This is a genomic window from Aeromonas sp. S11(2024) (assembly GCF_041402345.1).
Taxonomy (GTDB): domain Bacteria; phylum Pseudomonadota; class Gammaproteobacteria; order Enterobacterales; family Aeromonadaceae; genus Aeromonas; species Aeromonas veronii.
This window is the reverse complement of the sequence record NZ_JBGLRC010000008.1, coordinates 113,754-157,906: the sequence shown is the minus strand read 5'-3', so window position 1 is coordinate 157,906 and position 44,153 is coordinate 113,754. Positions and strand designations below refer to the sequence as shown.

Genomic DNA, 44,153 nt, shown 5'->3' with positions numbered 1-44,153 from the left:
CGGCGCGAAGGGAGCGGAGTTCCCCCCGTTGTGTGAAGGCAAGACCACAAAAGTATGCGGTGCAAAAAGCCAATAAAAACAATGCCAGTCAGGCTTAACTGACTGGCATTAGACCCGCAGGTCGGCTTTTGCAATGCAGTGGCAAGATGCCGCTGATCAGAACTCGGCGGTACGCGGAGTACGCGGGAACGGGATCACGTCGCGGACGTTGCCCATGCCGGTCACGTAGACCACCAGACGCTCGAAGCCCAGACCGAAGCCGGAGTGCGGCACGGTACCGAAGCGACGCAGGTCGCGGTACCACCAGTAATCTTCCTTGTTCAGGCCCATCTCGGCCAGACGGGCATCCAGCACGTCCAGACGCTCTTCACGCTGGGAACCACCGATGATCTCGCCGATGCCCGGTGCCAGTACGTCCATCGCGGCAACGGTCTTGCCGTCGTCGTTGAGGCGCATGTAGAAGGCCTTGATATCTTTCGGGTAGTTCTTCACCACCACCGGAGACTTGAAGTGCTCCTCGGCTAGATAGCGCTCGTGCTCGGAGGAGAGATCGATACCCCAGGAGACCGGGAACTCGAACTTCTTGCCGCAGTTTTTCAGCACTTCGATGGCGTCGGTGTAGTCGATCTGGGCGAAGTCGGAGGAGACGAAACGCTCCAGACGGCCGATGGCATCCTTGTCCACGTGCTGGGCGAAGAACTCCAGATCGTCGCGACGCTCGGTCAGTACGGCGTTGAAGACATACTTCAGCATGGCTTCGGCCAAGGCGGCGTTATCTTCCAGATCGTTGAAGGCCACTTCCGGCTCAACCATCCAGAACTCGGCCAGGTGGCGGCTGGTGTTGGAGTTTTCAGCGCGGAAGGTCGGGCCGAAGGTATAAACCTTGGAGAGTGCGCAGGCATAGGTTTCGGCGTTCAGCTGACCGGATACGGTCAGGAAAGCCTCTTTGCCGAAGAAATCTTCGTTGTAGTCCACCTTGCCAGCGTCGGTGCGCGGCAGGTTTTCCATGTCCAGAGTGGAGACGCGGAACATCTCGCCGGCACCTTCGGTGTCAGAGGCGGTGATGAGCGGGGTCGCAACCCAGAGGAAACCCTCTTCGTGGAAGAAGCGGTGGATGGCTTGCGCCAGGCAGTGACGAACTCGGGTCACGGCGCCAACGATGTTGGTGCGCGGGCGCAGGTGGGCCTGTTCACGCAGGTATTCGATGCTGTGGCGCTTGGCGGCCATCGGGTAGGTGTCCGGATCTTCGACCCAGCCGACTACCTTCACCTCGGTCGCCTGCAGTTCGAAAGCCTGGCCGCTGCCCTGAGAGGCGGCAACCACGCCGGTCACTTCCACGGAGCAGGCAGTGGTCAGACGCAGCACTTCATTCTCGTAATTGGCCAAGGTATTGGGGACAACTGCCTGTACCGGATGGAAACAGGAGCCATCGGAAATGGCCAAAAATGAGATCCCCGCCTTGGAATCACGGCGAGTCCGGATCCACCCTTTGACAGTTTGGGTGGTGCCGACCGGATACTTACCGGCCAGCACATCTACTACGGATGCGTGCGTCATCGAAATATTGTCTCCAGCTTGTTCTTGCAGCGCTATTTGCAACACTAGGGAGTCTGGCCCGGGCACAGATGGCCCACCATGGCAGACTAAGCCGTCAATCTTACCCGCGCGGGTTTGATAAACAAGCAAAAATGTCGGACTCTGGTGGGGTTTTCGGCATGGTTCACTCAACAAGAGTGTCACGGGCGCAGGAGAGGTGGGTGAAAGATCGGCGGCATGGGCCAGATTGGCTGACACGGGTGTTGCAGGGGCTGGTGATGCTCTGCTGGGGCGGCTTTATCGTGCTGCTCTCCCTTTACCACTATGCCCGGCCCGAAATTGCCTACGGTTTTCTGGTCTATGGCGGGATCGAGGTGCGCGATTATTGGGACCCGGCCCTTACCCCCTGGCTGGTCTACGGGCTCTGGAGCTGCTGCGTCCTGACGCTGGCGGTGTTGCTGCTGGAGCGCAAGCGCAGCCGCCGTCAGGATGACTCCCGGCATGTCAATCTGGCCATCCTGCTATTGGTGCTGATCGCCAGCTTGCTCTTCTACTACGTCGGTTAAGCGCCCCGCCTCAGCGGGGCTGATCCGGCTCCTGCCTGCTGGCCTTGGTGCGCTTGCCGAGCTGGCGCTCCACGCTGTCGAGCATCTGGTTGTAGGCCACCGCCACCCGGCCAATCTCGTCGCCGTCATCCCCCTCCAGCCGGTGGCCGAAGTCGTGCAGGTCGGTGGCCTCTTCCATGGAGCGGGTCAACTGGTTGAGAGGGCGCACGATCCAGGTGCGGATGACCCAGAGGGTCAGCAGCAGTCCCATCCCGAAGATGCCGGTGAGAATGAGCGCCGAGGTGAGAATATTCTGCTCGACCCGGGTAAACAGCGAATCGAGGGAGTAGTCAAAGCGCACCGCACCAAGCACGGTGTTCTCCGGCACCAGATGACAGCTGGTGCAGTCGGTGCCGCGAAAATCCTTCTTGGCCAGCAGCGGTCGGGTCACTACCAGACGGCTGTGCATGCCGTTGTGCACCACCTCCAGGCTCCCTTTGCCCGCCAGAGCCAGCTCATCAAACTCATCTTTTACCTGTTCTGTCTCCCGTCCCGGCCCGAACTGTTTGCTCACCGCGTCGCCACGGACGATGCGGGCATCCTCCACATGGGCATGGTCGAGAAATTTGCCGCGCAGGGTATCGCGGGCATCCATCTTGCCGGTCAGCATCAGCATGTTGAGGCCGTCGAAATAGGCTTCGGTCTGCTCGCGGCTCTGCTCCTTGATGAGGGTCAGGATGAGATCGCGCTCGCGCACCGCCTGATAGGCTGCGGAGAAGACCAGCACCATGGAGAAGATGAAGAGCAGGAAAAAGTTGATTTTGGCAGCAATGGAGAGGCGCATGAGCAGTCTTTCTTGATGGTAAAACCGCAGCAGTTTACCCCTCTTGGGGCCTCAGGTCTGGTGTTTTGCTCACATTACGGCAAGTGAAACTGCACTGAAGTTGATAAAGTTGCCCTCTTTATATATCAAATGCGGGTAGCCAAACGGGCGGCAGCGATGGCCGCCCGCTGTATGCATTAAAACTCGCCTTCGGCGATGGCCTGACGGATGGCGCCGGTCAATACCCGCAGCTCTTCAGGGGTGATGACGAAGGGGGGCATCAGGTAGACCAGCTTGCCAAAGGGGCGGATCCAGGCGCCCAGTTCGACAAACTTGCGCTGGATGCGCGCTACATCTACCCGCTCTTTCATCTCCACCACCCCGATGGCGCCGAGCACCCGCACATCCGCGACCGCCGGGTGCAGGGTCAGCTCTACCAGTTCTGTTCGCAGCTGATGCTCGATGGCGCGCACCCGCTCCTGCCAAGGTGAGGCCAGCAGCAACTCGATGGAGGCGTTGGCCACCGCGCAGGCGAGCGGGTTGCCCATAAAAGTGGGGCCGTGCATAAAGACCCCCGCCTTGCCGTCACAGATGGTATGGGCGACATGCTCGGTGGTCAGGGTCGCCGAGAGGGTGAGGTAGCCGCCGGTGAGCGCCTTGCCCAGACACATGATGTCGGGGCAGATCCCCGCCCAGTCGCATGCAAACAGCTGGCCGGTGCGGCCAAAGCCGGTGGCAATCTCGTCAGCAATCAGCAGCACGCCGAATTCGTCGCACAGGGCGCGTACCCACTGCAGGTAGCGGGGGTGATAGAAGCGCATGCCGCCAGCGCCCTGCACTATGGGCTCAAGCACGATGGCGGCGATTTCTTCGTGATGATCCGCCATGAGCGTCGCCAGCTCCACCACGCACTGCTCGTCCCACTCGGCGTGGAAGCGGCAGCTGGGTGCTTCGACAAAATAGTGTTCCGGCAGGAATCCTTTGTAGAGCTCGTGCATGCCGCCATCGGGATCGCAGACGCTCATGGCGCCAAAGGTGTCGCCGTGATAGCCGCTGCGCAGGGCGACAAATTTGGCTCTGGGCGTCCCCTTGGCGTGCCAGTATTGCTGCGCCATCTTGAGCGCCACTTCCACTGCCACCGAGCCGGAATCGGCCAGAAATACCCGATCAAGCCCCTTCGGCGTGATCTCCACCAGCTTGCGGCAGAGCTCGACCGCCGGAGCGTGGGTCAGGCCGCCAAACATCACGTGGGACATCTTGCCGAGCTGGGCGGTGGCGGCGGCGTCCAGTTCCGGCACCTGATAGCCGTGCACGCAGGCCCACCAGGAGCTCATGCCATCCACCAGTTCGCGGCCATCGCTGAGGGTGATGGTCACCCCTTTGGCGCTGGCCACTTCATAGCAGGGCAGGGGGTGAGTGAGGGAGGTATAGGGGTGCCAGATGTGGTGCAGGTCGAATTCTTGATTGGTCATTTGCTGTTCTGTTGTCAATTGGTTTGATCTGGTCGGTGTTGACAGTCTACGCGTGCTCTCTACACTAGCCAACAATTTCAGCCACTTGGCACTGCGTATCACCCTGAGCGCGCAGGCCTGGCGGCGGGTTTTGTGGCCGTCCATCCCAAGATGGCGGACGCAGGATCCCACTAATAACAACCGGAAGCCATGTATGAATGCTCTCACCGTGGGCGGTCACGCCCTTCGTCATGACTGGACCCTCGCCGAGGTTCAGGCCCTGTTTGCCCTGCCATTCAACGATCTGCTGTTTCAGGCCCAGACCGTCCACCGCGCCCACTTTGACCCGAACGAAGTGCAGGTGAGTACTTTGCTCTCCATCAAGACCGGCGCCTGCCCGGAAGATTGCAAATACTGCCCCCAGAGCGCCCGTTACCACACCGGGCTTGAGGCCGAGCGGCTGATGGAGGTGGAAAAGGTGCTGGAGCGGGCCCGCGAAGCGAAGGCCAACGGCTCGTCACGCTTTTGCATGGGGGCCGCCTGGCGCAATCCCAAAGAGAAGGACATGCCCTACATCATCCGGATGATTGAGGAGGTGCGCGGGCTCGGTATGGAGACCTGCATGACGCTGGGGATGCTCACCGCCGATCAGGCGGCCCGTCTTGGCGCTGCGGGGCTCGATTACTACAACCACAACCTCGACACCTCGCCGGAGTTTTACGGCGAGATCATCTCCACCCGCACCTATCAGGATCGGCTCGATACCCTTGAGCATGTGCGCGGCGCGGGCATGAAGGTCTGCTCCGGCGGCATCGTCGGTATGGGCGAGCAGGCGAAAGATCGGGCGGGCCTGTTGATGGCGCTGGCCAATCTGCCCCGTCACCCTGAAAGCGTGCCCATCAACATGCTGGTCAAGGTGAAGGGGACGCCGCTGGAGGATCAGGAGAACCTCGATCCGTTCGAATTTATCCGCACCATCGCCGTGGCACGGATCATGATGCCCGCCTCCCATGTGCGCCTCTCTGCCGGGCGGGAGAAGATGAACGAGCAGATGCAGGCGATGTGCTTTATGGCGGGGGCCAACTCCATCTTCTACGGCTGCAAGTTGCTGACCACCCCCAACCCGGACGAAAACAGCGACATGCAGCTGTTCAAGCGGCTCGGCATTCGCCCCGCCCAGCGGGCCCAGAAGCCGGATCAGGTTCAAGAAGAGGAGCTGCTGGCCGAGGTGAGTCGCCAGAGCGAGCCCACCGAGATGTTTTATGACGCCACCCGCCCCCGTGAAGGGGCTACGCGGTCATGAACGGCCCTGCAGTAACGGGCCCCTTTGGATTGGGCAAGGCGCTGGCCGAGCGCGAGCAGGTCGGCCTGCTGCGCAACCGCATCGCGACCGACGGTGCGAGTGGCGGGCGGCTCAGGGTTGCGGGGCGCGATTACCTCAACTTTTCCGCCAACGACTATCTGGGACTGACAGATCACGGTGCCATCAAGGCCGCCTTCAATGCGGGGATTGAGCGCTATGGTGCGGGCTCCGGCGCCTCGCCGCTGGTGACCGGTTATAGCCGTGCCCACCAAGAGCTGGAGGAGACCCTGGCCGAGTGGCTCGGGGTGGAGGCGGTACTGCTGTTCAATTGCGGTTTTGCCGCCAATCAGGCGGTGCTCAAAGCCCTGCTCGGCAAGGAGCATCTGCTGTGGCAGGACAAACTCAACCACGCCTCTTTGCAGGAGATGGGCAGCCAGCTCCCTTGCAAGATGAAGCGTTTTGCCCACAACGATATGGCTGTTCTTGAGCGGCAGCTTGAGCCCAATCGCGGACTGATTGTCTCGGAAGGGGTGTTCAGCATGGACGGGGATCAGGGCCCTTGGCGCGATCTCGCAACCCTCGCCGCCCAAAGCGGCAACTGGCTGATGATCGACGATGCCCACGGCCTCGGCGTGCTGGGACCCGAGGGGCGCGGCACTCTGGCTGCGCAGGGGGTTCCTCCTGCCAGCGTACACATCCAGATGGGCACTTTTGGCAAGGCGCTCGGGGTTGCCGGTGCCTTTGTCGGTGGCAGTCGTGAGCTGGTGGAGTATCTGGTCAACTTCGCCCGCCACTATGTCTACAGCACCCATATGCCCGCCGCGCAGGCTTGCGCGGTCAGCAAGAGCATCGAACTGGTGCGCGAGGCTGATGAGTCCCGCGCCCATCTTGGCCAGCTGATCGCCCGCTTCCGGCAAGGGGCAAAGGCGCAGGGTTGGCAGCTTGGCGCGAGCGACACCCCGATCCAGCCGCTGCTGGTGGGGGAGAGCGTTGCTGCTTTGCAACTGGCTGAACGGCTGCGGGAGCGCGGCGTCTGGGTGAGCGCCATCCGCCCGCCCACGGTGCCAGTCGGTACGGCCCGGCTGCGTATTACCCTGAGCGCGGCTCACCGCGAGCAGGATGTGGATCGCTTGCTCGATGCCTTGGGGGTCTGCCCTGCTGCGACAACGGTTGGGGAGGCTCACCATGGCTGAGCGTTTTCAAACGGTCGACAAGGCGCAGCTTGCTCGCCGTTTCGGCGCCGCCGCTCGTCATTACGATGCCCATGCCCGTTTTCAGCAGGAGGTGGGTCAGGCGCTGCTGGAATGGATGCCGGACAGGCTGGTTGGCACTGATCTGACGGTGAGCGGGCTGGATCTGGGCTGCGGCACCGGCTTTTTCTTGCCCCAACTGGCGAACCGTTGTCACCTGCTGGTGGGGCTGGATCTCGCCCCCGGCATGCTGGCGCAGGCTGCCTTGCGTGGCAGCGGTGCTCGCCTGCTCTGCGGCGATGCGGAGCAGCTTCCTTTCACCGATAACGCGTTCGACTGGGTTTTCTCTAGTCTGGCGCTGCAGTGGTGCGAGCGTCCGGCCCAGGCTTTTGGCGAGCTGCTGCGGGTGGTCAAACCGGGCGGCCAGATCTTTTTCTCGACCCTGCTCGATGAGTCGCTCTGGCAGTTGCGAGCCGCTTGGCAGCAGCTTGATGGTCGCGCCCATGTCAATCGCTTCCTCAGCCTGCCACAATTGGAGCAGGCGCTGGCTAGCGCCGGGGTCTCTGCTCCCGAGCTGCGTTGTATCACCTGGGATCTCGCCTATCTTGAATTGCCGCAGTTGTTGCGCGATCTCAAGGGGATTGGGGCCAATCAGGTCAATGACAATCAGGGGCGCGCCGCCCCGGCCGGTCTGAGCGGGCGCGCCAGATTGCAGCAGCTGGCGCAGGCGTATGAGGCGTTTCGCCAGCCCGATGGCAGGCTGGTCGCCAGTTATCGGGTGTGCCTCGGCCGTCTCAGCAAGCCTCGCTGAGCGCCGGGAATCGCATTGTGTGCAGGGTAGTCAACGGGCCCTGCCAAGGAGAGAACCGTATGAAATCATTCTTTATCACCGGCACCGATACCGATGTGGGCAAGACGCTGGTGGCGCGCACCCTGCTGCGCGAATTCAGCGCACAGGGAATCAAGTGCGCGGGTTACAAGCCGGTCTCGGCCGGATGTGCCCGCACCCCGGACGGGCTGCGCAACCTGGATGCCGTTCTGTTGCAGGAGGCGGCGAGCCTGCCGCTGCCCTATGAGGTAGTCAATCCGTTCGCCTATGAGCCGCCGATTGCGCCCCATATCGCCGCCAGCGAGGCGCGCCAGCCTATCACCATGCAGGGGTTGAGCGAGGGGCTACGCAAGATTGAACAGGCCGGGGCCGAACTGGCGGTAGTGGAAGGGGCGGGGGGCTGGTATCTGCCGCTCGATCGCAAGCATCTGCTGTCGGACTGGGTCAAGCAGGAGAACATGGCGGTGATCATGGTGGTGGGGGCCAAGTTGGGTTGCCTCAACCATGCGCTGCTCACCTTTGCCGCCATTCGCAATGATCAGTTGCCGGTAGCGGGGTGGGTAATTAATCGGCTCCATGGTTCCATGAGCCATTATCAGGAAAATCTAGACACCCTGAGGGGCTTGCTGCCAGCCCCCTTTCTCGGCGAAATTCCGTTTATAAACAATCCGCTTGAAGCCGATTTGCAGGGGCGCCTCGATATCTCGCCGCTACTTTGACGGCATATTCAGCGAACATTCATCGAATCTCCCTAGAATGTCGACATTAACATGATCAGGTGGGGATCCCGAGTGATCCCCGGTCATGTCCCTTATCTTCACAAGGAGTCTATATGAAGCGAATTATGCTATTCCTGGTGACCAACCTGGCCGTCATGCTGGTGCTGGGGGTGGTACTCAATATCCTGTTCTCGGTTCTGGGGATCAACAAGTCCAGCATTTCCGGGCTGTTGATGTTCTGTGCCGTGTTCGGTTTTGGGGGTTCCTTTATCTCCTTGCTGATGTCCAAGTGGATGGCCAAGCGCAGCTATGGCGTCCAGGTCATCGAGCAACCCCGTAACGAGACTGAGCACTGGCTGGTGAGCACTGTGGCCCGTCAGGCCCGCGAAGCGGGTATCAAGATGCCGGAAGTGGGGATCTACGACTCCCCCGAGATGAACGCCTTTGCGACCGGTGCCCGCCGCGATGATTCGCTGGTGGCGGTCTCCTCCGGCCTGCTCTACAGCATGAGCCGTGACGAGGCGGAAGCGGTACTGGCCCACGAGGTGAGCCACGTGGCCAATGGCGACATGGTGACCCTGACCCTGATCCAGGGTGTAGTGAACACCTTCGTGATGTTCTTCGCCCGTATCGTGGCTGGCGTGATCAGCAACTTCTTCAGCTCCAACAACGAGGAAGAGAGCAGCAGCACCGGCGGTTTTGCCTACATGATCACCGTGTTCGTGCTGGAGATGCTGTTCGGCATTCTGGCCTCCATCATCGTCATGTGGTTCAGCCGTCAGCGCGAGTTCCGTGCCGATGCCGGTGCCGCCAAGTTGGCTGGTCGCGACAAGATGATTGCCGCCCTTGAGCGCCTCTCCCGCGGTGCCGAGCCGCAGCTGGAAGGCTCCATGATGGCCTTTGGCATCAACGGCAAGCGCTCCATGAGCGAGCTGTTCATGAGCCACCCGCCCATCGAGCAGCGTATCGCCGCCCTGCGTGGTTGATAGATGCTCAATGACGGGAGATGACCCCGAATAAAAAACGGCTGCCTTCGGGCAGCCGTTTTGCTTTTCAGCGTTCTTTAAAGCTTGAAGTGCCCCATCTCCTGGCGCAGTACCCGTGACAGCTGCTTGAGCTTGGCCGCCTCTTGGGATACATGGCGGGCGGCATCCCCCGATTGCTCTGATAGAGAGGTAATGTTGCCGACGGTAGAGACCACCTCGTTGGCTGCGGTGGACTGCTCGCGCAGGGTGTGGCTGATCTCCCCCATCAAACCGGTGAGGTTGGAGGCGTGGCTCTGGATGCTGGCGATCGCCTCGCCGGTCTGGTTAGCCAGCGTGACCCCGCGGGAGACGTTGTTGACCGTGTTTTCCATACTGCGGATGGAGGCATCGGCCCCGCTCTGGATCTTGCTGATCATCCCGGTGATCTGCTGGGTTGACGCCGCTGAGCGACTGGCCAGATTGCGCACCTCGTCGGCCACCACCGCAAAGCCGCGACCCTGTTCACCGGCCCGCGCTGCCTCGATGGCCGCGTTGAGAGCCAGCAGGTTGGTCTGATCGGCGATACCGCGGATCACCCCGATGATCTCCGAAATCTGCTGGGTATGGCCGTTGAGCTCGGAGATGGTGCTGGCCGCATCCCCCACTGTGGTGGAGATATTCTCGATGCTGCCAAGCGTCTCTTTAATGACCCCTGATCCCTCCTCCAGGGTATTGGCTGAGACCTTGCTCAGCTCGTCGGCATGGGTGGCATTGTCGGAGAGGTGGCTGATGCTCACCACCAGCTCCTCGATGGCGGCGGCCATGGTCTGGGTGCTGGTTTGCTGATCGGTGGCAAACTGGGCGGTCTGCTCGGCGATCTGGGCGATGCTGTCAGCAGAGTGGGACAGCTCCTCGGTGGAGTGGGAGACCTTGGCGATGATCCCCTTGAGGGTGGTCTGCATGCCGCCGAGCAGACCGATCAGGCTCTCTTTCGATCCTGGCGGCACCTTGATGGGGCGCGAGAAGTCCCCTTCCGCCATCATATGGAGATCGGTCTTGAGCTGTTCGACCGAGGTGCCCACCAGATCGAGCAGGGAACGATAAGTGCGCCAGAGGAAGAACATCAACACCAGACCGAGGGCGATAAAGAGATAGCGCAGCATGTCGGTATTGGTGATGGCGCTCTCGACTGCCTCATGGTTGCGCTGCTCCATCATCACGTAGAAGTCATCAATGGGGGACATGATGCGCCCCTTGTTCTGGTGATAGGCCTTGTCATGCATCATGGCGATGGCTTTTTGCTGGTTGACAACCGGGTCGCCATCGCTCTGCTGCACCAGCTTGAAGGCGGCGACCTCGGTGTTGACCAAGGCATCTGAGTTGTTTTTGGCCTCGTTCAGTTTGGCGAGTTCGCCGTCGGTGAAACCGGCATCCTTCATCAGGTCGATCAGGCCACGGCGAACATTGCTGTCGGGGCGGGGATTCTGGCCGTTGGCGGCGACAAAGTCCCAGTAGATACGGTTGTAGCCTTCCGGCCTGGGTTGCTCGCCGTTGCGAATGGCCAGGATCCGCATGTACTGCTGCTCGTAGGCTCGATCCTTGGTGATGACATAGGTGCGCCCGAGTCGGGTCAGATCATCGGAGGATTGGCGCAGCTCATCGGCCAGTAGGTAGGAGACATATTGTTGTCGATAACTCTCTTCCAGTTGTTTACCCGCCCAGCTATAGGCGAAAAACACCAGTGACAGCAGGACCAGGGTGATGACGGATAGCAGCAGGTTGAGCTGAAAGGCGGGCTTGTTCTGTTCCATGGTATGGGCGTCCTTTCCCTATGGCTGAGTGTCGTATGGAGCATCGCCAAGTCAATGGCTGGCAAGGCTTTTTGCTCTGAGAGTATAGGAAGGGAAACTCACAGATGAAGGCCGTGGGGACAAATTAAGGGCGGATCAGGTGAACAAGTGTGGATAAAGATGACCGGGGTCAATTCCCCGGTCATCTGGGGTGGCGTGAGTTAATGCGGCCCGATCACCCGATCATAGGATTTCAAGGTCGGTGAGCGGCACGGCGCAGCAGGCAAGGATCTTGCCCTCGGCCCGCTCGGCGGCGGTGATGGCGGGGGCGTCGGGGTGATCCACCTCGCCCGAGATCAGCGTCTGTTTGCAACTGCCGCAGATCCCGGCGCGGCAGCTCCAGGGCAGCTCAACTCCCTGCTTGTTGGCCTGATCCAGCACTGTGCCCTGATTGTTGCCGGTAAAGGCTTGGGCGCCGATACGCAGTTGTACCGCCTGATGGGGGCGGGCCACCGAGAGAATGGCGCCGCCAAAACTCTCCTGTTTGATCCGTGCGGCTGGAACGCCGAGGGCTGCCACTTTCGCTGCAGCATCGGCCATAAAGCCGTGGGGGCCGCAGATAAAGACCTCTTTTTCGGCCAGCCCTTTGATCAGTTGCAGATGCTCATCATTGAGTCGTCCTTGCAGCCCCTGCCAGTGGCTATCTGGCTGGCTAAGGATCAGGGTGAGCGTCATCCCCTGCTGCGCCATGGCATGCAGTTCGCTGGCGGCGGGTATGTCCGCTTCGCTGCGGCACAGGTGCATAAAGTGAACCTCTTCCAGCTCCCCGCGTAGCGCCAGGGTGCGCGCTATCGCCAGCATGGGGGTGACGCCGGAGCCTGCGGAGAGCAACAGTAGGTTGCGCTCGGACCCTAAGTGAAACTCGCCAGCGGGGTTGGCGGCCAGCAGCCGGTCGCCCACCTGCAGTTGCTGGTGCAGCCAGTGGGAGATGCGACCCCCCTCTACCTTCTTGACGCTGATGCTGTAACGCTCCGGATGATCTGGCGTGGAGCTCAAGGTATAGCGCCGCTGGATCCGTTCATTTTTGATATCGAGACTGATGGGCAGATGCTGGCCCGGCAGGTAGTCGGGCAGGGGCTCGCCATCGGCGGCTTCGAACCAGAAGGTCTCCAGACCCCGCGCCAGCGGTTCGCGGGCCACGCAGACCAGCTCCCGCTTCTTCGGTGCGGCGGCGGGATAGACCACCGGTCTGGTGCGCTCCAGCACCTCGATCTCGCTGCCAGCCTCAATCCACCCCTCGTTCAGGGCGATCAGGTTCTGGCCGAAGTAGACCTCGCCATCCTCGCCACGGCGGTAGCGGGTGAGGGTGGCCAGCGGCTCTTTCAGGGCGTTGAAACGATCGGTGCCTGCTTCCACCGTGGTCATGATGCAGCGGCTGCAGGGCTTGACCACCTTGAATTCCACCTCACCGATGCGGATGCGCACCCAGCTGTCCTCCTCGAAGGGCTGGGTATTGTTTGCCACCAGATTGGTGCGGAACTGGCTCATCTGATGCAGCGCATCGGAGCGCAGATTGAGATCCTCAAGGGAGGCTTGGCTTATCAGCAGCAGCGGATAACCGTCGGCAAAGCTGACCCGGGTGCCGGTCTTTTCACGAAAGCGATCAGAGGTTTCACCCAGCCAGAGCAGTTGCACCGTTTCCCCTGCCACCCGGCTCAGCCACCCATCGGCTTTGGGGTCGGTGTGCAGGGCGGTGAAACGGTCGCTCCAGACTCCGGTAGCTTGCGGGGCGCAGCTGAAGTCGGCCTCTTGCAGGGTGAGCGGTTCAAAGCCCGGATAGCGCAGTTGCAAGCCCCCTTCGATGGGGGTGGCCACGACCTGTTGCAGTTGGGGATGGGTTCGGGCGGTGATAAAGGTGCCGTCCGGTTTGACCACCATGTAGCGGCGATCCCCTGCCAGTCCCTCTTCGGTCACCCGGGCGCGAGCCAGCGGCATACCTGCAGTCGATTTGATGGGGTAGAGGTGAATGCTGTCTAGCCTGGGCATCTTCATATCCTTGTGACGCGGCGTGATCGCCTGGAAAAAGGGGAACATAACGGTTCCCCGGCGATCCGGCAATCCTTTCAAGGGGGCGGTCTATAGTTGGGAAAACAGAACAAGAGGGCATCGGGATGAAAATAAGCTGGTTGCTGGCGGGGAGCCTTTTTTGCCACGGGCTCTGGGCGCAGGAGCTGACCCTGACCACGGGAGAGTATCCCCCTTACTGCTCCGAGACGCTGAAATATCAGGGGCTTATTCCTCATGTAGTGAGCGAGGCATTCAAGAGTGAAGGGGTGAGCGTCAAGTTCCAGTTTCTGCCCTGGAAACGGGCCTTTCGCCTGTCGGAGGAGGGAGTGGTGGATGGCACAGTCCACTGGTATGAGTCGAGCGAGCGGCGCAAAACCCATCTCTACAGCGATCCCATCCTGAGCGAGACCTACGTCTGGTTCTATCTCAAGTCAGATCCGCTGGAATGGCGTGGCTATCAGGATCTGGCGGATCGCAAGCTGGCTGCGGTCAGTGGCTATACCTACAATGCAGATTTTTTTGCAGCCATCGCGCAGGTGCCGCTGCAGGTGCAGTTTGTCACCCGGCTGCGCCAGAGCTTTGATCTGCTGCTCTCCGGCCGCGCCGACCTGACCCTGGAGAACATAGATGTCGGCTACTACTCCCTGCGTCAGTTCTACCCTGCCAGCACGGTCGATCTTTTTGCAACCCATTCAAAACCCGTGATGAAGGTCGAAGGTCACCTGTTGATCAGCCGCAAGCGCGCTAACGCTGACGAATTGATCAAAACCTTCAATCGGGGGCTCGCCAAACTGAAAGCCAGCGGTCAGCTGGAGAAGATGTTACTTGAGTCACGTTCTGGTCTCTATGAACCATAAAGTGCAACATTTTTTGATCCTGATTCGCTAATCAGTACAAAAAAGCGGCCATTATCGACTCAGTTCCCAGTTTCTAACGCTTTCGCTTCTTCCCCATCCGGCCACCGTCCGCTTCGGCTACACGGTATCAAGCGCCATCGGGTGGGGCCTGTCACACAAAAAGAAGAAAGCAATGTATGAGCAAACAACTGGACATGACCCCATTGCCGGATCTCTCCCTGAAAACGGGAACAGGCCCGGTGCGTACCCGGCTACCCGTCTGGCGGCCGGCCCTGCCACCCTGCAATCACGCCTGCCCGGCTGGAGAAAATATCCAGGCCTGGCTCTCTTTGGCGCAGGCCGGCCGTTTTGAGGCTGCCTGGCAGACCCTGATCGAAGAGAACCCTTTGCCCGCCATTCATGGCCGGGTCTGTTATCACCCCTGCGAGAGCGCTTGCAACCGCGGGCAGGTGGATGAATCCGTCTCTATCCACGCCATCGAGCGTTTCCTCGGCGACGAAGCGCTGGCCCGTGGTTGGCAGCCAGCTCCACCAGCCCCTGCCAGCGGCAAGAAGGTGTTGGTCATAGGCGCCGGCCCCTCCGGCCTCTCCTGCGCCTGGCACCTCAACCGGCTCGGCCATCAGGTGGAGATCCGCGAAGCGGGGCCGCTTGCCGGCGGCATGCTGCGTTTTGGTATTCCCGCCTACCGTTTGCCCCGCGACGTGCTGGATCGGGAGGTGGCCCGCATCGTGGCGGCCGGGGTGACGCTAACCCTCAACCACAAGGTGGAGGATGTGCTGCGCGAGCGCGACGAGGGGGGCTTTGATGCCGTCTTTATGGCCATCGGCGCCCATCTGGCCAAGCGGGTCGATATTCCGGCCCGGGAAGCGGGCAAGATCCTCGATGCGGTGAGCTTCCTCGAACAGGCCAGTCTGGCCGAAGAGCAGGGCTTGCCGCCCCCCAAACTGGGACGGCGGGTGGCCATCTACGGCGGCGGCAACACCGCCATGGACGCAGCCCGCACTGCTCGTCGCCTCGGTGTGGAAGAGGCGATGATCATCTACCGCCGCGACCGGGATCATATGCCCGCTCACGCCTTCGAAGCCGACGAGGCCGAGGAGGAGGGGATCAAGATCAACTGGCTGCGCAGCATTCGCCAGCTCGACAATACCCATATCGAGGTGGAGGTGATGGCGCTGGATGCCGAGGGCAAACCGGTGCCCACCGGCAAGTTTGAAACCCTCGAGGCGGACTCCCTTATTCTGGCGCTCGGTCAGGAGGTCGACCTCTCGGTGCTGGAGAGCATTCCCGGCGTGCGGGTCAACAAGGAAGGGGTCGTACAGGTGGCGGGCAACCTGATGACGGATGTGCCGGGTCTGTTTGCAGGCGGCGACATGGTGCCCTCCGAGCGCACCGTTACCATCGCCACCGGCCACGGCAAGAAGGCGGCACGCCATATGGATGCCTGGCTGCGCGGTCGCCACTACCACAAACCGCTCTCCTACCCGCTGGTGGGGCCGGAACAGCTGCAACTCTGGTTCCAGACCCACGCGCCCGCCAGCAGTCAGCCGGTCAAACCGGCGTGGGCGCGGGACGACTTTGGCGAGATCATCGGCGGGCTGGATGAGGTGGCCGCCCGCTACGAGGCGGCGCGCTGCTACTCCTGCGGCAACTGCTTCGAGTGCGACGGCTGCTATGGCAGCTGCCCCGAGCAGGCCATCGCCAAGCTGGGGCCGGGCAAAGGCTATCAGGTGGATGCCGAGCGCTGCACCGGCTGCGGTGCCTGTCACGACCAGTGTCCTTGTCACGCCATCGAGCTGCGCCAACCGGAGGAGTCCCAATGAAACATGAACTGATCATGGTCGATGGCAACGAAGCCGCGGCCCGGGTGGCGTACCAGCTGAGTGAAGTGTGTGCCATCTACCCCATCACCCCGAGCTCGACCATGGCCGAACTGGCCGATGCCTGGGCGGCGGAGGGGCAGACCAACCTGTGGGGCAACATTCCCACCGTAGTGGAGATGCAGAGCGAAGGGGGGGCGGCCGGTACGGTACACGGCGCCCTGCAGGCGGGGGCGCTCGCCACCACCTTCACCGCCAGTCAGGGGCTGATGCTGATGCTGCCCAACATGTACAAGATTGCCGGTGAGCTGACCTCGGCGGTGTTCCATGTGGCGGCCCGTTCGCTGGCGGCGCAGGGGCTGTCGATCTTTGGCGACCATCAGGATGTGATGGCGGCGCGCAGCACCGGTTTTGCCATGCTTGCCTCCGGCTCGGTGCAGGAGGCGCAGGACCTGGCCTTGGTTGCCCACAGCGTCACCCTGCAGTGCCGGGTGCCCTTTATCCACTTCTTCGACGGGTTCCGTACCTCCCACGAGGTGAACAAGATCACCGCATTGCATAAAGATGAGATCCGGGCCCTTATCGACAACGACTGGGTGCGCGCCCACCGTGCGCGGGCGCTCAACCCGGATCATCCGGTGATGCGTGGCACCGCCCAGAACCCAGATACCTATTTCCAATCCCGCGAGAGCGTCAACCCCTTCTACGAAGCGGTACCGGCGCGGGTGCAGCAGTGCATGGACAACCTGGGCGAGCTGACCGGCCGGCACTACCGGCTGGTGGAGTACCACGGCGCGCCCGATGCCACCGACGTCATCGTGCTGATGGGCTCGGGGGCGGCTACCGCCCGCACCACCGTGGATTGGCTCAACCGGCAGGATCGCAAGACCGGGGTACTGGTCATTCGCCTCTATCGCCCCTTCCCGGTACAGGCGCTGCTCGACGCGCTGCCGCAGAGCGTGCGGCGCATGGCGGTGCTGGATCGCACCAAGGAGCCGGGGGCGGGCGGCGAGCCGCTGCTGCTGGATGTGCAGAGTGCCCTTATCGATGGCTTGCAGCGCGGTCTTATCAAGCGGCTGCCCTGGCTCAGTGGTGGCCGTTACGGCCTCTCGTCCAAAGAGTTCACCCCCGCCATGTGCGCGGCGGTATTCGAGGAGCTGGCATCCGATGCACCGCGCCCGCGCTTTACCGTGGGGATCGTCGATGATGTGTCGGGCCTCAGTCTGGCCTGGCATCCCATCGGCGATCTGGAGCCTGCCAGCCGGGTGCGGGCGCTCTTCTTCGGCCTCGGCGCCGACGGCACAGTCGGCGCCAACAAAAACAGCATCAAGATCATCGGCGAGCTGGAGGGGTTCCACGCTCAGGGCTACTTCGTCTACGACTCCAAGAAGTCGGGCTCGCGCACCGTCTCCCACCTGCGCTTTGGCCCCGAGCCCATCGACGCCCCCTGGCTTATCGAGCAGGCGAGCTTTATCGGTTGCCACCAGTGGGGTTTTGTCGAATCGGTCGATCTGCTGGAGCATGCCGCCGAAGGGGCGACCCTGCTGCTCAATGCTCCCTATGAGCCTGACCGTGTCTGGGCCGAGCTCCCCGAGCGGCTGCGTGCCCGCATCCGCGCCCTCGATATCCGCCTCTACTGCATCGATGGGGATCGGGTGGCCGAGCGCAACGGCATGGGCAATCGCATCAACACCATTATGCAGACCTGTTTCTTCGCGCTGGCTGGCATCTTGCCGCGGGATGAGGCGATTGCGCTGATCAAGGAGAGCATCGAGAAGAGCTATGCCCGCAAGGGGCCCGAAGTGGTTGAGCGCAACTTCGCGGCGGTGGATGACACCCTGGCCCACCTCCATCAGGTGGCCATCCCGGCCGGTGAGGAGCAGATCAGCGACTATCCGCTGCCATTGGCGCCCGGCGGCAGTGAGTTTGTCCAGCGGGTCACCGGCGAGATGCTGGCGGGGCGCGGCGATCTGATCCCCGTCTCCATGCTGCCGGTGGATGGCACTTACCCCACCGCCACCAGCCGCTTCGAGAAGCGGGATATCGCCCGCGAGATCCCGATTTGGCATTCGGATATCTGCATCCAGTGCGGCAACTGTGTCTTTGTCTGCCCCCACGCGGCGCTGCGGGCCAAGTTCTACCATCAGGACTGGCTGGCGACGGCCCCCGAGGCGGCGCAATCGGTACCCGTCACCGCCAAGGGGTTTCCCGACAGCCGCTACACATTGCAGCTCTATCCGGAGGATTGCACCGGTTGTGGCCAGTGCGTGCAGGCTTGTCCGGTGCGGGCCGGAGCGGATGAGAGCCATGAAGGCGAGCGGGCCATCGCCATGATGGACAAGGCGCCGCATCTGGCAGGCCAGAAGCAGGCGCTGCGCTGGTTCGAGAGCCTGCCGTGGCCTGCCCGCGAGCGGGTGGATTTCTCCACGGTGCGCGGTGCCCAGTTCCTCGAACCCCTGTTCGAGTTCTCCGGTGCCTGCGCCGGTTGTGGCGAGACCCCGTACCTCAAGCTGCTGACCCAGCTGTTTGGCGATCGCATGCTGGTGGCCAATGCCACCGGTTGCTCCTCCATCTACGGCGGCAACTTGCCGACTACCCCGTGGGCCAAGAACGGCGAAGGGAAGGGGCCGGCTTGGTCGAACTCCCTGTTTGAGGACAACGCCGAGTTTGGCTTTGGTTTTCGTCTCACCGCCGATCAGCATCACGGTCAGGCGGTGGCGGCCCTCGAAGCGATGAAGGGGGAGTTGGGTGAGGCATTGGTCGAGTCGCTTATCAACTCTCCGCAGCGGCTGGAGTCGGAGATCCGCGCCCAGCGTACCCGGGTGGCGCAAGTGCGCGAGCGGCTGGAAGAGGTGAAGTCCGGCAAGGCCCGCGAGCTGCTATCGCTTATCGATCAACTGGTGCGCCGCTCGGTCTGGATCATCGGCGGCGATGGCTGGGCCTATGACATCGGTTCGGCGGGGCTCGATCATGTGCTCGCCTCCGGCCGCGATGTGAACGTGCTGGTGATGGATACCGAGGTCTACTCCAACACCGGCGGCCAGATGTCGAAATCGACCCCGCTCGGCGCCGTCGCCAAGTTCGCGGCGGGGGGTAAGACGCTGGCCAAGAAGGATGTGGCGTTGCAAGCCATCTCCTACGGCAACGTCTATGTTGCCCGCATCGCCTTTGGTGCCAATCCGCAGCAGGCGCTGCAGGCCTTGCGTGAGGCCGAAGCCTATCCGGGCCCGTCGCTGATCATCGCCTACAGCCACTGTATCGCCCACGGCATCGATATGGAGTTTGGCCTGACCCAGCAAAAACGGGCCGTGGCCTCCGGTCACTGGCCGTTGATGCGCTACAACCCGGTATTGCGCAGTGCGGGGCAGAACCCCTTCAGCCTCGACAGTCTGCGCCCCTCCATCCCCCTTGCTGAATATCGGCAGGAGGAGACCCGTTATCGGGTGCTGGCCCAGAGCCATCCGGAGGAGGCCGAGCGGCTGATGCAGGTAGCGCAAAAAGTGGCGTGGCAGAAGTGGGCCACCTACGAGGAGATGGCCACCCGCGAGGCCAGCCATTTCCATCCGCTGGTGTGAGGATGGGCGAGTGAAATATAACCAAGCGGGCCAATGGCCCGCTTTTTGTATCGGGAGACTATTGGATGTCACTACTCACTATCTGATAGCAACTACAGGCGTTGTGTTGGTGAAATCAAAAATGATGTGTTGATATGTTATGAGAAGCTGGGCAGGATATATGACATATTTATGTGTGACATAATAGTTTTCGTATGTTGAATATTCCGCTTTGCTTTATTCTGGAGGTAATTTGAGATTTGTAAGTTACATGATGGTGTTTTTATTTGGCGTTGTTATAGATGCTACAGATTATCAGTCTCTAGTAAAGGAAGTAAAATGGACTGATATTATTGCTGCTCTCGCTACCGTCGTGACAGCAATTATCGTATACATAACTTATTCAAGATGGCTCGACTCAAAGAAAAGAGAAGATGCCTATCAGACATCGAAGAACTATATATCATGTTTGGTAGATATATCAGAGTTGCTTGATGAGATAATGTCTCCATTTGAGCAATGTGTTCCACAGGCTGGTGGTATACCGATTAAATGTGAACAGAGTAATTCATTATTAGCCAATAGCAATGATGCTCTTTATAAGCTCATAGCAAAGGCTAAAACATTAGCAAGAACAAAATCAGAGTTGAGCTTTTGGGAGGTAAGTTTGGTTCCAGAATTTGAAAAAAACCATGAGAGAATACTACAAGAAGTATCTGATGTTTTTGTTGTCGCGGGTGCACTTCAAAGCCAAGTGTATTGGTATTACAATGTTGATCAGAGTAAGCAAGATAGTATGTTTGATGAGTTTTCCAAGTTAAAAGCCAGAGTGATAAATGCTAAAAATCTATTGGGGTTGAGATATAGTCGAAAATACGCAGACTTTTTTGTTCACGAAAAATAGATTTAGCTATGTGCAACCGATATTTTTTTTGTTGTAAATATATTGGGCGGCTCAGTATTCATAAGACGTGTAGATAATAAGGAACCTTATGCAAGGAATGCTTCTAAAACATGGCACAATATATCACCACTTTAGCGTAATCATCCTATCTACAGCATTAGGCTTCCTTTTCCGACCAAGGCAGGTAAGCTGCGGGGCAAATAGCGTCAAGCAGGAGAAGGGACGATGACAGAACAACATATCGCCGGGACGATCGGCATTCTGGGGGCGGGGTGGCTCGGGCTGCCGCTGGCGCGAGCCCTGTTGGCGGCTGGCAAGCAGGTTGCGGTGACGGTCAGCAGCGCCGAGAAGGCAGCCCGTCTGCAGGGGGAGGGGATCGATGCCTATCCGCTGACGATTTCTGCCCATATGTCGGATGCGTGGCCCATCCCCTGCGAGAGTCTGGTTATCTGCGTACCGCCCAGCAAGACCGATGACTATCCGCAGGCGGTGGCAAAGGCCTGTCAGCTTGCCAAGGCGAGTGGCGCCCGGCGGGTACTGTTTGTCAGCGCCACCTCGGTATGGGGGGCGGGGCAGCAGGAGGGTGAACAGCCCAAACCGCGCCATGCCCGTGGCGAGCGGATGCTGGCGGCGGAGAAGGCGGTGCTGGCGACTGGCTTCGAGGCGGTGATGATAGTGCGCCCCTCCGGCCTTTATGGCCCGGATCGCCATCCCGGCCGTTTCCTCGCGGGTAAGACTCTCGATGGCGGCGCCCAGTCGGTCAATCTGGTCCATCTGGACGATGTGGTGGCGGCTTGCATGCTGCTGCTGGAGCGGGGCAAGGACGGGGATGTGTTCAACCTGAGCGCGCCGGTGCATCCGCGCCGCGAGCAGTTCTACCCCTTTGCGGCGCGTCAGCAGGGGCTGCCTGTGCCGGTCTTTATCGAGCCTGCCGGTGAATTTCAGCCCATCGACGGTCAGCTGATTTGCCAGCAGATGGGATTCAACTATCGCTGGCCCGATCCGGCCCACTGGTTTGCCGAGCTCGCCGCCTCGGGCAATTGAGGTTTGCCAAGGGGGTGATCGCCCCCTATCATGCCGCCATCCATGAGAGAGAGGCGGTAATGATGGTAGATACAAAACGTCACCCCGATGGGGAGTTGTTGCTGAGAACCCTGGCAATGCCAGCCGATACCAACCCCAATGGCGACATCTTTGGTGGCTGGATCATGTCCCAGATGGATATAGGTGGGGGCATCATGGCCAAGGAGCTGGCAAAAGGACGTATTTGTACCGTATCCGTCGAAGGCATGACCTTTCACAGTCCGGTCAAGGTGGGTGATGTGGTCTGCTGCTACGGCCGCTGCATGAAGATCGGCCGCAGCTCCATGAAGCTCAAGCTGGAGGTGTGGGTCAAGCCGGTACTGCGGGAAAACGATGCCCAGCGTTACTGTGTGACCGAGGGGATCTTCACCTATGTCGCCATCGACGAACATGGCAAATCCCGCCCGGTTCCGGTGAGTGCCTGATTAAATCAGCCGGGCATTGATGATGGATATTTCCTGCTCAAGCCCGGTTTTTTGCCGTATCATGCGTTCCAGCATCTCTTCCGAGCCCACATATTGCAGGGTGTCGAACAGGCAGAGATCGCATTGAGGGTCCCGTCTTATCTGATAGACGGTGGACAGCTCCACTTGATGACAATTTCCTTGTTGATCATAAAACGTCACGTTGTACCGAAGTTCTTTCGCCATGAGACAAGGTCCTTCTGGTTGGGTGGAACAGGGACTATCAGCTTAGTCGGCGTGGATGACGTTTGTGATGGTCGCAACAAAAAGCAAAGGCGGGCGGTTGTTAGCCAATGAAAAATAGTTATCGCATTCTTGGCACCTCCCTGCTGACCCTGGGGTTGGTAGGCTGTTTTGAGGTGCCGGATCAGAACCATCTGGTCACAGCTCAAGGGATTGTGCCGGGACTCGACTGCCAGCGTCCGCCGCTGGTGGCGTTGGCGACCACGGCGCTGCCCCGTGAATTCGGGGTGACGGTGTGGAATCTCTACAAGGGCCAGCGCAAGAACTGGCGTGAAGGGATGGACAGTTATGCCAAGGGGCAGGATCTGGTGCTGTTGCAAGAGTCGGCTACCCGTCCCGATATGCTCGACTGGCTGCGCGCCGGTGATTTCCAGTGGCAACAGCTGCAAGCCTTCACCCAGGGCGGCGTCTCGTTCGGGGTGATGACGGTGGCCAAGACCCCGCAGGCGTTCGTCTGTGGCGTGCGCTCCCCCGAGCCTTTGCTGCGCATCCCCAAATCCGGACTGGTGAGCCTCTATCCGCTGCAGGGCGATCCTGACGGCGTCATGGTCATCAATATCCATGCGGTCAATTTCGAGCTGGGGATGGCTACCTTCCGCGAGCAGCTCAACGATTTGACTGCCTTGGTGCGCCGCCATCAGGGGCCGGTGATCCTAGCCGGTGATTTCAATACCTGGAGCGACAAGCGCCAGTTCTGGCTGAATAAATTGGTGGACGAGCTGGGTCTGCAAGAGGCCGTGCCGGTGCCTGACCTGCGCCGCACCGCCTTCGGTCGCCCACTGGATCATCTCTACTACCGCAATCTGGATCTGGTCGAGGTGAGTTCACCGGCCACCGACAGCTCGGATCACAACCCCATCATTGCGCGCTTTGCCGCCCAGTCGGTGACCCCCTGATCGGGGATGATGTGCGCGTGTTGCCCATAAAAAAATCCGGCGCCTGATAGCGCCGGATTTTTTATACGATCTGGCGGTCAACCCGCTCGGGATGACCCGCTGGCATTACTGGTAGAGACCCAGATTCGCTTTGGCGTAGGCTTCGAAATCGGTGCAGCCACCGATGTGCTGCTCGTCCAGGAAGATCTGCGGCACGGTATTGACCGGCTTGCCGGCGCTCTTGGCCAGATCTTCTTTGGTGATCCCTTCGGCATGGATATCCACGTAGCGGAATTTGAAGTCATCGCGCTGTTCGGTCAGCTGCTCGGCGATCTGTACGGCACGGACACAGTAGGGGCAACCCGGGCGACCAAAAATCACTGCAAACATATTTTCTCTCCGTTTTTTAAGCCGTTTATGTATGGCCGTTGATATGAGGCAGGCAACAGCATAGCCCTGCCTCGTGGCGACTTGAAGCCGAAATTATCGATACCGTGATTCGAGTGGGCCTATTGGATCAGCTCTCATCGGCGATCTGGATCGGCTGCTGCTGATAGATGCTCTCCAGCACCCCCTTCTCGAATACGGTCCAGGGCCACGGCGCCTTGCTGGCACGATAGCGCTCATGGGTGGCCGGATCTTGGGACAGGCCGCGCTGGAACATCACGAACGCCTTGCGCTGGCCGCCCGCGGTATCGATAAAGCCCACCAGATTGGAGGTGCCGGTGATGGTGCCGGTCTTGGCGTGCACCTTGTTCTTCATCATGGGGGCGGTGACGCTGCGCCGCCACGCCAGGGTGCCATCCACCTGAGAGCTTGGCAGCAGCTTGATCAGGCCAAGTTCGGCATCATTCTTCTGGATGAAGTTCAGCACCGACATCATCTGACGGGCGCTGATGAGATTGTGAGCGGAGAGACCGGAGCCGTCTGCCAGGGTGGCGTTGCCCAGATCGATCCCGTTCTTGGTCAGGATGGCGCGCACCGCCATGGTGCCGCTGCGATAGCTGCCCGGCTTGTTGTAGTAGTGACGGCCCACGGTTTTGAGGAAAGTATCGGCATAGAGGTTGTCCGATTTCTTCAGCATCTTGGCCAGCATCACCGGCAGGGAGACCGAGTAGTGGGTGCCGAGGGTCTCTGCCCCTTCAGGGGCCTTGTGGGTGACCCGCAGCAGGCCATCATGCTTGATACCGGCACGGTTCATCGCCCAGCGAATGTTGTCCCAACCCCAAGCCTCCACGTCGTGAATGGCGAAACGCAGACCCTGCGGCTCTTTATTCGGGGTGATGCAGCCCTTGAGCTCGTAGAAGTTGCCCTTGGCCATGTCCACTTCCAGCGCGCAGAACTGGCGCGCCATGTCGCCATAGCTCATCACCTCCACGTTGTCGGCACCGATGCCGATGGGGACGCCGGTGGCCACGTTGCCGACCGCCGGTTTGCCAATCTGGGTGGCAGTGATGGTGCCGTAGGCGCAGTTCTTGTCGATGATGACCGAGGAGACGGGAGCGGCGAAGCAGAGGGTCTGATCTCCCCACGACCAGCCGTTGCCGCGCTCGTAGCCGTTGTAGGCGCCTGTGTTGACGTAGACATTGCCCTTGATGCTGGTGACACCGAGCTGTTTGAACAAGGCCAGCAGATCCATGCGGGAGAGGGTGGGGTCGCCGACGAAGTTGATCCAGATATCGCCGTTGATGGTGTCACCCTGTTTGGCACCGGGCTGGGCCTGAATATCGGTGGCGAAGCGGAAGTCGGCACCCAGCTCGAGGCGGGCCGCCAGCGCGGTGAGCACCTTCATGGTGGAGGCGGGGGCGATCATCTGATCGGCGTGGCGGGCGAACTCGACGCCGTTATTGCCCTGCACCATGATGGCGTACTGGCCACCCTGAGGGGGCGTCAGCGGGGCGGCATGAGCCGCCAGAGAAGAAAAGAGAGCACAAAAACCAATCAACAGCCGCTGCATAACATCCTCTAACGTGACGAAGGGCCCGGCAGTGGTGCCGGCCCTGATAATTCAACCAGCCGATGCGGGATCGACGGGATAACGCAATTCATGCCATGTATGCCGGTCGCCATCATGCCAGCGAGTTGGCGGTACGATAGCGACCCTCATAATCAAAAATTTTCTCTTTTATCTGCCAGAAGCGACCCGATTTGCGGGCGATGACAAAATCCGGATGTCGAAACTGGCTTTCTGCCGCCAGCACGCTCGCCAGGGTGGCAAATTCGGGCTCCAGACCCGGGGCGGGCCAATGATGACGCACAAAGTGCTGTTGAAACAAGCGCCGTGCGCCCGGGTAGTGAAATCCGAAGTATTCACTGAGGGTCAACCCATCCTCATCGTGGTAGGTCACCTCCAGCCGCTCCCCCTGTTTGCCGCGCCCGGCTGTGAGGGTTAGCCCGGCGCAGCGGATCACCATGCAATCCTTGAGATTGAGCGCCTCTTTGAGCTTGTCGTCAGGGTCCACCAGCAGCTGATCGCAGCTCTGGCAGCGGCGTGCTGCGATGTCGTTCTCCGCGCCGCAACCGGGGCAGATCTTGGCGCGAAAGCGGTAGTCGCACTCCTCGCGGTTGCCCTCATCATCTTCAAACAGCCCCTGACAGCGGCGACCGTAGTGCTCGATCACCTTGCCATCCTCGTCGGTTTTGCCCCAGAAGGTGTTGGCAAAACCGCAGGCGGGGCAGGGCACCTGTACCGGCTCGGTACCTGCGTGGGGGCGAGGCTCCCCCACTTCGGGGGCAAACAGGTTGAAGTTGTTGCCCGCATAGTCGAGCACCAGACAATCCTCCTTGCCCGGCGAGAGGCGCAGGCCCCGCCCCACGATCTGCTGATAGAGGGAGACCGACTCGGTGGGGCGCAGCATCACGATAAGATCGACATGAGGGGCATCGAAGCCGGTGGTGAGCACCGCCACGTTGACCAGAAACTTGAGCTCCCGCGCCTTGAAGGCGCTGATAAGGGCATCACGCTCCGGCCCCGGGGTCTCGCCGGTGATAAGGGCCGCCTGCTGGCCTCTGGCGCCAAGCAGACCGTGAATTTCGCGGGCATGTTCGACAGTGGCGGCGAAGATCATTACCCCCTGCCGGTCGGCAGCATACTCCAGCACCTGACTCAGGATATGGGGGGTGACCCGCTGCTGGCGCTTTAGCTCGCCGTTAAGATCCGCCTCGCTAAAGAGGCCGTTCTCCCGCGGTACCAACTTGCTGAAGTCGTAGTGGACGATGGGGGCATCCACCATGCGTGGCGGCGTCAGGTAGCCGTTTTTGACCATAAAACGCAAGGGCAGCTCGAACACGCAGTCGCCAAACAGCCGCTCGCCGTGGCTTTTGACCATGCCGTGGTAGTGGCGCCGGTAGATCCAGCCCAGCCCGAGCCGATAGGGGGTGGCGGTGAGACCGAGGATCTTGAGGGCCGGATTGGCGGCCTTGAGATGGTCGATCACCTGATGGTACTGGCTGTCATCATCGAGCGAGACCCGGTGGCACTCGTCGATGATGAGCAGCGAAAACGCCCCGTCGAAGGCATCCAGATTGCGGGCGACCGACTGCACCGAGCCGAACACCACCTGGGCGCTCGCCTCCTTGCGATCCAGCCCTGCGGCGAAGATGTCGGCCTTGAGCCCCCACGCCTCGTACTTGGCGTGGTTCTGCTCCACCAGCTCCTTGACGTGGGCTAGCACCAGCACCCGACCGCGCGCCTTGCGGGCCAGCTCGGCGATCACCAGACTCTTGCCTGCCCCGGTGGGCAGCACCACCACGGCGGGATCCGGGTGTTTGCGAAAGTGGTTGATCACGGCGTTTACGGCGTCGGTCTGATAGGGTCTGAGAACGAACATGGGGGCGTGGCGTTTGGGCATGGTGCGGCGCAGGGTGGCGCCATTATAGGGTGCTTGCTGCCACAAAAACAGCGGGCCGGCATGATGCCGACCCGCAGGGTGCTTGGTTGCTGATCAATGGAACGGGAAGATGTAGTTCATCCAGCTTGCCATGCGCAGCAGCACTTTGCGCATCACAGATACATGGTGGAAGTACTGGGTGTAGACCGCAGCCTGCCCGCTGGCACCGGCAATCATCTGATACTTGGTCCACTCGGGGTCGGTAATGGAGATGACTACCGGCAGGCGACCCGGACGCACCGCCGTGGTCTGATCCAGCAGACCGGCGTTGGCCTGCACGTTACCGGCTGCAATGGCCGGAACCACGGCGGTCACCTTGCCTTTGAAGATCTTGCCGGGTACGCCATCGATCACCACTTCGGCCTCATCGCCCACCGCCAGTCGCTGCATGCTGTTTTGCCAGAACCAGCCGACGTAGGCGGTGTCATCCTTGTGGATGAAGGTCATCACCGGACGATACATGAAGGGGGTGGCGATCATGCCGGGGCGCAGGGCCAACTGCACCACATGACCATCGCTCGGGGCATAGACCACGGTTTGTGACTGCTGGTACTTGGCTTCCATCAGCTGGGCCTGCAGATCGTTCAGGGTGGCTTTCTGCTGGTCAATCTGGGCCACGATGTCATCCACGTTGGCCTGGGTGACGTCGAGGTCACGCTGCTTGCCCACGCCACGGCGCATCAGGTCGCTGGCGCGATCCCGATCCAGCCTGGCGGAGCGCAGTCTTGCCTCAATGGACTTGAGGTGCTCGCGGTTGGATTCGACCCGTGCGGTGAGGCTCTCCACTTTCAGGCGGAACGGTTCGTCATCGAGGCGAAACAGCACGTCGCCTTTTTTCACCGGCTGGTTGGCCTGCACCGGAACCTCAACGACCCGGCCCTTGACCAGCGGCACTATGGGGGTGGAGACGTAGTAGTTGCGCGCCATCTCGGAGTAGGGGTGGTTGTAGTTCATCAGCATGATCAGGGTGCCGATGAGCAGCACGCCACCCAGTGCAGCGGTGGGGACGGTCCACTTGTTGAGCGGGATGCGGAAGATTTTGAAGATGGCGACACACAGCGCCGTGTAGGTCAGGATCAGTAGCAGGTCCATGGTTTATCCCTGTTGCTCACTCTGTTCGATAGTGTTGATACGGCTCTTCAGATCCGCCAACTCCTGCTTGAGGGCCGCCAGCTCCTCTTCATCTTTTTGCAGCCGCTGGCTAAAGCCCCAGCCGCGATCGGGGCGATAGATGGTTGCCCAGATCCAGAGGAAGGGCCACAGCACATGCAGGGTAAACAGGCTGACCCAGCCTGCCACGTGAATGGCATCTTGATGAGGGTGATTCCGATGTTTGGCAATCTCGTAAGGAATATCGTGGATAACGATGACTCCATAAAAAATGACCAGCCCGACAAAGACGAGCAGACCAAGTGCAAAATAATCAAGGGCCATTTATAACCTCCACTGGCATGACGCACAGCTTAATCATTGGTTCCAACAAGCACTAAAGCAATTAAGAATCACACATTTATCGTCAGTTCGCCCGGAATCTTAAAGCTATTCGCTGTATTGAAGCTGAAGCCGTTCAACAGTTGCATTATTAGTCTTTTTGTCATTAAAAAAGGCGCCATCAGGCGCCTTTTTGTGCTGCTTTCGCTGCATTTTTTGCTGTTTTTACCCTTCGCTGGTACTGCTGACCAGCGGCTGGCGGAACTTCATCAGGAAGGCCACGGTAATGGCCGCCGTTGCAGTCAGGCCGATGATGGTGGAGGTCCCCATCTCCAGCCCGAACCCGATGGGGGCGTTGGCCAGATAGGTGATCACCACAGCAGTCATGAACATGGCGGGAATGGTGCAGATCCAGTGCAGCTTGCCCTCTTTGATGAGGTAGGCGGCAGCGGCCCACAGCATGATGACGGCGGTGGTCTGGTTGGCCCAGCCGAAGTAGCGCCAGATCACCCCGAACTCAGCCTTGGAGATGATGAAGCCAAGGATAAACATGGGGATGGCGATCAGCAGACGCTTGGCCAGCGGCTTCTGGGTCATATTCAGGAAGTCCGCCACGATCAGGCGTGCACTGCGAAATGCGGTGTCACCGGAGGTGATGGGCAGGATCACCACGCCGAGGATGGCCAGAATGCCGCCGACTGTGCCGAGCAGGCTGGTGGAGACTTCGTGTACCACGGCTGCCGGGCCGCCGTTGGCCATGGTGGCGTTGAGCGCTTCGGTGCTGTCGTAGAAGGAGAGACCCAGGGTGCACCAGATAAGGGCGATGATCCCTTCACCGATCATTGCACCGTAGAAGATGAAACGGCCGGATTTTTCGTTCTGCATGCAGCGCGCCATCAGTGGTGACTGGGTGGCGTGGAAGCCTGATACCGCGCCACAGGCGATGGTGATGAACAGCAGCGGCCAGAGCGGCAGCTCGGTCGGGTGCAGGTTGGAGAAGTCCATCCCGGTGTTGTAGAAGCCTTTGCCGGAGGCGATCAGGCCAACGATGAGGCCGACCGACATGAAGACCAGCAGGGCGCCGAAGATGGGGTAGAAGCGGCCGATGATCTTGTCGATGGGGACTATGGTCGCGAGGATGTAGTAAGCAAAAATTGCCACAATCCAGTAGACCAGATCGGTGGAGGTGAGGTTGGCGAGCAGCCCTGCCGGGCTCAGCACGAATACCACGCCCACCAGCATCAGCAGCACCACGGCAAACAGGTTCATGAAGTGCTTGGCGGCGGTGCCCAGATGTTCACCGACCACGGTTGGCACCGAGGCCCCCTTGGCGCGTACCGACAGCATGCCGGAGAAGTAGTCATGTACCGCACCGGCGAAGATGCAGCCAAAGACGATCCAGAGCATGGCGACCGGGCCGTAGAGGGCACCCAGGATGGGGCCGAAGATGGGGCCAACACCTGCGATGTTGAGCAGTTGAACCAGATAGACTTTCTTGTCCGACATGGGGACATAGTCCACCCCGTCAGCCATGGTGATGGCGGGGGTTTTCAGCTCGGGTTTCGGGCTGAATATCCGTTCGATGAATTTGCCGTATATGAAGTAGCCGGCCACAAGTAAGCCGACACAGAGGAAGAACCAGATCATTGCTACGCTCCTGCATTGTTATTTTTTAGTGTGCAGAGCGAGTCTAAAACGGTTGCGTCTGGCTGGCAGGTGAAACTCCCCGAGCGGCGCTTTGGCGCGCCGAGCGGTCGGCGGCTGTGATCAGGCGCACACTCCGCGGCTCAGTCCAGCCCCAGTTGATCTTTGAGCTCCTTTAGATAGCGACGGCTGACCGGCACCCGGGCGCCGCTCGGGGTGACAATCTCTGCCAGCTGGTTATCCAGCAGCCGGATCTCGAAGATGGCGTTGGGGGAGACCAGATACTGGCGGTGACAGCGCAGCAGCGGGCTCTTTTCTTCCAGCGATTTGAGGGTGAGCTGGGTGTGGAACAGCTCGCCCTGACAAGCTACATGGACTCCGCCCAGATCGGAGAAGGCATATTCCACCTGCGCGATGGGCAGCAACCTGACCCGATTGTGCAGATAGCCCGGAATATGTTCGATAGTCGGGGCCAGTCGCTCGATGGGCTGCGGGGAGATATCCTGCTTTAGGCGAGCGAGGGTCTTGGCGAGCCGGGCGGGCTCCACCGGTTTGAGCAGGTAGTCGAAGGCGTTCTCTTCAAAGGCCTGAATGGCATATTCGTCAAAGGCGGTGACAAAGACGATGCGGGGCAGGGGGTCGAGCATGGCGACCAGCTCCATGCCGCTCAGCTTGGGCATCTGGATATCGAGGAACACCACGTCGGGCTTGAGGCGCTGAATAAGCGGCAGCGCCTCGATGGCGTTGGTCGCTTCCCCCACGATCTCGATGGCAGGATCGCAGGCCAGCTGCTGCCTCAGCTCTTCGCGGGCGTAGTGTTCGTCATCGACAATCAGGGTGCGGATCATGGTTGCTCCTTGGGGATGGTGATCGAGACCCGGGTCCACTGCTCAGGCTCGCAGGCAATAGTCACGCCATAGCGCTCGCCAAAGGCGCTTTTCAGTCGCCGATCGACAATGGTCATGCCCAGACCGTCGCCAGCGGGGTGTGCTTGCCAGGTGCCTGCATTATCTTCCACATGGATGGTGACGCTGGTGGGATGCTCATCGGTATAGAGGCGAATGCGCCCTTGCTCCAGCAGGGTCGAGACGCCGTGCTTGATGGCATTCTCGATCAGCGGTTGCAGGGTGAAGCTGGGCAGTCGCAGTGTGGCCAGATGGGGCGGGATCTCGTTTATCACCGTCAGCCGATCGCCAAAGCGGGCCAGCTCGATCTCCAGATAGGATTGGCAGTGCTCCTGCTCCTCCTGCAGGGTCGCAAGGCCGCTCTGTCGCTTGAGGTTCTTGCGAAAGAACAGCGACAGGTGCAGCAGCAGCTCCCGCGCCTTGTCCGGATCGCGCCGGGTGATGGCACTGATGGTGTTGAGGGTGTTGAACAGAAAGTGGGGGTTGATCTGGGCCTGGATAAGTTTCAACTCGGACTGCACCAGCAGCCGCTGATGTTGCTCCAGCCGACCGGCCAGCAACTGCTGTGACAGCAGGTTGGCAATCCCTTCCCCCAGGGTGTGGTTGATCTTGAGAAACAGCCGCTTCTTCGGCTCGTAGAGCTTGATGGTGCCGATCACTCCCTTGTCCCCCTGCAGCGGGATCACCAGCACCGACCCCAGCTGGCATGCGGAGGAGAGGCTGCAGCGATAGGGCTGGCTGTTGCCATCGGCAAACAGCACCTTGTTTTGGGCGATGGCCTGCATGGTGATGGCTGACGCAATGGGGGTCCCCGGCAGATGATGATCTTCGCCGGTACCGATAAAGGCGAGGATCTGCTCGGTGTCCGTGATGGCGACCGCCCCCACGCCGGTCTCCTCCTGAATGATGCGGGCAATCTTGTTGCTCGCCTCCGGGGTAAAGCCCTGACTCATGATCCCCACTGTGCGGTTGGCGATATTGAGCGCCTTGGCGGAGAAGACCCGGGAGAACTTCTCATACATCCGCTGCTGGTCGCGGATCATGCTGATAAAGAGCGCCGCGCCGCAGGAGTTGGCCAGAATCATCGGGGTGGCGATGGTGCGCACCAGCAGCAGGGATTTGTCGAACGGGGTCGCCACCAGCAGGATGATCACCATCTGTATGATCTCGGCATAGAGGGTGGTAAAGAAGGCGATGCGTGGTTCAAACAGGGCATCCGTTCGCCCCGAGCGCATCAGTCGCCAGTGCACTATGCCCCCGAGCAACCCCTCGCAGGTTGTGGAGATAGCGCAGGCGAGATCGGTAAATCCCCCCAGCGTATAGCGGTGTAGACCGCCGGTCAGCCCCACCAGAAAGCCCACCAGCGGCCCCCCCAATAATCCCCCCAAGACGGCGCCGACCGCCCGGGTGTTGGCGATGGCATCATCGATATCGAGGCCCACATAGGTGCCGAGGATACAAAAGCTGGAAAAGATGATGTATATCAGTATCTTGTGAGGTAGTCTCACTGAATAGTTGGCAAGCGGGCGCAGCAGCGGGCTTTTCGAGAAGAGATAGGCTATCACCAGGCTGACGCTCATCTGTTGCAGCAAGGAGAGGACCAACTGCATAAAAAACGCTCCTCATAAGCCAGCTGAAAAAATAGCCAGCCCGTGAATAAGTGTGATCAGGATCTTGTTCTGTTGGCCCAACTGGGCGCAACGGGCAGCCAGTTTGCCAGAACAAGTTGATAAAACCATATTAAATCAGCATGTTAAATTGATATTTGTGTAAGCGGCAGCGGGTTGATATTGATGGATGGAGCATGAATGTATCCGCTGGATACGCCACACGGAGGTGGCATGCTCCGCCCGGCCCCTTGGCTGGGCGTTTTTTATACATGGTCAGTTGGCAACCTTCTGATGGGGGTTTGAGCAATTATTCCGGTTTGTCCAATGAGTTATCCCCAGCTTCTGGGGATAACTCAGAATGCAAAGTAGTAGCAGAAGCGGCGGGTCAGGTTGAAGAACTGCCGTTGTCCCTCATCGAGCTCTTCCTGTTTGATAAAAGCAGTGATGGTGCGTTCATCTTCCCGCAGATCGATCATGGCGACGGCTTCCGGCCGCTGGGCCTTGATATAGGGCAGGATCTTCGGCTTGAGGGGCATGGTGGGTTCGGTAGAGAGCACCAGTGCGATGCTCTCGTCGGAGAGTTTCACCAGTGAACCCGGTGGATAGACCCCCAGCACCTTGACCAGCAACTTGACCAGATTCTGGTCGAACTTCTTCTGGGATAACTTGTAGAGCTGGCTGATGGCCTGACTCGGCGCGGCCGGGTTACCGCTGTTGCGGGGATGGAGCAGCTCGTCGTAGAAGTCGACCAGCCCGATCAACCGCGCCAGCGGCGGGATCTCCCCGCCCTTGATCCCGAGCGGATAACCGCTGCCGTCGAGCCGCTCGTGGTGCAGATGGGCGACCTGACGGATTTTCGGTTCAAAGGCGTTGAGCTGGGTCAGCATCTCCAGCCCGTACTGGGGATGCATATTGAGGAAGTTCTGCTCGGCCTTGTTGAGATCCCCCCGTTTTTGGGTGATCTGGCTCGGGATTTTCAGTTCGCCGATATCGTGGATAAGTCCCGCAAGTCCCGTCTCCTCAATCTCGATGGGGTTCATGCCGAGTTCGCGGGCCATCAGCATGGCAATGAAAGCCACATTGAGGCTGTGTTGCAGCAAGATATCGGTGTGGGGGCTGCGAATAAGGTGGAGCCCGAGAGGCCCTTCATGCTGACTGAGGGTGAAGGCAGCATTGCGGACGATCTGGGCGGTATTGGCCAGCCCCTCATCCGGTTTGAGGTTCAGCGCCCCGAGTGCATCGCGCAGCTCGCTCATGGATTGGCCAAAGGCTTTGTCGGCGGCGCGCATGGAGCGGCGAAAGGCCTTTTCGTCAAAGGGGGGCGGGCCCGAGGCAATCAGCTCTTCCAACTCGTCAAGGTCAGGCCCGGCATCCGGGATATCGCCGCGCAGCAGCGGCTCGATGGGCAGATCGCTCTTGTCGGGGTCGACCATCAACAGGGTGAGATCAAGATGACGGAGAATGTCGAGTTGCTGCTGATCCTTGATCTTGAAGGTATTGAACATAAACGGGTGGTTAGTCCATCCCGTGGGGAGATGGATATAGTGGCCTACTCTCAATTGCTCTATCGAGGCTTGGATCAGTGCCATAGGTTAACCTGCATTTCATGAATGCCTACTCAACAAGCTAGCAAAATCCGATGGATAGACAACTAAAAATCCATTTCGGGGCTACGGAGCACCCCGTGCTGTGATGGTGCGCACGAGCGCTGTGCTTCTCCTCTTAATTCGCGCTTAAGTTTTACTTCCTACGCTGGCCCCGTCGTTTTTGTTGGCTTGGCCGGCCCGCTGCGCTGCAGGCCGGTATGTAGGAGTTGTTTATGCGTGTAGCCCTCGGTGTACTGCAGACCAATCTGTTGCTGGTGCTCTTTTTCGCCCTGGTACTGAACTGGCCAATGTTTTTGCATTTCTATACGGTGCTAAGTGCCCTGACCCATGTCAAAGCCGGATTTGCCATCTCGATCCCGCTGGTGCTGATCGCGGCGCTCAATGCCGTGTTTATTCCCTTCACGTTCCGGTTTGTGCTCAAGCCCTTTTTTACCGTGCTCATTTTGACTGGCTCCATCGTCAGCTACGCCATGCTCAAATACGGCGTCATCTTTGATGCAGGCATGATCCAGAACATAGTGGAGACCAACAGTGGTGAGGCCGGGGCCTATTTGAATGGCTCGGTTGCGCTCTGGTTTCTGCTGACCGGGCTGCTGCCTGTTCTGGTGCTCTGGTCACTGCGGATCCGCTATCCGGCTCGCTGGTATCAGGGGTTGGCGTGGCGGGCAGGTGCACTGGCTATCTCTCTGCTGTTTATCGGGGGCGTCGCGTCACTTTACTATCAGGATTACGCCTCGGTCGGGCGCAACAACAAGTCGCTGGCCAAAGAGATTGTGCCGGCCAACTATGTGCACGGCCTCTACAAATATGGGCGGGATGTGCTGTTTGCCACGCCGATCCCCTACCAGCATCTGGGGACAGATGCCAGGGTGGTGGCCCGGGGAAGCAAGCCGACTTTGATGTTCCTGGTGGTGGGGGAGACGGCGCGCAGCCAGAACTACTCCCTTAACGGGTATGGCAAGGCGACCAACAGCTTTACGGCAAAAGAGCAGGGGGTTGTGTCGTTCAAAGATGTGCGCTCTTGCGGGACTGCTACTGCGGTTTCGGTGCCCTGCATGTTCTCCAACCTCACGCGCCGTGGTTACGATGACCAGCTCGCCAGCTCCCGGGACGGCCTGCTCGATGTGCTGCAACATGCCGGAGTCTCGGTATTGTGGAAAGAGAACGATGGCGGCTGCAAAGGGGTGTGCCGCAATGTGCCGACCATCGAGATCCTTCCCAAATCCTATCCGGCGCTCTGTCAGGGGGAGTCTTGCTATGACGAGGTGCTGCTGGAGGGGCTGGATCAGCAGATTGCCGGCATGAAGGGCAACAAGCTGGTGGCTTTTCACCTGATGGGCAGCCATGGCCCGACCTATTTCCGTCGTTACCCTGCCAGCGAGCGCGTCTTTATGCCGGACTGCCCGCGCAGCGACATCGAAAACTGCAGCAACGAGGAGCTGGTCAATACCTATGACAACACCATCCGCTACACCGACAAGGTGGTGGGACTGCTGATAGACAAGCTCAAGTCGCTGGAGAGCCAGTACGATGTGGGACTGGTCTATCTCTCCGATCACGGTGAATCCCTCGGGGCCATGGGGCTCTATCTGCACGGCACGCCCTACAAGTTTGCGCCGGATGATCAGACCCGAGTGCCGCTGCTGACCTGGTTCTCACCTCAGTTACAGGCCGATCGCCAGCTGGATATGGGTTGCCTGGCGGAGGAGGCGAGCAGCCAGCGCTTCTCCCACGATAACCTGTTCCACTCCATGCTGGGGATCATGGATGTGCAGACCAAGGTTTACGACGGGGCTCTGGATCTGTTCAAACCGTGCCGGGCGGGCTAAACCGCCAGCAAGCACACAATAGAAAACGGCAGCCAGTGGCTGCCGTTTGGTTATCTCGCAAGATCAGTGTTTTACTTCTGCTCCATGATGATCTGCAGCAGATCCCCCTCCAGCAGGGCGCGCTTGACCAGCGCAAAGCCGCCATAGGTCGGCTGGTTCTGGAAGCGGGCTTTCACGATGGGCAGGCCACGGTGGAAGCTCGGCAGGGATTGATGCTCGACGCAGCGACGGATGGCCGGGAAGAGGATCTCTTCGGCGGCGGTGATTTCACCGGCGATCAGCACCTTCTGCGGGTTGAACAGGTTGACCGTAATAGCCACCGCTCGTCCCAGATGCTCACCCACGTTCTCGATCACGCTGCGGGCCAGTTCATCGCCCGCCAGCGCCGCCTTGCACACCTCCTGAATGGTGATGTGCTTCTCTTGCAGCGCGCTCTGGTGACCGCGGCTGATGAGCTCCTTCACCTTGTCGATGATCGCTTCGTTGGAGGCGATGGTCTCGAGGCAGCCGAAGTTGCCACAGTGGCAGCGCTTGCCGAGCGGCTCGACCTGAATATGGCCGATCTCGCCGACGTTGCGGTTCTGACCGAGGAACACCTGACCCTTGGTGATGATCCCGGAGCCCGTCCCCTGGTGAACACTCACCAGAATGGAGTCCATGCAGTCGCGGGACTCGCCGAAGAAGTGTTCGGCCAAAGCCAGTGAGCGGGTGTCGTTGCCCACGTAGCAGGGGAGGTTGAAGTGGTTCTCAAGCAGCTTCGCCAGTCCCAGATTGCGGATCTGGTACTTGGGGGTGTAGATGACCATACCGGATTCCGGGTTGACCAGACCCGGCATGGTCAGCGCGATGCTGATGAGGTTGCGACAACGTTCGCGGTTGGCATCGATAAAGGCACCAATCTCTCGCAGCAGCATGTCGACCACGGGTTGCTGGTCGATCTCGGTCACCTGAATGACGTGCTGGTCGAGCTCCTTGCCATCTAGGTCATAGAGACTCAGTTGCAGGTAGCCGCGGCCCAGCTTGGCAGAGACAAACTGAAAGCGATGTTTGATGGTGGTCAGGGAGATGGCACGCCGCCCGCCGGTTGAGGCTTGCGGAGAGGTCTCCTTGATCAGGCCATGCTCGATCAGTTGCCGGGTTATTTTGGTCACGCTGGCCGGGGCCAGCTGACTCAACTCGGCAATCTTGACCCGGGAGATGGGGCCTTGCAGGTCGATGAGCCGATACACGGCTGCACTGTTGACCTGCTTGATAAGATCTACGTTTGCTATTTGTCCGCCAGTCATGATGTCACTGTTGTGTGTAGTGTCCGTTAACCACGGTCCCACGGACCGTGAAGTCCTGATCGAAGACAGTGAGGTTGGCTACTTTACCGACCTGGATACTACCGAGACGTGAGTCCCATCCAATGGCGCGAGCGGGGTAGAGGCTGGCCATTCTCAGTGCTTCATCGAGCGGTAATCCGACCTGCTTGACCAGATTTTCCACCCCCTCAATCATGGTGAGGGAGGAACCGCCGAGTGTACCATTCTCGTCGACACACTGACCATCGCGTAAAAAGACGGTGGTGCCACAAAAATCAAATTTCTCAAAGCCTTCCGGTGCACCGGCTGCCGCGGTGGCATCGGTGACCAGCACCAGTCGCTCCCCCAGCGCCTTGTGAGCCAGACGCACGTTGGCCCAGTGCACATGGTGGCCATCGACGATGATGCCCGCATAGACATCTTTGCGATCGTAGATGGCGCCCACGACGCCCGGCTCGCGACCGTTGAGGGTCGGAGTCATGGCGTTGTAGAGGTGGGTCGCAAAGCGAATACCGTTATCGAACCCGGCCATCGCCTGATCGTAACTGGCGGCAGTGTGACCGGCCGAGACCAGAATGCCCGCTTCTACCAGACGGCGGATATGGGCCGGCTCGTTGCGTTCCGGTGCCAGGGTGATCTTGGTGATGGCATCCGCGTTGGCGCAAAAGAAGTCGATCATCTCGTCCGCTGGCTGGCGAATTTGCGCGGCAGGGTGGATCCCCTTGCGCTTGAGGTTGGTGTAAGGCCCTTCCAGATGGACGCCCAGCACCTCGTTGGGGTGTGCAGCCATGTAGTCGCGGGTCACCGCAACGGCCTGCTTCATGTCGGCATCTGGACTGGTGATCAGGGTCGGCAGGAAGCTGGTGGTACCGGATTTGAGGTTGGCCGCCTGCATGGTTGCCAGGGTCTCGACCGTGATCTCGGTGTTGAACATCACCCCGCCACAGCCGTTGAGCTGCACATCGATAAAACCGGCGGTCAGGTTGGCGCCTTTGAGGTCAATCTGCTCGATGCCCGCAGGCAGTTCGGCCAAGTGAGAGATGGCGACAATCTTGTCGCCCTCGATAAGCACCCCGTAGCCGGTCAGCACGCAGCTGCCAGTGTAGAGGGTGCAGTTGGTCAATGCGTACATGACGACTCCTTACAGACGGCCGATGTTGGCGGCTTCCAGCTGCTGGAAGTAGCGAACGGTCTTGACCTTGAGCTCCATGGTGGAGGGCTCGTCGCACACCATCATTCCCTTCGGATGCAGTTGCAGGGTGGAGATGGTCCACATGTGGTTGACGCTGCCTTCCACGGCGGCCTGCAGGGCCAGTGCCTTGCCGTGACCGGTGACTAGGATCATGATCTCTTCCGCATCCATCAGGGTGCCGACACCCACGGTCAGGGCCAGTTTGGGCACCTGCTCCATGTCGCCACCGAAGAAGCGGGAGTTGGCGATGCGGGTGTCTTCGGTCAGGGTCTTGACCCGGGTGCGGGAGGAGAGGGAAGAAGCCGGCTCGTTGAATGCGATGTGGCCGTCATTACCCACGCCACCCATGAACAGGTGGATCTTGCCGTAGGACTTGATCTTGTCTTCGTAGCGCTTGCACTCGGCCACCAGATCCTCGGCATTGCCGTTGAGGATGTTGATGTTCTCGGGACGAATGTCGATGTGGCTGAAGAAGTTGTTGTGCATGAAGCTGTGGTAGCTCTCCGGGTGATCTTCCGGCAGGCCGACGTACTCGTCCATGTTGAAGGTGACCACATTCTGGAAGCTCACTTCACCGGCTTTGTGCAACTCGATCAGGCGCTTGTAGGTGTTGAGCGGGGTGCCACCGGTGGGCAGGCCCAGTACGAAAGGGCGATCGCTGGTCGGCTTGAACGCGTTGATGCGGTCAACGATGTAACGAGCAGACCACAGGCCTACTTGGCTGGCAGATTTCAACGGGATCAGGCGCATATGGGATACCTCTGTGTCGGGTTGCGACCGGTTTGGCGGTGGCAATTGGCTAAGACGGATTCAAGTTGTTTTATAGCGTAAATAAAGATTGCGAACTAAGCCACATCTATCCACCACCTTTATCTTGTTTGGGTGATAACGATCACGATTATCGGTTTATTAATTTGCGCAGCGAAATAAAAGCCCTAGACTGCCAATCAAGCCTTGATGGCTTATGCGTCAAACGTGATAAGCACTTAATTTCTAGAAAAACATTAACTAAGGAGAGGAACCGTGAACATTCTCGGTTATTTGCAAAAGATCGGCCGTGCCCTGATGGTGCCGGTAGCGGTATTGCCTGCCGCCGCGATCCTGATGGGGGTTGGCTACTGGATTGACCCGAATGGTTGGGGTGGTGACAGTGCGCTGGCTGCCTTCCTGATTAAAGCGGGCGCAGCCATTATCGATAACATGTCCGTACTGTTCGCAGTCGGTGTCGCCTACGGTATGTCCAAGGATAAAGACGGTTCTGCTGCCCTGGCAGGTCTGGTCGGCTTCCTGGTCGTTACCACCCTGCTGAGCCCGGGCGCTGTGGCCCAGATCAAGAGCATCCCGGTGGAGCAGGTTCCTGCCGCGTTTGCCAAGATCAGCAACCAGTTCGTGGGTATCCTGTGTGGTGTTATCGCCGCTGAGCTGTACAACCGCTTCAGCAGCGTCGAGCTGCACAAGGCACTCTCCTTCTTCTCCGGTCGTCGTCTGGTACCGATCGTAACCTCCGTAGTGATGATCGTTGTATCCTTCATCCTGATGGCCGTATGGCCGGCAATCTACGGTGGTCTGGTCTCCTTCGGTGAGTCCATCGTGAGCCTGGGCTCTACCGGTGCCGGTATCTACGCCTTCTTCAACCGTCTGCTGATCCCGATCGGTCTGCACCACGCCCTGAACTCCGTGTTCTGGTTCAACGTGGCCGGTATCAACGACATCCCGAACTTCCTGGGTGGTCAGGCTACCATCGATGCCGCTCTGGCCGCTGGCAAGAGCCTGGAGCAGGTGAAAGGCGTGGTCGGTATGTACCAGGCTGGCTTCTTCCCCATCATGATGTTCGGTCTGCCGGGTGCCGCTCTGGCCATCTATCACTCCGCCAAGAAAGAGAACAAAGAGAAAGTTGCTTCCATCATGATTGCAGCTGCCTTTGCTTCCTTCTTCACCGGTGTAACCGAGCCGCTCGAGTTCTCCTTCATGTTCGTAGCGCCGGTACTGTATGTCATCCACGCCGTACTGACCGGTATCTCCGTGTTCATCGCTGCCTCCATGCAGTGGATGGCCGGTTTCGGTTTCAGTGCCGGTCTGGTGGATATGGTGCTCTCCAGCCGTAACCCGCTGGCGACCAACTGGTACATGCTGATTCCTCAGGGTCTGGTCTTCTTCGGCCTCTACTACACCGTGTTCCGCGTAGTGATTGCCAAGCTGAACCTGAAAACCCCGGGTCGTGAAGATGACGAAGATACTGCTCCGGCTGCAGCTCAATCTACCAACCGTACCGAGCTGGCCAAGCAATACCTGGAAGTGCTGGGTGGTCAAGAGAACCTGGTCTCCATCGATGCCTGCATCACCCGTCTGCGTCTGACTCTGAAAGACCGCAGCATCGTCGATGAGCGCAAGCTGAAAGCCCTGGGTGCGGCCGGTGTGGTCAAACTCGGTGAGCAGAACCTGCAGGTGATTCTGGGCCCATTGGCCGAAATCATCGCCGGTGAGATGAAAGCCCTGCGTTAATCGAGCGACTCGCTCACCTCAAGTCTAAGTCCATTGTTGACATAACTAAGGGCCCCGCTCAGGGGCCCCATATAAAAAAGCCAAGAAAATCCAACCTTTACTTCAAATGAGAGCAGCAGTTATGAACTTGAAACATTCTCTGTTAGCCATTGCCATGTCTACCGTTTTCGTCAGCCAGGTCCAGGCAGCCGATGCCGCTAAGCAGGCCGTGGTCGACTCCCTCGCCAACAACCTGGTGGTCAAGTATGAAGTGGTCACCAACGACGGTGCCGGTGCCGGCCTCGATTGCCAGGCGCTCGGTTCCGAGTGGGCGAGCTGTGGCGTTGCCAAGCTGCACCTGACCAATACCGGTGCGGACGTCACCTCCAAAGACTGGAGCATCTACGTCTCCTCCATCCGTCGTATCCAGCGTGTGGATAACGACCAGTTCACCATCACTCACCTGACCGGCGATCTCTATCGTTTGACGCCAACCGAGAAGTTCCAGGGCTTTGCCAAGGATGCCACGGTCGAAGTGCCGCTGGTGGTGGAATACTGGGTGCTGTTCGAATCCGACATCATGCCGAACTGGTATGTCGCCAGCGAAGGTGCCGAGCCGAAAGTACTGGCCAGCATGAGCAACATCAATGATGCCAGCACCTACGAGAAGCCGATGCCGGCTGATGGCTGGAAGCGTACCAAGGATGACAAGAACATCCTGATGAACAGCGAGACCCGTTTCGCGGCCAACCAGACCAGCACTCTGCTGCCGGCTGGCAAGATTGACAACCAGATCCTGCCGACCCCGATGAAGCAGGTAGTCAAAGCTGGTCCGCAGGTTGACTTCTCCACCATCAAACTCAATGCCCTGGACTTGCCGAGCGATCGCGCCGAGGCCCTGAAGGCTCAACTGACCAAGCTGGGTGTTACCCTCTCCGACACCGGCTACCCGGTGACCATCAAGCTCGGCAGCAAGCTCAAGCAGGCTGAAGGCTATGACATGACCATCGGTCAGAAGGGCACCGTGATCCAGGGTCGCGACATCGACGGGGCATTCTGGGGTGCACAATCCCTGATCTCCCTGCTGGGTGTTGATGACAAGCTGGTGAGCCCGATGACCGTCGAAGATGCGCCGCGCTTTGAATACCGTGGCATGCAGACCGACGTGGCCCGCCACTTCCGCAGTCTGGATACCATGAAGAAGCTGGTTGACCAGATGTCTACCATGAAGCTCAACGTGCTGCACCTTGGCCTGACCAACGATGAAGGCTGGCGTCTGGAGATCCCGGGTCTGCCGGAGCTGACCCAGGTCGGTAGCCAGCGTTGCCACGACGAGTCCGAAACCAAGTGCCTGATGCCGCAACTGGGTTCCGGCCCGACCAGCGACAACCAGGGTTCCGGTTTCTACAGCAAGTCTGACTACGTGGATCTGGTGCGTTATGCCAAGGCCCGCGGTGTGACCGTGATCCCCGAGATCAACATGCCGGCTCACGCCCGTGCTGCCGTGGTCTCCATGGAAGCGCGCTACAAGCGTCTGATGGCGGAAGGCAAAGAAGCGGAAGCCAACCAGTTCCGTCTGACTGATCCGGCTGACACCTCCAACGTCACCTCCGTCCAGTTCTACGACAAGATGTCCTTCATCAACCCTTGCCAGCCAGGTGCTGCCACCTTCGTGGCCAAGGTAATGGATGAAGTTGCCCAGATGCATCAGGCCGCCGGTCAGCCGCTGACCGCATGGCACTACGGTGGTGATGAGGCGAAGAACATCATGCAGGGCGGTGGCTATCAGGATCCGGCCATCACCAAGAAAGAAGAGCTGGTCGCCTGGAAAGGCAACGTCGACTCCAGCAAGCAGGACAAGCCGTTTGGCAAGTCCCCGATGTGCCAGAAGATGATCGACGAAGGCAAGATCAAGGAAGTGGGCGAGCTGCCGGTTTACTTCGCCAAGGAAGTGGGCCAGATGGTCAAAGACCGCGGCTTCTCTACCCTGCAGGCGTGGGAAGACGGTCTGAAGTACGCCAGCGGTGCCAAGGACTTCGCCACCGACAACACCCGTGTCAACTTCTGGGAAACCCTCTACTGGGGTGGCTTCAACGAAGCGATGAAGTGGGCCCACAAGGGTTACCAAGTAGTGCTGTCCAACCCGGATTACCTCTACTTCGACTTCCCGAACGAAGTACACCCGGCCGAGCGTGGCTACTACTGGGCAACCCGTTTCAACGACACCCGCAAGGTGTTCGCCTTCGCCCCGGAAAACCTGCCGCAGAACGCCGAGACCTCGGTTGACCGCGATGGCAACGCCTTCGTGGCCAAGGGTGACCAGGATCCGGTCAAGTTCAAGGGGATCTCCGGTCAGCAGTGGAGTGAAACCGTGCGTACCGATGCTCAGTACGAGTACATGGTTTACCCGCGTATCTTCTCCGTGGCTGAGCGTGCCTGGCACAAAGGTGGCTTCGAGCTGAACTATGTGAAGGGTCGCGAGTTCTCCGGCGAGACCAAGTTCGTCAACAAGGCCACACTCAACAAAGAGTGGAACCAGTTTGCCAACGTGCTGGGTCAGCGCGTGCTGCCGAAACTGGATCAGGCCGGTGTTGAATACCGCCTCTCCGTACCGGGTGCCAAGGTAGTGAACGGTGTGCTGGAAGCGAACGTAGATCTGCCGGGTCTGCCCATCCAGTACAGCCTGGACGGTACCAACTGGAGTGCCTATGACGCAGCGGCCAAGCCGAACGTGAATGGCAAGGTCTACCTGCGTACCATCAGCTTCGATGGCAAGCGCACCAGCCGCGTCACCGAACTGAACTGATAGCAGTCAACCGTTAACATGAGGTGGGTCGCAAGACCCGCCTTTCCCAAGGGCGATGGCGCATCGGGTTTGGGAAAGGTTGACTGTGCGTGTGAGCCTTTGTTGTGTGTAATTGTCTGTTTTGTGTTTTTCATCACTTTCAGCCCCGCCTCGTGCGGGGCTTTTTTATGCATTTGGTGTGCAATGTGCCAAGCCACGCCGTTTTTAGCGGTGCAATGGCCGGGAAATGGCCCGGAAGTGCCAAATTCAGGTTGAGACAGCGCCCGTAATAAGGGATCATACCCGGCTTGACGGCGGGGGGATGAGGGTGCCAGCCGGCACAACTTCCGCCAGTGACGCTTTTTTGAGGTGAGCCATGAGTCAGGCGAACAGCCCAACTAACTTTATTCGTCAGATCATTGATGAAGATCTGGCCAGCGGTAAGCACAGCAGCGTG

Annotated in this window: 35 protein-coding genes (1 of these 35 only partly in view); 17 read left to right on the top strand and 18 right to left on the bottom strand. The window is 59.7% G+C overall.

Features of this window, described 5'->3' with window-relative positions; all coding sequences use genetic code 11:
- Positions 1-156: 156 nt before the first annotated feature.
- Positions 157-1,557: an asparagine--tRNA ligase gene (gene asnS / locus ACB040_RS09580; RefSeq protein WP_043818544.1), complete on the bottom strand. Its 1,401-nt coding sequence runs from the start codon at positions 1,555-1,557 to the stop codon at positions 157-159.
- Positions 1,558-1,757: 200 nt separating this feature from the next.
- On the opposite strand from asnS, the gene ACB040_RS09575 reads away from it, so the two are divergent.
- Positions 1,758-2,102 (top strand): hypothetical protein, encoded by a 345-nt coding sequence (locus ACB040_RS09575; protein WP_279498045.1) that lies wholly within the window; start codon positions 1,758-1,760, stop codon positions 2,100-2,102.
- Positions 2,103-2,112: 10 nt separating this feature from the next.
- Here ACB040_RS09575 and ACB040_RS09570 read toward each other — a convergent pair whose 3' ends face one another.
- Both ACB040_RS09570 and bioA read right to left on the bottom strand, forming a co-directional pair.
- Positions 2,113-2,925, bottom strand: a complete 813-nt coding sequence (locus ACB040_RS09570; RefSeq protein ID WP_005350472.1) for a HAMP domain-containing protein — start codon at positions 2,923-2,925, stop codon at positions 2,113-2,115.
- Positions 2,926-3,101: 176 nt separating this feature from the next.
- The gene (bioA, locus tag ACB040_RS09565) at positions 3,102-4,376 is read right to left on the bottom strand and encodes an adenosylmethionine--8-amino-7-oxononanoate transaminase (RefSeq protein WP_335832087.1); all 1,275 of its coding nucleotides are present in this window, start codon (positions 4,374-4,376) and stop codon (positions 3,102-3,104) included.
- Between the two features lie 193 nt (positions 4,377-4,569).
- Between bioA and bioB the strand changes: the two genes are divergently transcribed.
- The 5 genes from bioB to htpX all read left to right on the top strand — a co-directional run bounded on the left by bioB (position 4,570) and on the right by htpX (position 9,382).
- Positions 4,570-5,658, top strand: coding sequence for a biotin synthase BioB (gene bioB / locus ACB040_RS09560; RefSeq protein ID WP_227273348.1), 1,089 nt, complete (start codon positions 4,570-4,572; stop codon positions 5,656-5,658).
- Positions 5,655-6,851: an 8-amino-7-oxononanoate synthase gene (gene bioF / locus ACB040_RS09555; RefSeq protein ID WP_338771737.1), complete on the top strand. Its 1,197-nt coding sequence runs from the start codon at positions 5,655-5,657 to the stop codon at positions 6,849-6,851. Before bioB ends, bioF begins: the two co-directional genes overlap by 4 nt.
- The gene (gene bioC, locus ACB040_RS09550) at positions 6,844-7,659 is read left to right on the top strand and encodes a malonyl-ACP O-methyltransferase BioC (protein ID WP_338771734.1); all 816 of its coding nucleotides are present in this window, start codon (positions 6,844-6,846) and stop codon (positions 7,657-7,659) included. The genes bioF and bioC overlap by 8 nt, the downstream gene beginning before the upstream one ends.
- A gap of 59 nt (positions 7,660-7,718) precedes the next feature.
- Positions 7,719-8,396 (top strand): dethiobiotin synthase, encoded by a 678-nt coding sequence (gene bioD / locus ACB040_RS09545; RefSeq protein ID WP_005337893.1) that lies wholly within the window; start codon positions 7,719-7,721, stop codon positions 8,394-8,396.
- A gap of 113 nt (positions 8,397-8,509) precedes the next feature.
- Positions 8,510-9,382, top strand: coding sequence for a protease HtpX (gene htpX, locus ACB040_RS09540; RefSeq protein ID WP_069527876.1), 873 nt, complete (start codon positions 8,510-8,512; stop codon positions 9,380-9,382).
- A gap of 77 nt (positions 9,383-9,459) precedes the next feature.
- On the opposite strand, the gene ACB040_RS09535 is transcribed toward htpX, so the two are convergent.
- The gene (locus ACB040_RS09535) at positions 9,460-11,172 is read right to left on the bottom strand and encodes a methyl-accepting chemotaxis protein (protein WP_338771729.1); all 1,713 of its coding nucleotides are present in this window, start codon (positions 11,170-11,172) and stop codon (positions 9,460-9,462) included.
- Positions 11,173-11,394: 222 nt separating this feature from the next.
- A complete protein-coding gene (locus ACB040_RS09530) occupies positions 11,395-13,245 on the bottom strand; it encodes an MOSC N-terminal beta barrel domain-containing protein (RefSeq protein ID WP_371154426.1) in 1,851 nt (616 codons plus the stop codon).
- Between the two features lie 77 nt (positions 13,246-13,322).
- On the opposite strand from ACB040_RS09530, the gene ACB040_RS09525 reads away from it, so the two are divergent.
- The 6 genes from ACB040_RS09525 (at position 13,323) to yciA (ending at position 21,861) form a co-directional block, all read left to right on the top strand.
- On the top strand, positions 13,323-14,075 hold the full coding sequence (locus tag ACB040_RS09525) for an ABC transporter substrate-binding protein (protein ID WP_005337880.1): 753 nt from the start codon (positions 13,323-13,325) through the stop codon (positions 14,073-14,075).
- Between the two features lie 176 nt (positions 14,076-14,251).
- Complete coding sequence (locus tag ACB040_RS09520) at positions 14,252-15,898, top strand: NAD(P)-binding protein (RefSeq protein ID WP_371154428.1); 1,647 nt, start codon at positions 14,252-14,254, stop codon at positions 15,896-15,898.
- On the top strand, positions 15,895-19,470 hold the full coding sequence (gene nifJ, locus ACB040_RS09515) for a pyruvate:ferredoxin (flavodoxin) oxidoreductase (RefSeq protein WP_371154430.1): 3,576 nt from the start codon (positions 15,895-15,897) through the stop codon (positions 19,468-19,470). Before ACB040_RS09520 ends, nifJ begins: the two co-directional genes overlap by 4 nt.
- Positions 19,471-19,702: 232 nt before the next feature.
- Positions 19,703-20,353, top strand: a complete 651-nt coding sequence (locus tag ACB040_RS09510; protein WP_371154432.1) for a hypothetical protein — start codon at positions 19,703-19,705, stop codon at positions 20,351-20,353.
- A gap of 225 nt (positions 20,354-20,578) precedes the next feature.
- Positions 20,579-21,397 (top strand): NAD-dependent epimerase/dehydratase family protein, encoded by an 819-nt coding sequence (locus ACB040_RS09505; protein WP_371154434.1) that lies wholly within the window; start codon positions 20,579-20,581, stop codon positions 21,395-21,397.
- A 59-nt stretch (positions 21,398-21,456) separates the two neighbouring features.
- Positions 21,457-21,861, top strand: coding sequence for an acyl-CoA thioester hydrolase YciA (gene yciA, locus ACB040_RS09500; protein ID WP_033113469.1), 405 nt, complete (start codon positions 21,457-21,459; stop codon positions 21,859-21,861).
- On the opposite strand, the gene ACB040_RS09495 is transcribed toward yciA, so the two are convergent.
- On the bottom strand, positions 21,862-22,086 hold the full coding sequence (locus tag ACB040_RS09495; protein ID WP_005344394.1) for a hypothetical protein: 225 nt from the start codon (positions 22,084-22,086) through the stop codon (positions 21,862-21,864).
- Between the two features lie 107 nt (positions 22,087-22,193).
- On the opposite strand from ACB040_RS09495, the gene ACB040_RS09490 reads away from it, so the two are divergent.
- On the top strand, positions 22,194-23,039 hold the full coding sequence (locus tag ACB040_RS09490; protein ID WP_005337873.1) for an endonuclease/exonuclease/phosphatase family protein: 846 nt from the start codon (positions 22,194-22,196) through the stop codon (positions 23,037-23,039).
- Between the two features lie 105 nt (positions 23,040-23,144).
- Here ACB040_RS09490 and ACB040_RS09485 read toward each other — a convergent pair whose 3' ends face one another.
- From ACB040_RS09485 to ACB040_RS09445, 9 genes are all read right to left on the bottom strand, one after another.
- A complete protein-coding gene (locus ACB040_RS09485) occupies positions 23,145-23,441 on the bottom strand; it encodes a GrxA family glutaredoxin (protein ID WP_223849348.1) in 297 nt (98 codons plus the stop codon).
- Positions 23,442-23,535: 94 nt separating this feature from the next.
- On the bottom strand, positions 23,536-24,975 hold the full coding sequence (dacB, locus tag ACB040_RS09480; protein ID WP_005350510.1) for a D-alanyl-D-alanine carboxypeptidase/D-alanyl-D-alanine-endopeptidase: 1,440 nt from the start codon (positions 24,973-24,975) through the stop codon (positions 23,536-23,538).
- A 112-nt stretch (positions 24,976-25,087) separates the two neighbouring features.
- Positions 25,088-26,848: a DEAD/DEAH box helicase gene (locus ACB040_RS09475; RefSeq protein WP_371154526.1), complete on the bottom strand. Its 1,761-nt coding sequence runs from the start codon at positions 26,846-26,848 to the stop codon at positions 25,088-25,090.
- A 114-nt stretch (positions 26,849-26,962) separates the two neighbouring features.
- On the bottom strand, positions 26,963-28,000 hold the full coding sequence (locus ACB040_RS09470) for an HlyD family secretion protein (RefSeq protein ID WP_371154438.1): 1,038 nt from the start codon (positions 27,998-28,000) through the stop codon (positions 26,963-26,965).
- A gap of 3 nt (positions 28,001-28,003) precedes the next feature.
- Positions 28,004-28,342 carry a DUF3302 domain-containing protein gene (locus ACB040_RS09465; protein WP_005337862.1) on the bottom strand — a complete coding sequence of 113 codons (339 nt, stop codon included), beginning with the start codon at positions 28,340-28,342 and terminating at the stop codon, positions 28,004-28,006.
- A gap of 222 nt (positions 28,343-28,564) precedes the next feature.
- Positions 28,565-29,986, bottom strand: a complete 1,422-nt coding sequence (locus tag ACB040_RS09460; RefSeq protein WP_005337857.1) for a carbon starvation protein A — start codon at positions 29,984-29,986, stop codon at positions 28,565-28,567.
- Between the two features lie 140 nt (positions 29,987-30,126).
- Positions 30,127-30,831, bottom strand: coding sequence for a two-component system response regulator BtsR (btsR, locus tag ACB040_RS09455; RefSeq protein WP_206874279.1), 705 nt, complete (start codon positions 30,829-30,831; stop codon positions 30,127-30,129).
- Complete coding sequence (locus ACB040_RS09450; protein ID WP_338771697.1) at positions 30,828-32,498, bottom strand: sensor histidine kinase; 1,671 nt, start codon at positions 32,496-32,498, stop codon at positions 30,828-30,830. The genes btsR and ACB040_RS09450 overlap by 4 nt, the downstream gene beginning before the upstream one ends.
- A gap of 353 nt (positions 32,499-32,851) precedes the next feature.
- Positions 32,852-34,087, bottom strand: coding sequence for an HD-GYP domain-containing protein (locus ACB040_RS09445; protein WP_040066103.1), 1,236 nt, complete (start codon positions 34,085-34,087; stop codon positions 32,852-32,854).
- Positions 34,088-34,317: 230 nt separating this feature from the next.
- On the opposite strand from ACB040_RS09445, the gene ACB040_RS09440 reads away from it, so the two are divergent.
- Positions 34,318-35,934, top strand: a complete 1,617-nt coding sequence (locus ACB040_RS09440) for a phosphoethanolamine--lipid A transferase (protein WP_338771695.1) — start codon at positions 34,318-34,320, stop codon at positions 35,932-35,934.
- A gap of 71 nt (positions 35,935-36,005) precedes the next feature.
- Here the strand turns inward: ACB040_RS09440 and ACB040_RS09435 are convergent, their stop codons facing one another.
- Genes ACB040_RS09435 through nagB form a run of 3 tightly spaced genes read right to left on the bottom strand, consistent with a single transcriptional unit; the run spans position 36,006 to position 39,180 of the window.
- Entirely contained in the window at positions 36,006-37,220 is a 1,215-nt protein-coding gene (locus ACB040_RS09435; RefSeq protein ID WP_005334312.1) for an ROK family protein, read from the bottom strand.
- Between the two features lie 4 nt (positions 37,221-37,224).
- Positions 37,225-38,370 carry an N-acetylglucosamine-6-phosphate deacetylase gene (gene nagA / locus ACB040_RS09430; protein WP_064336859.1) on the bottom strand — a complete coding sequence of 382 codons (1,146 nt, stop codon included), beginning with the start codon at positions 38,368-38,370 and terminating at the stop codon, positions 37,225-37,227.
- Between the two features lie 9 nt (positions 38,371-38,379).
- Positions 38,380-39,180, bottom strand: coding sequence for a glucosamine-6-phosphate deaminase (nagB, locus tag ACB040_RS09425; protein WP_005334308.1), 801 nt, complete (start codon positions 39,178-39,180; stop codon positions 38,380-38,382).
- Between the two features lie 273 nt (positions 39,181-39,453).
- On the opposite strand from nagB, the gene nagE reads away from it, so the two are divergent.
- The 3 genes from nagE to glnS form a co-directional block, all read left to right on the top strand.
- On the top strand, positions 39,454-40,932 hold the full coding sequence (nagE, locus tag ACB040_RS09420) for an N-acetylglucosamine-specific PTS transporter subunit IIBC (protein WP_021231106.1): 1,479 nt from the start codon (positions 39,454-39,456) through the stop codon (positions 40,930-40,932).
- A gap of 121 nt (positions 40,933-41,053) precedes the next feature.
- A complete protein-coding gene (locus ACB040_RS09415) occupies positions 41,054-43,717 on the top strand; it encodes a beta-N-acetylhexosaminidase (RefSeq protein ID WP_371154444.1) in 2,664 nt (887 codons plus the stop codon).
- Positions 43,718-44,072: 355 nt separating this feature from the next.
- On the top strand, positions 44,073-44,153 hold the 5' end (the start) of the coding sequence (gene glnS / locus ACB040_RS09410; protein ID WP_005350535.1) for a glutamine--tRNA ligase. Its footprint extends 1,581 nt past the window's final position; the window shows 81 of its 1,662 coding nt (coding positions 1-81); it begins with the start codon at positions 44,073-44,075; the stop codon falls past the right edge of the window.

Coding starts and splice junctions, on each gene's coding strand:
- asnS (WP_043818544.1), bottom strand. CDS start 1,557: ATGACGCACGCATCCGTAGTAGATGTGCTGGCCGGTAAGTATCCGGTC.
- ACB040_RS09570 (WP_005350472.1), bottom strand. CDS start 2,925: ATGCGCCTCTCCATTGCTGCCAAAATCAACTTTTTCCTGCTCTTCATC.
- bioA (WP_335832087.1), bottom strand. CDS start 4,376: ATGACCAATCAAGAATTCGACCTGCACCACATCTGGCACCCCTATACC.
- bioB (WP_227273348.1), top strand. CDS start 4,570: ATGAATGCTCTCACCGTGGGCGGTCACGCCCTTCGTCATGACTGGACC.
- bioF (WP_338771737.1), top strand. CDS start 5,655: ATGAACGGCCCTGCAGTAACGGGCCCCTTTGGATTGGGCAAGGCGCTG.
- bioC (WP_338771734.1), top strand. CDS start 6,844: ATGGCTGAGCGTTTTCAAACGGTCGACAAGGCGCAGCTTGCTCGCCGT.
- bioD (WP_005337893.1), top strand. CDS start 7,719: ATGAAATCATTCTTTATCACCGGCACCGATACCGATGTGGGCAAGACG.
- htpX (WP_069527876.1), top strand. CDS start 8,510: ATGAAGCGAATTATGCTATTCCTGGTGACCAACCTGGCCGTCATGCTG.
- ACB040_RS09535 (WP_338771729.1), bottom strand. CDS start 11,172: ATGGAACAGAACAAGCCCGCCTTTCAGCTCAACCTGCTGCTATCCGTC.
- ACB040_RS09530 (WP_371154426.1), bottom strand. CDS start 13,245: ATGTTCCCCTTTTTCCAGGCGATCACGCCGCGTCACAAGGATATGAAG.
- ACB040_RS09525 (WP_005337880.1), top strand. CDS start 13,323: ATGAAAATAAGCTGGTTGCTGGCGGGGAGCCTTTTTTGCCACGGGCTC.
- ACB040_RS09520 (WP_371154428.1), top strand. CDS start 14,252: ATGAGCAAACAACTGGACATGACCCCATTGCCGGATCTCTCCCTGAAA.
- nifJ (WP_371154430.1), top strand. CDS start 15,895: ATGAAACATGAACTGATCATGGTCGATGGCAACGAAGCCGCGGCCCGG.
- ACB040_RS09505 (WP_371154434.1), top strand. CDS start 20,579: ATGACAGAACAACATATCGCCGGGACGATCGGCATTCTGGGGGCGGGG.
- yciA (WP_033113469.1), top strand. CDS start 21,457: ATGATGGTAGATACAAAACGTCACCCCGATGGGGAGTTGTTGCTGAGA.
- ACB040_RS09495 (WP_005344394.1), bottom strand. CDS start 22,086: ATGGCGAAAGAACTTCGGTACAACGTGACGTTTTATGATCAACAAGGA.
- ACB040_RS09490 (WP_005337873.1), top strand. CDS start 22,194: ATGAAAAATAGTTATCGCATTCTTGGCACCTCCCTGCTGACCCTGGGG.
- dacB (WP_005350510.1), bottom strand. CDS start 24,975: ATGCAGCGGCTGTTGATTGGTTTTTGTGCTCTCTTTTCTTCTCTGGCG.
- ACB040_RS09475 (WP_371154526.1), bottom strand. CDS start 26,848: ATGTTCGTTCTCAGACCCTATCAGACCGACGCCGTAAACGCCGTGATC.
- ACB040_RS09470 (WP_371154438.1), bottom strand. CDS start 28,000: ATGGACCTGCTACTGATCCTGACCTACACGGCGCTGTGTGTCGCCATC.
- ACB040_RS09465 (WP_005337862.1), bottom strand. CDS start 28,342: ATGGCCCTTGATTATTTTGCACTTGGTCTGCTCGTCTTTGTCGGGCTG.
- ACB040_RS09460 (WP_005337857.1), bottom strand. CDS start 29,986: ATGATCTGGTTCTTCCTCTGTGTCGGCTTACTTGTGGCCGGCTACTTC.
- btsR (WP_206874279.1), bottom strand. CDS start 30,831: ATGATCCGCACCCTGATTGTCGATGACGAACACTACGCCCGCGAAGAG.
- ACB040_RS09450 (WP_338771697.1), bottom strand. CDS start 32,498: ATGCAGTTGGTCCTCTCCTTGCTGCAACAGATGAGCGTCAGCCTGGTG.
- ACB040_RS09445 (WP_040066103.1), bottom strand. CDS start 34,087: ATGGCACTGATCCAAGCCTCGATAGAGCAATTGAGAGTAGGCCACTAT.
- ACB040_RS09440 (WP_338771695.1), top strand. CDS start 34,318: ATGCGTGTAGCCCTCGGTGTACTGCAGACCAATCTGTTGCTGGTGCTC.
- ACB040_RS09435 (WP_005334312.1), bottom strand. CDS start 37,220: ATGACTGGCGGACAAATAGCAAACGTAGATCTTATCAAGCAGGTCAAC.
- nagA (WP_064336859.1), bottom strand. CDS start 38,370: ATGTACGCATTGACCAACTGCACCCTCTACACTGGCAGCTGCGTGCTG.
- nagB (WP_005334308.1), bottom strand. CDS start 39,180: ATGCGCCTGATCCCGTTGAAATCTGCCAGCCAAGTAGGCCTGTGGTCT.
- ACB040_RS09415 (WP_371154444.1), top strand. CDS start 41,054: ATGAACTTGAAACATTCTCTGTTAGCCATTGCCATGTCTACCGTTTTC.